This is a genomic window from Pseudomonas japonica, from assembly GCF_900188455.1.
GTDB classification, from domain to species: Bacteria; Pseudomonadota; Gammaproteobacteria; order Pseudomonadales; family Pseudomonadaceae; genus Aquipseudomonas; species Aquipseudomonas japonica.
In genome coordinates, this window is the sequence record NZ_FZOL01000002.1 from 339,027 (window position 1) to 394,980 (window position 55,954).

Consider the following 55,954-nt stretch of genomic DNA (forward strand, 5'->3'; position numbering starts at 1 on the left):
GAGCCCGAACCCGTAGCACCCTTGCCTACGCAACTGCGCTGGGCGCATTGACCTCAGAACCCACGAAGGAAGCAAACAGATGACTATCAAAGCGATCAACGTACGCAACCAGTTCAAAGGCACCGTGAAGGAAATCCTGGAAGGCCCGGTACTGTCGGAAATCGATGTGCAGACCGCCTCGGGGATCGTCACGTCGGTGATCACCACCCGTTCGGTCAAGGAGCTGGAACTGACCATCGGCAGCGAGGTGATTGCCTTCGTGAAATCGACCGAGGTGTCCATCGCCAAGCTGTGATATTTGGGACCGCTTTGCGGTCCTTCGCGGGCAAGCCACGCTCCTACAAGAGCAATGCGGTGACGCGAATGTCTTGTAGGAGCGTGGCTTGTCGTGTGACGAACCACCGCGAAGGCCTGCGAAGCAGGCCCATCACTTTTTCGGCAGGAACGCCGGCAGATACAACCCCACATACGCCTCGAACACCCGCATCCCCTCCTCCGCCATGCGCGGCGTGATCGCCCCGTGGACCTGGATCGACCGCGCATACACCCGGTCGCTCAACTCCATCGCCAGGGCAAACACATCCACTTCCTGCGGCAGCTCCGGCAAACGGAAATGCTGCTCGAACAGCTTGTGCATCAGGTCGCCCAGCTCGATATCGTGCTGCCGGTCCGCCTGGGTCACCTCGCTCAAGCCATGCTGGGCCAGGATCAACTGCCGCGCCGCGGCGTCCTCCTGGTAGATCGCCAGCATGCGCATTTCCACCAGCCGCGCCAGGTCGCGCCAGCTGTTCAGGTGGCCCGGATCGATGGGTTCTTCAAGGCAGGCGCGGAAGGCGCCATGGACATCCGCCGTCAGCGCCTCGAGCAGCGCCGGAACGCTGGCGAAGAAGTGATACACCGACGACGGCGGAATCTGCGCGCGCTCGGCCACGCTGTAGATCGACAGGCTGGCCACGCCCTCGCTGGCCAGCAGGGCGCGGGCCGCGTCGAGGATCGAGTCGATCCGCGCCTGGCTGCGGGCGCGGGGTTTGCGAGGAGTGGTGCCACGGCTCATGTCAGTTGCTGATCGCCAGAATGCTGGCCTGGTAGGCACCGACGAACAGGTCGAAATCACCGACCTCCTGCTGCTCCAGGCGGGCCTGTTCTTCCAGCGAGGTGCGCGTCATCGCTTCGAAACGTGCCTCCTCGTCCGCCGACAGGCGCTGGCCACGCAGGTAGTCGGCATGCAACTGGCTCTGGCGCAGGGCGAAGCGGGCGAAGCTGTCCTGGTTCTCGGTCATGCTCGCCAGGACCTGGGCCGACGGGGTCAGCGCCGGATCGTCGACCTTCGCCGCCTGAGTCGCCAGGGCGCGGGCGTGTTCATCGCTGTCATGGGCACGGTCGAGCAGTTCGGCCAGCGGCGCGATGCGGGCCAGCAGCTCGGAAGCCCAGGTCTTCAACGCCACCGGCTGGCCATCGCGGAGCAGTTCCAGGCCGGGACGGCGACCTTCCTTGACCACCGTGAGGAAGTTGCCGGTGCACTGGCCGCATTCGCCGTTCTCCAGCAGCGGGCTGTCTTCCAGGGCACAGAACAGCAGGAAGGCATCGAGGAAGCGCGCTTGCGGCAGGTCGATGCCCGTCGGCAGGAACGGGTTGATGTCCAGGCAGCGCACTTCGATGTACTGAATACCGCGGGCCACCAGGGCCTGGATCGGCCGCTCGCCGGTGTAGGTCACGCGCTTCGGACGGATGTTCGAGTAGTACTCGTTCTCGATCTGCAGGATGTTGGTGTTGAGCTGCACCCACTCGCCGTTCTGGTGCGTGCCGATCTCGACGTAGGGCGCGTACGGCGTGGCCACGGCGCGCCGCAGGCTGTCGGTGTAGCTGTCGAGGTCGTTGTAGCACGGGGTCAGGCCGGCCTGGGCGTTGCTCTGGTAACCCAGGTCGCTCATGCGCAGGCTGGTGGCCCAGGGCAGGAACAGGGTGTCGGCGTCGAACGATTCCAGCTGGTGCGCGCGACCGCGCAGGAAGCCCGCATCCAGCGCCGGCGAGGCACCGAACAGGTACATCAGCAGCCAGCTGTAGCGACGGAAGTTGCGGATCAGGGCGATATAGGACGACGACTGGAAGTCGCGATCGCTACCGCTGCCGCCCTCGGCATCACGCAGCAGCGGCCAGAGCTTTTCCGGCAGCGAGAAGTTGTAGTGGATACCGGCGATGCACTGCATGGTGCGACCGTAACGCAGGGCCAGGCCCTTGCGATACACGTACTTGAGCTGACCGATGTTGGAGGTGCCGTACCAGGCGATCGGGATGTCCTCCTCCGCCGGCAGCGGACAGGGCATCGACGGGCTCCACAGGTATTCGCCGCCGAGCCGGCTGTAGGCGAAGCGGTGGATATTCTCCAGGCTTTCCAGGGTCTGCGCCGGGTCGGTCTGCGCCGGGGTGATGAACTCCAGCAGCGACTCGGAATAGTCGGTGGTGATCTGTTCGTGGGTCAGTGCCGAGCCCAGGGCCTCGGGATGGGGAGTCTGGGCCAGGCGACCTTCTTCGGTCACGCGCAGGCATTCACGCTCGATGCCATGCAGGCACTGCTTGAGCAGGGAGAGATTGTCGCCCTGGCCCAGCAGGCTCAGGCGGCGGTTGAGAAGTTCGCTCAAGATGGAATTCCTTCACGCGTCAGTCGCCCCGATATGGGGGTGGAGATGACGGTCTGCAAGGGTGGACAGGAGGAACTGGCGTTGTCGCCTGGTTTTCGCAGGAAATCGGCAGCGCCCGCGCACTGCCGAAAGTACCGCAGATGGCCTTTTGCGGCTAGAGCACGGCGAACGTGCCCTGGGCTTTGGCGACGAGTTTGTCGTCCTGGAATACGTCGGCGTCCAGTACCAGCGTGCGCCGGCCGGCGTGCAGAACCCGGGCGATACATAGCACTTCGCCTTCACTGACCGCACGCACGTAGTTGATCTTGCATTCCACGGTGACGCTACGCTGGTCGAAGCCGTGGCTGCTGGAACAGGCCAGGCCCATGGCGATGTCCACCAGGCTGAAGATCGCGCCGCCGTGAAGAAAACCTCCACGGTTGCGCAGGTGCGGCTCCAGCGCCAGGACCACCTCGGCAACGCCTTCCTCAAGGCGTTGCAGACGGCAGCCCAGCAACTGGCTGAAGGCGCTCTGGACGATCCCTTCAGGCACGTCCATCACTTCTTCTTCAACTGCTTGGCGTTGGCGAACAGTGCGGCCATGGCGTTGTTCGCCGGTGGCGGCGTGTCCTTGACCCGCGCCGGCGCGCTCTGCTGGCGCGGCGCCGAACCCGGGCGACTGCCACGGGCACCGTCGACCTTCTCGCCCGGCGTGTCGCTCATGCGCATCGACAGGCCCACGCGTTTGCGCGGGATGTCCACTTCCATGACCTTGACCTTGACCACGTCGCCGGCCTTGACCGCTTCACGCGGGTCCTTGATGAACTTCTCCGACAGCGCCGAGATGTGCACCAGGCCATCCTGGTGCACGCCGATGTCGACGAAGGCGCCGAAGTTGGTGACGTTGGTCACCACGCCTTCGAGGATCATCCCGGGTTCCAGGTCCTTGAGGTCCTCGACGCCTTCCTGGAAGGCGGCGGTCTTGAACTCCGGACGCGGGTCGCGGCCCGGCTTGTCCAGTTCCTGGAGGATGTCGGTGACGGTAGGCAGACCGAAGGTCTCGTCGGTGAATTTCTTCGCATCGAGGCGCTTGAGGAAACCGCTGTCGCCGATCAGCGAGCGGATGTCGCGGTCGGTTTCGGCGGCGATGCGCTGCACCAGCGGGTAGGCTTCCGGGTGGACCGCCGAGGCGTCCAGCGGGTTGTCGCCGTTCATCACCCGAAGGAAGCCGGCGGCCTGTTCGAAGGTCTTCTCGCCGAGACGGCTGACTTTCTTCAGCGCCGCGCGGGTCTTGAACGCGCCGTTGGCGTCGCGGTGACTGACGATGTTCTGCGCCAGGGTGCCGTTGAGACCGGAGATGCGCGCCAGCAGTGCCACCGAGGCGGTGTTGACGTCGACGCCGACGGCGTTCACGCAGTCCTCGACCACCGCGTCCAGGCCGCGGGCCAGCTTGAGCTGGGACACGTCGTGCTGGTACTGGCCGACACCGATGGACTTCGGATCGATCTTCACCAGCTCGGCCAGCGGGTCCTGCAGACGCCGGGCGATGGACACCGCGCCGCGGATCGACACGTCCAGGTCCGGGAATTCACGGGCGGCCAGCTCCGAGGCCGAGTACACCGAGGCGCCGGCTTCGGAGACCATGATCTTGGTGATCTTCAGGGCCGGGTACTTCTTCACCAGCTCGCTGATCAGCTTGTCGCTCTCGCGGCTGGCGGTGCCGTTGCCGATGGCGATCAACTCAACCGAGTGCTTGGCGCAGAGGGCGGCGAGCACGGCGATGGTGCGGTCCCAGTCGTTCTTCGGCGCGTGCGGGTAGACCGTGGTGTAGTCCAGCAGCTTGCCGGTGGCATCGACCACGGCGACCTTGCAGCCGGTACGCAGGCCCGGGTCGAAGCCCAGGGTCGCGCGCGGGCCGGCCGGGGCGGCCAGGAGCAGGTCGTGCAGGTTGTGGGCGAAGACGTTGATCGCCTCGCCTTCGGCGTTGTCGCGCAGTTCGCCGAACAGGTCGGTTTCCAGGTGGCTGTAGAGCTTGACCTTCCAGGTCCAGCGCACCACTTCGGCCAGCCACTTGTCGGCCGGACGGCCCTGGTTGGCCAGGCCGAAACGCTCGGCGATCATCAGCTCGCAGGGGTGCAGGGTGCCCGGCAGTTCCTCGCCGATCTTCAGCGACGCGCTCAGCACGCCTTCGTTGCGGCCGCGGAAGATCGCCAGGGCGCGGTGCGACGGCACGCTGCGCAGCAGTTCGTCGTGTTCGAAGTAGTCGCGGAACTTGGCGCCTTCCTCTTCCTTGCCAGCGACCACACGCGCCGACAGGGTCGCTTCCTGCTTGAGGAAACCGCGCAGCTTGTCGAGCAGGCTGGCGTCTTCGGCGAAGCGCTCCATGAGGATGTACTTGGCGCCTTCCAGCGCGGCCTTGACGTCGGCGACGCCCTTGTCGGCATCGACGAAACGCGCGGCTTCGCCTTCCGGATTCAGTTGCGGGTCGGCCAGCAGCGCGTCGGCCAGTTCGCCGAGGCCGGCTTCCAGGGCGATCTGGCCCTTGGTGCGGCGCTTCTGCTTGTACGGCAGATAGAGGTCTTCGAGGCGGGTCTTGGTGTCGGCCAGCTTGATCTCGCGCGCCAGCTCCGGGGTCAGCTTGCCCTGCTCCTCGATGCTGGAGAGGATGCTGGCGCGGCGCTCGTCGAGTTCGCGCAGGTAGCGCAGGCGCTCTTCGAGGGTGCGCAGCTGGGTGTCATCCAGGCTGCCGGTCACTTCTTTGCGGTAACGGGCGATAAAAGGCACCGTGGAGCCTTCATCAAGTAGAGCCACGGCCGCCTCGACCTGTTGCGGGCGGACGCCGAGTTCCCCGGCGATGCGGCTGTTGATGCTGTCCATAAAACCACCTGACAAATTGTGAATGCTAGGGCCGCGAGGGCCGGCGCCAGAGGGCGTCGGGGCAAGGCGGCGCTCGGTGAAAGCGGCGCATTATACCCAGCGCGCCGGGCTTGCGGTGATAGCGGCTGGCCAGCCTTATCGGCCGTTTCGCTGGCACATGAGGAAAAATCTGCTAACAATGAGCTCGGACCCGCAAATGGCGGCTAAGCCATAATGCGCGCCGTGATTAAAGGAGCAACCCATGAGCAGCACCGCACAAACAGCCGAAGGCGAGAAAATCCTCATCGTCGATGACGACCCGGGCCTGAGCAGCCTGCTGGAGCGATTCTTCACCAGCAAAGGCTACCGCGCACGGGCTGTACCCAATGTCGAACAGATGGACCGCCTGCTGGCGCGCGAAGTGTTCAATCTGGTCGTCCTCGATCTCATGCTTCCCGGTGAAGACGGCCTTTCCGCCTGTCGCCGCCTGCGCGCGGCGAACAACCAGGTACCGATCATCATGCTCACCGCCAAGGGCGACGAGCTGAGCCGGATCAAGGGCCTGGAACTGGGCGCCGACGACTACCTGGCCAAGCCGTTCAACCCCGACGAACTGGTGGCGCGGGTCAAGGCCGTGCTGCGCCGGCAGACGCCTTCGGTACCGGGCGCGCCGGGCAGCGAGGACGAAACCGTCACCTTCGGCGACTACGAGCTGTCCCTGGCTACCCGTGAGCTCAAGCGTGGCGACGAAGTGCACATGCTCACCACCGGCGAGTTCGCCGTGCTCAAGGCGCTGGTCATGCATGCCCGCGAGCCGCTGACCCGCGACAAGCTGATGAACCTGGCCCGCGGTCGCGAATGGGACGCGCTGGAGCGTTCGATCGACGTGCAGATCTCGCGCCTGCGCCGGATGATCGAGCCCGACCCGTCCAAACCGCGTTACATCCAGACCGTCTGGGGCGTCGGCTACGTGTTCGTGCCGGACGGCAACGCCAGCAAGTGATCCATCGTTGTTTGCAGTGATGCATCGAAAGCAGGGCCACCGCAGGGTTGCCCTGCTTTTGCATCATCAGCCCCGCAAAGCCCGCGAGCCGCGCTCGCACCTGCCAAGTGTGTAGCCGTCGTCCATGAAAACGCCGCTGTGGTTCCCGCAAAGCTTCTTCGCCCGCACCCTGTGGCTGGTGTTGATCGTCGTCCTGTTCTCCAAGGCGCTGACCCTGGTCTACCTGCTGATGAACGAAGACGTGCTGGTCGATCGCCAGTACAGCCACGGCGTGGCCCTGACCCTGCGCGCCTACTGGGCGGCGGACGAATCGGACCGGGAGAAGATCGCCGAGGCCGCCGGGCTGATTCGTGTCACTGGCAGCGGCGTGCCCGAGGGCGAACAGCACTGGCCCTACAGCGAGATCTACCAGCGCCAGATGCAGGCCGAACTGGGCGAGGACACCGAGGTGCGTCTGCGCGTGCATTCGCCACCGGCGCTGTGGGTCCGCGCGCCAAGCCTGGGTGACGACTGGCTGAAGGTACCGCTGTACCCGCACCCGCTGCGCGGCCAGAAGATCTGGAACGTGCTCGGCTGGTTCCTCGCCATCGGTCTGCTGTCCACCGCGTCGGCGTGGATCTTCGTGCGCCAGCTCAACCAGCCCCTCAAGCGCCTGGTGTTCGCCGCCCGGCAGGTGGGTCAGGGGCGCAGCGTACGCCTGCCGGTCAGCGATACGCCAAGCGAGATGACCGAGGTGTACCGCGCCTTCAACCAGATGGCCGAGGATGTCGAGCAGGCCGGACGCGAGCGCGAACTGATGCTCGCCGGGGTGTCCCATGACCTGCGCACGCCGCTGACCCGCCTGCGCCTGTCGCTGTCGCTGCTGGCCAACGACAGCGAGCTGACCGACGACATGGTCCGCGACATCGAAGACATGGACGCCATCCTCGATCAGTTCCTCGCCTTCATCCGCGACGGCCGCGACGAGCCGGTGGAGCAGGTGAGCCTCAGCGACCTGGTGCGCGAAGTGGTCGCGCCGTTCAACCAGCCGGAAGAACAAGTGCGCCTGTGCCTGGAGCCGATCCCACCGTTCCCGCTGCGCCGGGTGTCGATCAAGCGCCTGCTCGCCAACCTGATCGGCAATGCCCTGCATCACGCCGGCAAGGGCGTCGAGGTCGCGGCCTATGTCTCCGGCGACAGCAGCGCGCCCTACGTGGTACTGAGCGTGCTCGACCGCGGCGCCGGGATCGATCCCGCGGAGCTGGAAGCCATCTTCAATCCGTTCATTCGCGGCGACCGCGCGCGCAGCGGCAAGGGCACCGGCCTGGGCCTGGCGATCGTCAAGCGCATCGCCGCCCAGCACGGTGGCAATGTGGAATTGCGCAATCGCTCCGGCGGCGGCATCGAGGCCCGTGTGCGCCTTCCGCTGGGCCTCCTGCTGCCACGCGACGCGGTCTAGTCAGCCCTTCCCTTTCGTGCGGGTCAGGTTCGGCCCGCCGTTCTTCTCCAGGTGCTCGATGATCATCCCGGCAACGTCCTTGCCGGTGGTGGTCTCGATGCCTTCCAGGCCCGGCGACGAGTTCACCTCCATCACCAGCGGACCGTGATTGGAGCGCAGGATATCCACGCCGGCGACGCTCAAACCCATGACCTTGGCCGCGCGAATCGCGGTCATGCGCTCTTCCGGAGTGACCTTGATCAGGCTGGCGGTGCCGCCACGGTGCAGGTTGGAACGAAACTCCCCCGGCTTGGCCTGACGCTTCATCGAGGCGATGACCTTGTCGCCGACCACGAAGCAGCGAATGTCGGCGCCGCCGGCTTCCTTGATGTATTCCTGGACCATGATGTTCTGCTTCAGGCCCATGAACGCCTCGATCACCGATTCGGCGGCCTTGGTGGTCTCGCACAGCACCACACCGATGCCCTGGGTGCCCTCCAGCACCTTGATCACCAGCGGCGCGCCGTTGACCATCTGGATCAGGTCGGGAATGTCGTCCGGCGAGTGGGCGAAGCCGGTCACCGGCAGGCCGATGCCACGCCTCGACAACAGTTGCAGCGAGCGCAGCTTGTCCCGCGAGCGGGCAATGGCCACGGACTCGTTGAGCGGGAACACACCCATCATTTCGAACTGGCGCAACACCGCGCAGCCGTAGAAGGTCACCGACGCACCGATGCGCGGGATCACCGCATCGAAACCTTCCAGCGGCTTGCCGCGATAGTGGATCTGCGGCTTGTGACTGGCGATGTTCATGTAGGCGCGCAGGGTATCGATCACCACCATTTCATGGCCCCGTTGCGTACCGGCCTCGACCAGGCGACGGGTGGAATACAGACGCGGGTTACGCGACAGCACAGCGATCTTCATGCAGCACCTGTGGAAGGGGTAATGGTTGCCGGGAACGCCGGCTTGTCCTGAACGTATTTGAGCCCCGGATTGACCACCAGTTGGCCATGGACCAGGGCCTTGGAACCCAAGAGAAGGCGATAGCGCATGGCCTTGCGACAGGCCAGGGTGAACTCCACCTCCCAGACCCGGTCGCCCAGCGCCAGCGGCGTGCGAATCACATAGCGCACCTGGGCCTGGCCGTTGGAGCTCTTGATGGTTTTCATGGTCACCAACGGTGCCTCGCAGCGACGGTGCCGCAGTTGCACCACCGAGCCCAGATGAGCGTTGAAGCGTACCCAGCGCTCGCCGTTGCGCATGAACGGCTCGACCTCGGTGGCATGCAGACTGGAGGTGCTGGCGCCGGTGTCGATCTTGGCGCGCAGGCCGGCCAGGCCGAGATCGGGCAAAGCCACCCACTCGCGCAAACCGATAACGCTCAAATGATCAAATGTCTTCACGATGCACAACCCGGGGAAAGTCGGTGAACTGTAAGCAGGCAGCGGACTTTTTGCATCCGCCAGTTACGGTAGTACAGTTCCATGACCGCTAATGATCGGAGCACTGCGATGGCTTATCAGGAAGACGACGACAAGGTGCGTCTGGACAAATGGCTCTGGGCCGCGCGTTTCTACAAGACCCGCGCCCTGGCCAAGACCGCCATCGAGAGCGGCAAGGTGCATTGTCGCGGCGAGCGCTGCAAGCCGGGCAAGGAACCACGCGTTGGCGACGAGTTCGTCCTGCGCACCGGTTTCGACGAACGCACCGTGGTGGTCAAGGCGCTGTCCGTGGTGCGCCGCGGCGCGCCGGAGGCGCAGACCCTCTACGAGGAAACCGAAGACAGCATCCGCCGCCGCGAACAGGCGGCGGCGTTGCGCAAGGCCGGCGCGCTGGGCGTGACCACCGATGGTCGGCCGACCAAGAAGCAGCGGCGGCAGATCCATCAGTTGCACGGCAGTTTCGACTGAGCGGTACACCCGACACCCTTGGAAAACACCCAGTGAATCACCATTAAGGGGTACAGCCACTCGTCGACTGTCGTGCCCGGGATCTGGTCAAAGCCCCTGGGCGCCAACACAGTAGAGCGATTCGAGCGCCTTCAGAGCGTTCCGACACCCCTTCAGCGACCTTTCGAGCAGCCAGAACACCCCATGAGCGATTTGCCGGATACCGATTTCACCCAACGTTTCATCTTCGACGAGCGCGATGTCCGCGGCGAACTCGTTTGCCTGGAAAACAGCTACGCCCGCGTGCTCGACAAGCATCCCTACCCCCAGCCAGTGGCGCAGCTGCTTGGCGAACTGATGGCTGCCGCCTCCCTGCTGGTCGGCACCCTCAAGTTCGATGGACTGCTGATCCTCCAGGCGCGTTCCGACGGTCCGGTGCCGCTGCTGATGGTCGAGTGCTCCAGCGAGCGCGAGATCCGCGGTATCGCCCGCTATGACGGCGAAGCCCTCGGCGCCGACGCCGGCCTGCAGGAACTGATGCCCGACGGCGTCCTCGCCCTGACCATCGATCCGCGCCGTGGCCAGCGCTACCAGGGCATCGTCGAACTGAACGGCAAGGACCTGGCGGAAAGCTTCACCAACTACTTCGTCATGTCCGAGCAGTTGGGCACCCGCTTCTGGCTCAACGCCGACGGCAACCGCGCCCGCGGCATGCTGCTGCAGCAACTGCCGGTGGACCGCCAGCCGGATGCCGACGAGCGCGCCGACAGCTGGGCGCACGTTGCCACCCTGGCCGGCACCCTGACCCGTGAAGAGCACCTGGGCCTGGACAACGAAACCGTGTTGCACCGCCTCTACCACGACGACGCCGTGCGCCTGTTCGACATCCAGCCGCTGCAGTTCCGTTGCAGCTGCTCGCGAGAGCGCTCCGGCAGTGCCCTGGTCAGCCTCGGCGTCGACGATGCCAAGGCTTTGGTCGACGAACATGGCGGCCAGATCGAGATCGATTGCCAGTTCTGCAACGAGCGCTATCGCTTCGATGCCGCCGACGTGGAGCAACTGTTCGCTGGCGGCGGCGTGGACGCGCCGTCAGATACTCGTCACTGAAACGTTTCTGCTCAGGGAATTCTCCTGTCGAATGCGGTCAAGACGCAGTTCTGACAGGAGGGCCCTACTTTTTTTGGGCGTTTCTGGCATAATCCGGCCACTTTTTTCGCTGTAGTAGTTTGCAAAGATCTACTACAAATCGTTTGGAGCACTCGGCCACCGGGCCGGATGGGGAATCTCATGACGCAAGCCAACAACGCCGTGTTCACCGATCTGAGCGTCGACGAGCTGGTAAAAGAAGCACTGAACCGCGGTGAAGGCGAACTGGCCGACACTGGCGCGCTGGTCGTGAAAACCGGTCACCGCACCGGTCGTTCGCCGGTTGACCGTTTCATCGTCGAAGAGCCGAGCACCCAGGACGCCATCGCCTGGGGCCCGATCAACCGCAAATTCCCCGCTGACAAGTTCGACGCCCTGTGGGCCCGTGTCGAGGCGTTCAACAACGCCCAGGAACACTTCGTTTCCCACGTCCACGTAGGTGCTGCCGAAGAGCACTACCTGGCCGTCAAGATGACCACCCAGACCGCCTGGCAGAACCTGTTCGGCCGTTGCCTGTTCATCAACCCGGCCCAGTACAACCCGGCTGGCCGCCAAGAGTGGCAAGTGCTGAACGTCGCCAACTTCGAGTGCGTGCCAGAGCGTGACGGCACCAACTCCGACGGCTGCGTCATCCTCAACTTCGCCCAGAAGAAGGTCCTGATCGCCGGCATGCGCTACGCCGGTGAGATGAAGAAAGCCATGTTCTCGGTGCAGAACTTCCTGCTGCCGGCCGCCGACGTGCTGCCGATGCACTGCGCCGCCAACATCGGCGAAGAAGGCGATGTAACCCTGTTCTTCGGTCTGTCCGGCACCGGCAAGACCACCCTGTCGGCCGACGAAAGCCGTTACCTGATCGGTGACGACGAACACGGCTGGGGCGAAGGCGTCGTGTTCAACATCGAAGGCGGCTGCTACGCCAAGTGCATCGACCTGTCCGAGAAGAACGAGCCGGTCATCTGGAAAGCCATCAAGCACGGTGCGGTGCTGGAAAACGTCGTCCTCGACGACGCCAAGCACGCCGACTACGCCGATGGCAGCCTGACCCAGAACAGCCGCGCCGCGTACCCGCTGGAGCACGTCGAGAAGCGTTCCGAGAAGAACCTGGGCGGCGAGCCGAATGCGGTCATCTTCCTGACCTGCGACCTGACCGGCGTTCTGCCTCCGGTATCGATTCTGAACAACGAGCAGGCGGCCTACCACTTCCTGTCCGGCTACACCGCGCTGGTCGGTTCCACCGAAATGGGTTCCGGCGGCGGCATCAAGTCGACCTTCTCCACCTGCTTCGGCGCACCGTTCTTCCCGCGTCCGGCCGGCGAGTACGCCGAACTGCTGATCAAGCGCATCAAGGGCTTCGGCTCCAAGGTCTACCTGGTCAACACCGGCTGGACCGGCGGTGGCTACGGCGTTGGCAAGCGCTTCAGCATCCCGACCACCCGTGCCGTGATCGCCGCGATCCAGAGCGGTGCGCTGATCGGTGCCGAGACCGAGCACCTGGGCATCATCAACCTGGACGTGCCGAAGGCCGTTCCAGGCGTCGATACCGAACTGCTGAACCCGCGCACCACCTGGGCTGACCAGGCTGCCTACGACGAAGCAGCGAAAGGCCTGGCCTCGCTGTTCATCGAAAACTTCAAGAAGTTCGAAGTTTCCGACGCAATCAAGGCTGCTGGTCCTCAGCTGTAAGCTGACAGCGCCATGACAAAAGCCCCGCCTCGCAAGAGCCGGGGCTTTTGTCGTTCATGAGCCCGCCCTCAGGCAGACTCGATGGTGAAATCATCGAAAAGAATGCTGGCCCCAGGCCCTCCGGCGACCGACACCTCGATCTTCTTGATCGCCCCTTCGCTGCTGGCGCAGACCACCGGCGTCAACGAGCCCACCGGAAGCGCCGCAGTGCCCAGCAGTTTGCCGGCGGCATCGTAGAACCGGCAGGGATCACCCACTTCACTGCGGAAATTCACGAAGGTGACCCGCTTCGCATCCGAGCCGTGGAGCGTGACGGTCATGTCGTCGCTCTCGCCAAAGTGAGTGCCCCACTTGAATTTGACCCAGACCCCTTTGGTGAGGCCACTCGGGTTCTGCACTGCTTCGAGCTCCGTCCCGGTACCGGAAGGAACCGTGAGGGTAAAGGCCGGACGAACGATGCGCGTACCATGGACTTGCACCGGCAGGTCTTCGAAATCGTCAACCACAATAGCCATAACAGATCCTCCAGTTGGGTCGGCGGATACCGACGTGGGTATTGGAGGCCCGATGCCGGAAAGGCACAACTGGCATTTCTATCTGGTGGCGAAGTGAGATTATGCTCGGTTCCCATGGGAAACTTCGCCGCTCCGCCCCTTCAAGGATAAGCCTGATGTCCAACCCGCCACTGCGCCCGCATTTCCCCTACCTGCATCCGCTCTCCAGCCGCTGGCAGGACAACGACCTCAACGGCCAGATCGGCAGCGCCACGGTCTACGGCTTCTTCGACACGGCACTCCAGGCCTGCCTGATCGAGCAGGCAGGCCTCGATCCGCAGGACGGCGAGGTCGTCGGTTTCGTGGTCAGTTCCAGCTGCGACTTCTACGCCTCGGCCGCCTTTCCCGACCTGTTGCAGATCGGTGTACGGGTCGAGCGCCTCGCCGGCAGTTCGGTGGAATATGCCCTCGCCCTGTTCCAGGTCGGCCAGGAGCAACCCTGCGCGGTGGGTCGGCTGGTGCAGGTGTTCGTCGAACGCCACTCGGGCCAGCCGGCGGTACTGCCGGAACGCCTGCTGACCGCGTTGGAGGTCCTGCGCGGCTGAGCCTCAGTCGTTGAGGCGGATGATCCCCTCGCGCACGGCGAACAGCACCAGCCCCGGCACATCGTGAATCTGCAGGCGGTGCATGATCTGCGAGCGATGGGCCTCGACGGTCTTCACGCTCAGGCCCAGGCCATCGGCGATGGAACGGGTCGACTCGCCGCGCGCGATCAGCCGGAGGATTTCCAGTTGCCGCGCGGTGAGCTGCATCGCCGCGCTGACCTGCGGTCGCCGGCGATTCTGCTTCACCGCCTGGCCGATCACCAGCGGCAGCACCGCCGACGACAGGTACTGCCCTCCTCCGCGCAACGACTGCAAGGCCAGTTCCAGCTCCTGCACCGTCGCGCTCTTGAGCAGGAAGCCATGCGCGCCCTGCTGCAGGCAGTGCATGACGAACTCCAGCTCCGAACGCGATGACAGCATCAGTACGGTGCAGGCCGGCACCCGCAGGTAGAGCTCGCGCAACAGCTCTTCGCCGGTCAGCGTGCCGAGGCCGATATCCAGCAGGATGATGTCCGGCTTCAGCGTCTCGGCCAGCTCGACGGCGGTCACCGTATCGCCCGCCTCTCCGACCACGACATATTCTTGTTTTTGTTCGAGCAACGCTCGCAGGCCTGCGCGGAACAGGGGCGAGTCGTCGGCAATCAGTAATCGGCAAAGCATAGGTTTGAGCCCGTGTCGCATGAGTTTTGGTGAACAGATCGTCGCTGCGGGGTGTTGCTCCATGACGGTGGGAAAGCCTGCATCTCGCGCACCGCTCAGCGGTGTCGCGAACAGGGCGTCGAAGGGGGTGGTCTGACCTGGAAATGCTCAGCCATTGCGGGCGCTGACGCAGAACTGGTTGATCAGTGCCGGCAGGCGATTCAACGGCTCGATGGTCTGGGCCGCGCCGAGGCGAATGGCTTCCTTGGGCATGCCGAACACCACGCAGCTGGCCTCGTCCTGGGCCACGGTGCTGGCACCCTGTTCGCGCATGGCCAGGAGGCCACGGGCTCCATCGTCGCCCATGCCGGTCATGATGATGCCCAGGGCATTGCTGCCGGCATGGCGAGCGGCGGAACGGAACAGGACATCGACCGAGGGCTTGTGTCGGTTGACGGCGGGGCCGTCGAGCACTTCGACCAGGTAGTGGGCACCGCTGCGCTTGAGCTGCATGTGCAGGCCACCAGGCGCCAGCAAGGCGAGCCCGGTGTGCACGCGATCCAGATGCCTGGCCTCGCGCACTTCGATCTGGCACAGGCCGTTGAGACGACGCGCGAAATCGGCGGTGAACCTCTCCGGCATGTGCTGAACGATGACCAGGCCGGGACAGTCGGGCGGCAATTGCCGCAAGACGAACTCCAGCGCCTGGGTACCGCCGGTCGAACAGCCAAGTGTAACGATTCGGTCGGTGGTTTGGCGCAGCGCCGGGGCGGACGGCAGTTCTTTTTTTTCCGCCGCGGGCAGGACGTGACGTGCCACGGGTCGGGTTTTCGCCGCCGCCTCGATGCAGCGCACCAGATCGCCGGCGATATTCTCCAGGCTCTGCTTCAAGCCCAGCTTCGCCTTGGTGAAAACGCCGACCGCACCGGCGGCCAGGGCTTCGACATCGAGGTCGTTGCCGGCCTCGGTGAGGGTCGAACAGATGATGGTCGGGGTCGGTCGCTCGGCCATGATCTGGCGCAGGAAGGTCAGGCCGTCCATGCGCGGCATTTCGACATCGAGGACCAGCACATCGGGCCAGTCACGGCGCATCTTCTCGATCGCATACAGCGGGTCGGCGGCCATGCCGACCACCTGGATACCTGGGTGGTTGCCGAGGAACTGCCCGAACACCTGACGGACCAGGGCCGAGTCGTCGACGATGAATACACGGATCGGTGTGCAGCGCTGGATCATACGCGCTCGAATACCGAAGGCCGCACCGGGCGCAGCGGCAGGTCGAAACCGTGGATGCTTTCGGCGTGGCCGATGAACAGCAGCCCACCCGGGCGCAGGCGCTCGACCAGGTTGCGCACGATGCGCTGCTTCTGCGCCGTGTCGAAATAGATCAGCAGGTTGCGCAGGAAGATCACGTCGAACTGACCCAGGCTCTCCGGCATTGGCTGGATGACGTTGATCTCGCGCAACTGCACCTTGTTGCGCAACCAGCCCTGCACGCGCATGCGCCCCTGCATGTCGTCGATCCCGCACAGGCAATGGCGGTGCAACCAGCCCTCGGGGAAATAGCGCGCCTGGGCCAGGTCGTAGATGCCCAGTTCGGCGAGTTCCAGCATGCTTTGGCTGAGGTCACTGGCCAGTATCGACCACTCGTTGCCACGGGCGAACTCGGCGGCGGTCATGGCCAGGCTGTAGGGCTCTTCTCCCGACGAACAGGCCGCGCTCCACAGGCGCAGCGGTCCGCCACGCTTGCTCAGCCACTGGCCGAGAAATTCGAAGTGGGCGTACTCGCGAAAGAAGTAGGTTTCGTTGGTGGTCAGCAGGTCGACCACCAGCCGTCGCTCGCGGGCGTACTGCGGGTACGCCAGGCAATTGAGGTAGTCGTCGTAGCTGTCCAGCTGGTGGTGACGCAGGCGCTTGAGCAAGCGCCCGGCCACCAGCGAGCGCTTGTTGTTCGACAGGTGGATGCCAGAGGCATCGCGCATCAGTTGCTGCAGCTGGCGAAAGTTCTGTTCGCCGAGCACCGGCAACGAGGGCATGGCGGACATGTCAGTGGGCCTTGGCCGCCTGGCTGAGGTGACGGATATCGTCCAGCGACAGCACTTGCAGCATGTTGAGAATGATCAGGAATTCCTGCGCCTGCTGGGCCATGCCGGCGATGAAGTCGGAACGGATCGCCGTGCCGAAGGCCGGCGCCGGCATGATCTGCCGCGGTTCGATCTCCAGCACTTCGTCCACCTCGTCCACCACCAGGCCGATGCGCTGCAAGCCATCGCCCAGCGCCAGTTCGATGATGACGATGCAGGTCCGGTTGCCCGGCGCGGTCAGGCTCAGGCCGAAGCGCGCGGCCAGGTCGAGCACCGGCACCACGTTGCCGCGCAGGTTGAGCACGCCATGGATGTAGGCCGGCATCATCGGTACCCGGGTGACCTCGGCGTATTCGATGATCTCGCGCACCAGCGCGATGGGCAGCGCATAGCCCGCATCGCGCACGCGAAAGCTCAGGTGCTGGATGGCGTCGGCTTGCGCCTCGATTCGTTGCGGTTGGCTCATGGCGATCTCGCTCAAGTGAAGCTGACGAACTGGCCTTCATCGATCAGCGCCTTCGGCCCGGGGCGTGCCGGTGCCGGCAGGCTGTCGCCGGTGCGCGACGGACGCGGGACGACCGTGCCTTGTTCGAAGCGGAAGTAACCGATCAGTTCCTGCAACTGGCTGGCCTGGGCGTTCATCTCTTCGGCGGTGGCCGCCAGTTCCTCGGAGGCGGAGGCGTTCTGCTGGGTGATCTGGTTCATCTGGCCCATGGCGATATTGATCTGTCCGGCGGCGCTGCTCTGCTCCTGCGAAGCCGCGGTGATCTCCTGGACCAGATCGGAGGTGCGCTGGATGTTCGGCACGATTTCGCCAAGCAGTTGCCCGGCCTGCTCGGCCAGTTGCACGCTGCTGGACGCCACCTGGCCGATCTCCTGGGCCGCCACCTGGCTGCGCTCGGCGAGCTTGCGCACCTCGGCGGCGACCACCGCGAAGCCCTTGCCGTGATCACCGGCGCGGGCGGCCTCGATCGCCGCGTTGAGCGCCAGCAGGTTGGTCTGGTAGGCGATGTCGTCGATGATGCCGATCTTGTCGGCGATCTGTTTCATCGCCAGCACCGTATCGCCCACCGCGCCGCCGCCCTGCACGGCGTCGTTGGCCGCCTTGCCGGCGATGCCATCGGTGATCTTGGCGCTCTCGGTGTTCTGCGCGATCGAGGCGGACATCTCTTCCACCGAGGCGCTGGTCTGTTCGACGCTGGCCGCCTGCTCGTTGGCCGCCTGGCTCAGCGACTGCGAGGTCGAGCTGACCTGTTCGGAAGCCGACGACAGCGCGTCGGCGGAGCTGCGCACATCGCCGAGGATGCTGCGCAGGCGCTCGGTCATGTTCTGCATGGCGCCGAGCAGGCGACCGGTCTCGTCCTTGCGATCGACCACCAGGTCCTGACTCAGGTCGCCCGCGGCCATGCGGTCGGCGGCCTGCACCGCGCCCGCCAGCGGCCGGGTGATGCTGCGGGTGACCAGCACCCCGACCAGCATGCCCAGCAGGGTCGCGACCACCACCAGGATGATCATCTGGAAGCGCGAACTCTCGGCGATGCCGGTGATTTCCTCATTGGCCTGGCTGGCCCGCGCCTGCTTGGAGTCGCTGACCTCGCCCAACAGCCGGTCGACCTCGTTGGCCGTGGCGACATTGCGAGGCATCAGGGCCATGGCTTCGGTCGCCGGCTGCAACAGTCCGGACTGCTGATGGGTGTTCAGCACCTGATTGGCAACCGTGATGTACTCCTGCAATGGCGCATCGATCGCCTCGACCTGGGCCCTGCCTTCGCGTGTCACGAAATACTGGCGTGCCTCTGTCAGCAGCTCGCGGGTTTTCTCCATCGCGCCACGGGCGGCACGAGCGGCTTCATCACGCTCGGTCAGCGTGGTGGACAACAGGCTCTGGCGCACCGCACGGTTGGCCGTGAGCAGCTGGATATTGGCTTCCTGCAGGGTGCTCAGACCGACCACGTCCATGTCGTACATGCGGTCGGAGAGGTCGTTGACCTGGTTCAGGTTGCGGATGCCGAGGAAGCCGATGATGGCGGTCAGCGCGACCACCAGCAGAAAGCCCAGGGTCAGGCGCACGCCTATCTTCATGTTGCTGATCATTTGCATGGTGACTCTCCGGAAAGGCTGGGCAGGCTCAAGGGGGCGACGAGGCGTGGCTCACTCTCGGCGCGGTGCTGCAATTGACGGAACAGGCTGGGGATATCGAGGATCAGCGCCACCTGGCCGGAACCGAGGATGGTCGACCCGCTGATACCCGAGAGGTGCTGGAACATCTGCCCCAGCGGTTTGATCACGGTCTGCAGCTCGCCCAGCAACTGCTCGACGATCAGCCCGGCCTGTTGCCGTCCCTGGCTGACCACGACGATGTTGCGCCGGGCGCAGGGATCGCCGCGCAGGCCGAAATGCCGGCCCAGATCGACGCTGGGCAGCGGCTTGCCGCGCAGGTTCAGGTGGCCGCCGGCATCGAGCGCGTCCGCGCGCTCCTCCATGCACTCGGTGACCATGTCCAGCGGAATCACGAAGTGATCGCCGCCGATGCTGACCAGGAAACCGTCGATGATCGCCAGGGTCAGCGGCAGGCGGATACGGAAGGTGCAGCCCTGGCCCGGCTGCGATTCGATCTCGATGATCCCGCGCAGCTCGTCGATGGCGCTGCGCACCACGTCCATGCCGACACCGCGACCGGACAGGTTGGACACCGCCTCGGCAGTGGAGAAGCCGGGCTCGAAGATCAGCAGATGAATGTCCTGGTCGCTGAGCGGCGCGTCGGGGTCGAGCATGCCGCGGGCAATGGCCTTCTCGCGGATGCGCGCGGTGTCGAGGCCACGTCCGTCGTCGCTGACTTCGAGAACGATCATCCCCGAGTCGTGGAAGGCATTCAGGCGCAGGCTGCCCTGCTCCGGCTTGCCGGCGGCGCGACGCTCGTCCGCCGGCTCGATGCCGTGGTCGATGGCGTTGCGCACCAGGTGCACCAGCGGATCGGCGATGCGATCGATGAGGGTCTTGTCCAGTTCGGTGTCGCTGCCGGACAGGCTCAACTGGATCTGCTTGTTCAGCGCCTGGCTGACATCCCGCACCACGCGGTGAAAACGGTTGAAGGTCTCGCCGATCTCCACCATGCGCAGCTTCAACGCGCGTTCGCGGATCTGCTCGACGTGCTGCTGCACCGCCTGGACGCTCTCGATGCACGCCGTGGAGCCGCTGCGCAGCGACTGCATGTGGGCGCCGGCGGTGCTGATGACCAGCTCGCCGACCAGGTTGATCAACTCATCGAGCTTGTGCGCGGCGACTTTGACCATGCTGCTGCCGGGAGCGTTGCGCGGTTCGCTGCTGGCGGCGGTGGCGGGTGCTTGCGCAACAGGCGCCAACGTTTGCGTTTCGAGGATTTCGCTGACTGGCGGCGGTGTGTCGTCGTCCTCCCGCATCTGAAGGCGCAGGGTGCAGAAGTCTTCGGCCAGGGCAAAGACATCCAGCAGTTCCTCGCGGCTGGCGGTGCTGCGCAGGGTCAGCTCGTAGCCCAGGTAGCAGGCCTCGGCGTCGAGGCCATGAAGGTCCGGCACGGCCCAGGCGAGGGTCTGCAACGACTCGATACGGCCCAGACGGTCGAGATAGCGCAGGAAGCTGCTGGGCTCGAAGCCGTTGCGCAGCAGTTCGTTGTCGAAGCGAATCGACAGGAACCACTCGTTGATCTCGCCTGCTGCCTCGGTCACCTGTGCGACCGCTTCGCCGCTGTCCGCGACGGTGCCACCGAGGGCCAGGAGCAGTTCACTCTGACGCGGCGTATGCGGGGCCAGGGAGCCGTGCCGCGGGTCGATGCTCTCGACCATGCCGTTGAGCTCGTCCATGCATTGCAGCATCAGCGACACCAGCGCCGGGGTCAGCTGGCGCTGGCCATCGCGCACGCCCATGAGCTGGTTTTCCAGTTGATGGGCCAGGGCGACCAAGGGTTCCAGAGAGAAGATCCCCGCCGAGCCCTTGAGGGTGTGCACCGCGCGGAACAGCGCGTTGATCGCCTCGCCGTCGTCGCTGGTCTGCTCAAGGCGCAGCAGGTTGTCTTCGGCTTCCTTGAGCAGGTCGCGCGCTTCTTCGAGAAAGCCTTGCAGCAGTTGCGCCCACTGATCGCTATCGAACATCGCTCATTCCTCGCCGACGCCCGCGGCGCCGACCGGGTAAAGGGAATCGAGGCGCAGCAGCCGTACCAGCGCACGGCCTTGCGCGGGCAACTCGATGACATGCGCGCCCTGCACCAGGGTCTTCTGCAGCGACAGCAGCAGTTGCAGGCCGGCGCTGTCGAGTTCGTCCACAGCGCCGAGGTCCAGGGCCCAGGGCCCCGGGTCCAGCGCCAGCAGCGCGAGCAGTGCCTGGCGGGTGTCGCTGGCTTCGTAGATGGTCAGGTCGCCGCGCACGTCCAGTCGCGCGGGGTGCAGGTCGCTGGCCGGATGCAGCGTGACGGTGGCCATCAGCCGATCAGCTTTTCGACCGCCGCCAGCAACTGCTGCGGCTGGAACGGTTTGACGATCCAGGCCTTGGCCCCGGCGGCCTGGCCTTCGGCCTTCTTCGCCTGTTCGCTTTCGGTGGTGAGCATCATGATCGGCGTGAAGCGGTACTCGGGCCTGGCCTTGACCGCCTTGACCAGGCCAATGCCATCGAGGTTGGGCATGTTCACGTCACTGATGATCAGGTTGATTTTCTGTCCGGTGAGCTTGCTCAGCGCATCGCGGCCGTCGCAGGCCTCGATGACCTGGTGGCCGGTGCCGTTGAGGCTGATTTTCACCAGTTGGCGCATGGAAGCGGAGTCGTCGACGATCAGGATGGTCTTGGCCATGTCAGGGCCCTCGGCAGTTAGAAAAAGGTGACGTCGCTGGCGGTCGCGGCCTGGCTGTGGCCGGCGCGCTCTTCGCTGGTGGTGAAGCGCTCGCGCAGGCGCGCGAGCCAGGCCTGGGCGTCGTGCAGGCGCTGGTCGCGGTGCTCGATGGCGTCGAGCAATTGCCGCAGGTCGGTCTGCAGGTGGTCGAGCATCTGGTCGGCACGGTCCTGGAACTGCAGGGCGACCATCACCGCGTGGATATCGCCCTGGGTCGAGCGGGCGTTGTCCTGCAGGCCGCGCGAGGCCGCGTCGAGTTCGTCGAGGTTGCTGCCCAGGCCGCTGATCACCTCGCCGAGCACCTGTTCCAGGCGGGCCAGGTTCTGCTGTTCCTCGGCTCCGAGCTGGTTGGCGGCTTCGATACTGGACTGGATCGCCAGGTTGATCTCGCCGACCTTGCTGTCCATCGACTGGCCGGTTTCCGCCGACAGCCGCGAGAGCTTGCGCACTTCATCGGCGACCACGGCGAAGCCGCGACCGAACTCGCCGGCGCGGGCCGCCTCGATGGCGGCGTTGAGGGCCAGCAGGTTGGTCTGGCTGGCGATTTCCTGGACGTGCCGGGCCATCTGCTGCAGCTCGCCGGTGTAGCCGCCGAGGTGGTCGATGGTGGCGAGGAATTCCTGCTGACGACGGCTGCCGGCGGCGAAGGCTTCGGTCACCCCTTGCAGGCGCTGGTTGGCCTGGCGCAGGTTCTCGCCGAGGCCACCGCTGGTGAGGACGTCGTCGCTCTGGTCGAGGCTGGCCTGGAGGCGCTGGCTGATATCGGTGAAGCGGCCGAGCAGGCCACCGATGTTGTCGGACAGTAAACGGCGGCTCTGCTGCAGGCTGTCGGTCCAGGACGGCAGCACGGCCGGCAGCAGTCGTTCGAGGGCATGGAGCTGAGGTTCGCTGGGGAGGCTTTCCTCGGTGTGCGGGGCAATCGTCGAGACGGCCTTGCGCGGTGCGAGAAACACCGCACAGGCGGCGATCAGCAGCAGCCCGGCAACATTCAGCCAAGGCAGTGCGGCGAACATCGCGGCGGCGCACAGAACGATCCCTATCCCGATACCTACGTGCATTCGCATCCCTTACGCCCACCGTCCTTCTGTGAAGGCTTCGCATGGTAGCGGTAGTGATTTGACGTCAAAATCGGGACGCCCCTTAAGCCGACCGGGCAGTCATAAAAGTGACTTGGCAAAACGATGCGGGACTGCGCTGACCACTTCGACAGGATTGCCGACTGAAACGCTTTATGCACTGCGCACCGGGGGATTCCGGCCAGGATTAGGAGAAGGCGGGAGACGTAGGTGTATGGCTTAAGCCAATGGTGTGATGGCGTTTAGCTTGATAAGCAATTGGTTACAGGGAGTGTGGGGGCTTTCCCGCATTCCGCCCCTCGGCGGAACGGAATGCGGGGCGGTCACTCAGTCGCGCCAGTGACGCTTGTGCTTGCGATGCCCATAGTGGTGACCACGGTCGTGGACATAGCGGCGGTCGTAGCCACGGCCGCGATCGCGGTAGCGGCGATCGTCGTCGTCGGCCTTGTTGCCCATGTAGTTGCCCAGCGCACCGCCCGCGCCACCACCGGCGGCGGCGCCGATCAGGCTGCCGGTAGTACCGCCCATGCTGCGCCCGACCACGTTGCCGCCGGCTGCACCGAGGGCGCCGCCGATGGCCGCTTCGCCGCGGCTGCGTTTGTCGGCGCCGACAGCACTGCCGGCTGCGCCACCGAGGCCGGCACCGATCGCCGAACCGGTGCTGCCACCGATCGACTGGCCGACCACCGAGCCCAATACCCCACCCAATGCGCCGCCAATACCGGCTTCGGTGGTGCCGCCCGCGCTGGCAACGCCACTGAGCAGGCTGAGGGACAACAGAAGAATCGAGGAGTACTTCATACGAGAGCCTCAAAGGGATGACGGGGCCGATCCTGCGTCCCGCGCGTGAGGCTGACAACGGAAATCCGACGAGTAACACGAGTGCGACACATATTTCTAACTTATTGATTTTACTGTGAAACTTATCGTGTTTTTGGTGGTCTCAGGTTACTTGGGAACAGGGCTCTGACGTGATGTCAGGGCCCTTTTTCGTTGTCGCCTGGTCGCCTGCCTGAAGGACGCGCACCTGGGCTCCTTGACGAGCAAATTCAGTTGTGCGAATTCTGTCCACATTTTATGGACCGTGGACAGAACAGAGCCAATTGTCATGAAAAGCCAAGACATCGTGCTGCTCTTCAAGATGCTCAGCCTCCAGGAGGCAGGTGTCTCGACGCAAACGACTCCCGTGCCCGGCGCCGAGCACTACACCCTGCGAGCCCTGTCTGCGTCACTGGGACTGAGCAAGAGCGAAATTTCCAACTCATTGGCACGCTGCCGTGATGCCGGTCTGCTCATGGACGATTTCGAAAGCAACCGCCCCGAGGTGAACCGCCGAGCGCTGTTCCACATCGCCGAACACGCGCTGAAATACTTCTTTCCGGTAAAAGCCGGCGCCATCGTTCGGGGTATTCCCACGGCATTTTCAGCCCCAGCTTTGTCGAAAAGCCTGAAAAGCGCCGGCGAGCTGCTTCATGTCTGGCCCGACCCCGCCGGAACCACGCGCGGACAAGCGATTGAGCCCTTGTACAAGACCGTCCCCTTCGCCGTGCAGCAGGATTCGACGCTCTACCATTACCTCGCGCTGGTTGATGCAATCCGCGTGGGTGGACCGCGGGAAACCAGTGTTGCAGTCACTCTTCTCAAATCAGCAATGGGGCTGGGGTAGATGGGCGGGAATGCTTTACACAACCATGAGTTGATCGAATTGGTCGCAGACGGGCTGGGAGAGACGTTGCGCAGGGAGCTTGCCTTCGTCGGAGGCTGCACCACCGCGATGCTGGTAACGGACGATGCGGTCATGGATGACATCCGCTTCACCGATGACGTCGATCTGGTGGTCGAACTGGCAGGTATCGCTGACTGGCATCGCCTTGTCGAGCGCCTGGCACAGCGGGGCTTCAAGATTACCGGAGAAGACGAGGTGAACTGCCGATTCCGGTACCACGGAACCATCGTCGATGTAATGCCTTCCGACCCGGCGATATTGGGTTACGCAAATCGCTGGTTCATCGAAGGGCTGGCGCATGCGGTAACCACCACCCTTGCACGCGGCCAGCAGATTCGCATCTTTCAACCGGCCCATTTCCTCGCAAGCAAGCTGGAAGCCTTCACTGGCCGAGGCAATGGCGATCCCTATCACAAGGACGTGGAGGATATCGTGGTCCTTATCGACGGGCGGCCAGAGCTTTATCAGGAGATCAAACAGGCCGATAGCAGCCTGAGGCAATTCATCGCCGCCGGTATCGCCGAACTGTCCCGGCTGGAGGGCATCACCTATGCGATTCAGAGTTCGGGCTCGGTCCGGACCAATCCCGGCCGTGGAAAACTGGTTCACACGCGCATGAACCAGTTGTGCCACTGTCATCTGGATTGAGCGTCAAGGCACCGCCCTGCGCACCTCCAACCGCTTCGGCAACAAGCGGTTCTCGTAGAACAGGTCCGCCGTCGCCTGCTGCGCCGCGATCACCGCGTCCGTGATCGGCAATATCGGTGATGCCGGACGGTTATCCACATAGCCGGCCACGACGGCTTCCGGCAGCCCCATCGACGCGCTCAATACCTTCAGGCTTTGCGCCCGATCACTGCGGGTCAGGTCCTCGGCGGCGGTCAGTTCGTTCAGCAGGCTGTGGATAAACTCGCCGTTCTGCGCCGCATAAGCCCTGCGCGCGGTATAGACCGGCCCGGACAGTCCCAGCCCTTCGCCATCGACCAGTTTGCGGCTGTGACCTTCACTCAGGGCCAGCGACACGTAGGGATCCCAGACCGCCCAGGCCTCCACGCTGCCATGCTCGAAGGCCGCCCGCGCATCCGCCGGACTGAGGTAGACCGGCTGGATATCCTTGAAATCCAACCCCGCCTTGTTCAACGCACGCAGCACCAGATTGTGCGAACTCGAACCCTTCTGCAGCGCGACCTTGCGCCCCTTCAGGTCAGTCACCTGGCGCAGCGCGCTGTCTTCTTTCACCAGGATCACCTCGGCCGACGGCTTGGCCGGTTCGGCGCCGACATACACCAGGTCCGCCCCCGCCGCCTGGGCGAACAGCGGCGGGATATCGCCGGTGGAACCGACGTCGAGGCTGCCGATGTTCAACGCCTCCAGCATCTGCGGCCCCGCCGGGAATTCGATCCATTGCACCCTGGTCTGGCCGAAGCGCTTCTCCAGCAAGCCATGCTCCTTGGCCAGGACCAGGGCAATGGAGCCCTTCTGATAGCCGATGCGCAATTCCTGCGGGTCGGCCACCGCCACCGTCGCCAGGCCCAGCAGGGCCAGGCCGGCGCTCAACACTGCGACTGCGTTCATGGGTCACTCCGCCAGCGAGGGCTTTGCCCAGAGGTTGATGCCGCCCTCGACCGCATGCCGGTCGATCGCCGCCAGTTCCTCGGCCGTGAAGACAAGGTTGTCCAGCGCGGCGACGTTCTCGACGATCTGCGCCGGCCGGCTGGCACCGATCAGCGCCGAGGTCACCCGCGCATCACGCAGCGTCCAGGCCAGGGCCAGTTGCGCCAGGCTCTGTCCGCGCGCACGGGCGATCTCATCGAGTGCGCGGACATGGGCCAGGTTGGCCTCGGACAGATGCGCCGGCAGCAGCGATCCGCCACCCGGCTTGTTGACCCGCGCATCCGCGGGCACGCCATTCAGGTACTTGTCGGTCAACAGCCCCTGGGCCAGCGGGGTGAATGCGATCACCCCGGCACCCGTTTCATCGGTGACCGCCAGCAGATCCTTTTCCACCCAGCGATTGAGCAGGTTGTACGCCGGCTGATGGATCAGCAGGGGTACCTTCCACGCCTGCAGCAGACGGGCGATTTCCCGGGTCTTGCTCCCGGAATAGGAGGAGATGCCGACATACAGCGCCTTGCCCTGCTGCACCGCCGTGGCCAGCGCGCCGGCGGTCTCTTCCAGCGGCGTGTCCGGGTCGAAGCGGTGCGAATAGAAGATATCCACATAGTCCAACCCCAGCCGCGCCAGACTCTGGTCGAGGCTGGCGAGGATGTACTTGCGCGATCCCCCGCCCTGTCCGTAAGGCCCCGGCCACATGTCCCAACCCGCTTTGCTGGAGATGATCAGCTCATCGCGATAGCCCTTGAAGTCTTCGCGCAGCAGGCGACCGAAATTGCTCTCGGCGCTGCCGTAGGGCGGACCATAGTTGTTGGCCAGGTCGAAGTGGTTGATGCCCAGGTCGAAGGCGGTGCGCAGCAGCGCGCGCTGATCGCCCAGCGGCGTGCTGTCGCCGAAGTTGTGCCACAGGCCCAGGGACAGGGCCGGCAGCACCAGCCCGCTGCGGCCGACACGACGGTAGGGCATGGAGGTGTAGCGATTTTCCGCGGCGACATAGGCCATGGCGTGTTCCTCAGGAGAAGTAGGGATTGTTCGGCCGGCTCAGGCCCAGGTGTTCGCGCAGGGTGCTGCCGCTGTAGTGACGACGAAACAGTCCGCGCCGCTGCAATTCCGGCACGACGTGACGCGCCACGTCTTCCAGGCCGCCCGGCAGGTGTGGCACCAGTACGTTGAAGCCGTCGGCGGCGTCGTTCTCGAACCATTCCTGCAACTGATCGGCGATCTGCGCTGGCGTGCCGATCAGGCTGTGATGCCCGCGCCCACCGGCGATACGCCGACCAAGCTGGGCCAGGTTGAGGTTCTCCCGCTCGGCCAGGTCGCTGAGCAACTGCTGACGGCTGCGCTGACCGCTGTCGGTCAGGGGTAGCGACGGCAGCGGACCGTCCTGTGGATAACCCGACAGATCGAAGTTGCCCAGCATCCGCCCGAGTAGGGCGATACCCACCTCCGGTTCGACCAATTGCTGAAACACCGCGAATTTATCCTCGGCTTCGGCCTGGCTTTGGCCGGTCACCACGAACACCCCCGGCATGATCTTCAGCGACTCGCGATCACGCCCGTAAGCGGCCAGCCGCCCCTTGAGATCGGCGTAGAAGGCCTGGGCTGCCGCCAGCGAGGTTTGCGCGATGAACACCACGTCGGCGGTGCGCGCGGCGAGATCGAGGCCAGCCGGCGACGATCCCGCCTGAACCACCACCGGGCGACCTTGCGGGGTGCGAGCTACATTCAAAGGACCGCGCACTTTGAAGTGTTCGCCATCATGATTGATCAATCGTACTGATTCTGGCTTGTAGTACGTACCGGTTTTCTTGTCCCGAATGAAGGCATCGTCGGCCCAGCTGTCCCACAAGCCGACTACCACCTCATGAAACTCACGGGCTCTGGCATAGCGTTCCGCGTGGCCTACATGAGTATTGAGGCCAAAATTCAGCGCTTCGGCGGCCGCATCGGACGTCACCAGATTCCACCCCGCCCGCCCTCCCGACAGATGATCAAGTGAAGCGAACTTGCGTGCTACATGGTATGGCTCGTTGTACGTTGTAGTAGCTGTGGCCACCAATCCGATGCGCTCCGTGACCGCGCTGAGCGCCGATAACAGGGTCAAGGGTTCGAAGTGGTCGGAACGGGCCATCCTGCTGGCAATTTGCCCTTCCGCGGCAGCAACGCTGTCGGCGACGAACAACGCATCGAAACAGGCGTCTTCGGCGATCCTTGCCAGCTGTTTGTAGTGCTGGATATCCAGTCCGGCATTGGCCGGAACATCAGGGTGGCGCCAGGCGGCGACGTGATGCCCAGTGGCCATCAAGAAAGCACCGAGGCTCATTTGCCGTGGGCTGTTGCTCATGTCAGAAGTCCTTGCGCAGCTGGATGCCGAAGTAACGCTCGTCGTCGCGCGCAACGGCGCGGTAGACGTAGTTACCGCCGGTGGCCAGGAGGGGTGAGTAGGATTTGTCCGCAAGGTTTTTCGCCAGCAGCGCCACACGCCAGCCTTCGTTGTAGTCCGCCAGGGCGACGCTGGCATTCCACAGGCCGTAGGCGCCCTGAATCGTGTTGATGTTCTGGGAAATGTCGTACTGCACCTTGCTCTGCCAGCTGAAGTCCGTGCCCAGCTCGATGTCCAGACCGTTGTCCAGCGGGATGCTGTAGTCGGCGCGCACGTAGCTCTTCCAGTCCGGGCTGTACGGCAGCGGCTTGCCATTGACGTTGCACGACGCGGCGGCGCCCGCCGGGCAGGCGAACTCGTCGATGCGCGCCTTGGTGTAGGCCAGGGCACCGGAGAGTTTCAGTTGCGACGTGGCCTGCAGGGCGAAGTCCAGTTCGACGCCTTCGCTCTTCACCGAGCCGGCGTTGATCAGGCGGGTCACCACCTGACCGGCGACGCTGTCGAAGAAGTTGGCCTGGTAGTTCTCGTATTCGGTGTGGAACACCGCGAGGTTCGTGGTCAGGCGGTTGTTCCACAGGCTGGCCTTGAGCCCGGCCTCCCAGCTGTTGGAGGTTTCCGGCTTGAGCGCGTCGGTGTCACGCGGCTGCATGTTGAAGAACACGTTGTAGGCCGGGCCCTTGTAGCCGCGGGAGTAGGTCAGGTAGCTGGTGATGTCGTCGCTGAGGTCGTACTGCACACCTAGACGCCCGGACCAGCCATCCTCGTCCACCGAGCCGGAACTGCGGGTGCCCGGCTGGATGCCGTTGACCGCCACCGTCGAGGTGGAAACACGGCGGTGGTCGTATTCGAGGTCGTCGTGAGTCCAGCGCAGGCCGGCGATGCCACGGAAACGCTCGGTGAAGTTGAGGGTGCTCTCGCCGAACACCGCATAGCTGTCGTTGGTGGTGCTGTAGTCGGCGATGCCCTGCTGGGTGACGGTGGTGGTCTTGAGGGTACGGCGATAGGTTTCCTCGTCCTTGCCGTGCATGTAGAACAGGCCGCCGACGTACTCGACGAACTGGCCTTTCGGCGAGGCCAGGCGCAGTTCCTGGGAGTACTGGTTGTACTCCAGCTCGCCCTTGTCCTCGATGCCGGGGAAGGCGGCGCTGATGGTTGCCAGGCGATCGCCGTCCTGCCATTGGGTGTTGTCCCAGCCGCGCCAGGCGGTGATCGAGGTCAGGGTGTGGTCACCCAGGGTCCAGTCGAGGGTGGCCGAGAGGCCTTTGTTGGTGTCGTCGACATGGCTGCGGTAGTCGCTGACGATATCGCGGTTGTCGCTGTCGGCGCGCACCGGCGCCAGGGCACTGGAGAAGGCCGGCAGCAACGACCTGGCGACCACGCCGTTGGGCGCGTCGTCGCGGGACTTCAGGTAGTCGGCGGCCAGCGTCAGGCTGAGATCGTCGCTGGGAGTGAACACCAGCTTGCCGCGCACGCCCTTGCGGTTGTAGCCGTTGACCTCCTGGCCGTTGGCCTTGTTGTCGACGTTGCCGTCGTAACTGCCGAACAGCGTGCTGATGGAGCCCTTCAGGGTATTCGGAACCAGGCTGCCGCCGATGCCGAAACGGGTGCGGCTTTCGTTGCCGCTGTAGTAGGACTGCTCGGCGAAGCCGTGGGTTTCTTCTGTCGGATTGCGCGTGGTGATGTTCAGCACCCCGGCCGAGGCGTTCTTGCCGAACAGCGTGCCCTGGGGACCGCGCAGCACTTCCAGGCGCTCGATATCCAGCAGGTCGAGGGTCGACTGCCCCGGGCGACCGAAGACCACGCCATCGATCACCGTCGCCACGGTGGGCTCGACGCCCGGCGACGTGGAGATGGTGCCGACGCCGCGGATGAACAGCGAGGTGTCCTTGTTCGACGCACCGGTGCGGAAGTTCAGGCTCGGCACCTGCTGAACGATGCTCGCCACGCTGTTGCGGTTCTCCCGCTCCAACTGCTCGCCATCCACCACCGACACCGCGACCGGCACCTGTTGCAGCGATGCTTCGCGGCGGGTGGCGGTGACCGTGACGGCCTTGAGGGTCGGGCTGTCGCCCTGCACGGCGGGGGCCGTATCGGCGGCCATGGCCGGCGCCAGCGGCAAGGCGCTCAGGGCGACCAGGCCGAGACTCAGGCGTTGACGACGGATGGCCTTGGCCAAGGGTGAAATTGCGGTATGGAACATGGTTGCGCTACTCGATGAATGCCCTGTCCACCGCAATCAGCGATCGCGGCGCCTGAAGAAACGTCAGCGCGGGGTCCTTGGGCATTCGCTCGTGCGAGTAGCAGACAAACCATTTTGTTAGCGCTAACATCGCCAGTATCGGCGGCGCTCGAATAGATCGTCCAATAATGAAAAATTACTTTTATATGCCTTTCAGTTTGTAAGGATGTGCACCGTGAGCGATGAGAAAGTCCCGACACGCAAACGCCGCGGGGCCGGCCGCGTCACCCTCCAGGCAGTGGCGCGGGCCGCCGGGGTTTCGGCGATCACCGTGTCGCGTTACTTCAACCAGCCGGAGCAGGTGTCGCCGGAGCGTCGCGAGCGGATCGCCGCGGTGGTGGCGGAGCTGGGCTATGTGCCCAACCTGGTGGCGGGTGGACTGGCCTCGGCGCGGGGGCGCATCGTCGGCATGGTCATCCCCAACATTTCCGGGCCGATCTTCGCCGACACCATCCAGGGCTTCAGCGACACCCTCACGCGCCACGGCTACCAGCTGTTGCTGGCGTCCAGCTACTTCTCCAGCGATCAGGAAGAAAGCGCCGTGCGGGCGTTTCTCGGCTGGTCGCCGGCGGCGCTGGTGCTGACCAGTCACTTTCACAGCCCGGCCACGGAAAAGATGCTGGCCGAGGCGGACATCCCGCTGGTGGAGACCTGGGATTACCGACCCGAGCGAGGCCCCATCCAGATCGGTTTTTCCCACCATGAGGTGGGCGTCGCCGCCACCCGCTATCTGCACGGCAAGGGCTATCGGCGCATCGCTTTCGTGCAGAACAGCGCGGCGGGCGACTTCAGCGCCCTGGAGCGCCGCGATGGCTATAGCGAGACACTGACCGCGCTGGGCGGTGAGCCGCGGGTATTCGCGCCCGAAGCGGATCTGGCGCCCTTCGAGGCGGGCAAGCAGGCGATGCTGGCCTTGATGGCCGCGCAACCACGGCCCGAAGCGATCATCTTCGCCAACGACAACCTCGCGGCGGGCGCCTTGCTCGCCGGGCAGCGTGCGGGCTGGAAGATCCCCGAGGACTGCGCGGTGATGGGGTTTGGCGATTATCCATTCGCCGGGATGCTGATGCCCGGGCTGACCACGGTGAAGCCGCCGGCGTTGCAGATGGGCGTGCTGGCGGCGACGCGGGTGCTGCAGCGGCTGGGAGTGCTGGAGGGGGACGCCGAGCACCTGAATCTGCTGGAGTGTCAGGTGATCGGCCGGGAAAGTGCCTGAAACACGACACGGCCCTTGTGGGAACTGGCACAAGGCCCTGTAGGAGCTGGCTTGCCTGCGAAGGACCGCGCTGCGGTCCCAGATAGCAGTGAGGTCTGGGACCGCTGCGCGGTCCTTCGCAGTGGTTCGTCACACGACAAGCCAGCTCCTACAAGGGGCCGCTTCGCTCTTGCGAGATCACCGCACCAGATGCAGATACTGCAAATGCCGCTCGTACTGGTCGAGGATGTCGTTGATGATCTGCTCCTTGCTGTAGCCCATCAGGTCGTAATCCTGACTACCTTCCGCCAGGTGCACTTCGGCGCGGTAGTAGCGGCGGTTCTTCGGCTCCTGCGTGCCCAGCCCGGCCAGCGCGAACGACGGCGTGAAGTAACCGCGCATCTGCACCTGGTAGAGGAACGGCTGCTCCTCGCCATGGCCGATCTTCAGGCTGACGTTGTCGTGGCTCGGGTCTTCCTGGGTGATGACGCTCAGACCCTTCTCCGCGTAGACCTCGGTCACCTCGGCGATCGCCGGGCGCACCACGGCGTCCATGAAGCGATACACCTCATCCCGCGAAGGGAAATGCACCGCCTGGCTCAGGCGCTGGCGCCAGCCACTCTTGCCACGGCGCGAACTGGTGAGCGGCGCCAGCGAGTGCATCTGCGCAATCCGCCGCTGCGACTCCAGGTAGAACGCCTTGTGCAGACCCCACATCATCGCCAGCAGGATCACCGAGAACGGTAGCGACGTCAGCACCACCGCCGACTTCAGCGAGTCGATGCTGCCGGCGAACAGCAAACCGCTGGTGACCAGCGCGGTCATCACGCCCCAGAACACCCGCAGCCAGTTCGGCCCGTCCTCGTCGGTGCCGCCGCCCTTGGCCGAAAGGGTCGAGAGGACCACGGTGCCGGAGTCGGCCGAGGTGACGAAGAACACGAAGCTGATGAACACCGTGATGGCGATCACCGCCTTGCTCCACGGATAGGTTTCCAGCAGCAGGTACAGGGTCATCGACGGGTTCTGCACGGCCGAGTCGGCCAGCGCGCTCATGCCGTGATCGAGCACCTGGGTCAGGGCGCTGTTGCCGAAGATCGACATCCACGCCAGGGTGAAGCCCAGCGGGATCAGCAGCACACCGAAGACGAATTCACGAATGGTCCGGCCACGGGAAATCCGTGCGATGAACAACCCCACGAACGGCGCCCAGGCGATCCACCAGGCCCAGTAGAACACCGTCCAGTTGCCCAGCCAGTCGTTGGCGCCGTCGTAGGCGTAGACATCAAAGCTCTTGCGTGGCAGCACGGCGAGGTAGTCGCCGAGGTTCTGGATCAGGGTGTTGAACAGGTGCTGGGTGGGGCCGGCGAACAGCACGAACAACAGCAGCGCGCAGGCCAGGAACAGGTTGATATCGGACATCACCCGCACGCCCTTCTCCACCCCGGCCACCGCCACCATGACCGCCGCGCCCATCATCAGGGCGATCAGCAGCACCTGGACCCATTGGGTGTGGGCGACACCGAACAGGTAGTCGAGCCCGGAGTTGAGATGCAGTACGCCGAAGCCCATGTCGGCACCGAGCCCGAACACCGTGGCAATGATGCCGAAACCGTCCACCGCGTAACCGATCGGCCCGTTGATGCGCTTGCCGATCAGCGGATACAACGCCGAGCGCAGGGCCAGCGGCAGGTTGTGGCGGTAGGCGAAATAGGCCAGGGCCATGCCGACGAAGGCGAACACGCCCCAGCCGTGCAGGCCCCAGTGCAGGAACAGCACCTGCATCGCCTGGCGCCCGGCTTCCACCGTGCCGGCTTCGCCCTGGGGCGGCTGCATCAGGTGGGTCAGCGGTTCGGAGACGCAGAAGAAGAACAGGGTGATGCTGATCCCGGCGGCGAACAGCATGCCGGCCCAGGACAGGTAGCTGAACTCGGGCTGGTCATGGTCGGCGCCGAGCTTGATCTTGCCGTAGCCGGAGAGCGCGGTGACCACCACGAACACCAGGTACAGGGTCATGGCCAGCATGTAGTACCAGCCAACGGTATGCGCCGCCCAGTTCTGCGCGGCCAGCAGCCATTCGCCAGCGGCCTGCGGATTGAAGATGACTACCAGGGCGAACAGCAGGATAAAGCTGGCGGCGAAGTAGAAGACCGGGGGGTTCATGCGCATCCGGGACGGGCCATTCATCGCGAAGGCCCCCCGCAGGACAGGGGAATGGCGGGGTTGAACGGGTTCAGCAAAGGCAGATCCTCCTGTTGAACACCGGCAGCGGACCAGCGTTTTAATTTGAACAAGCGTTCAAGTTAAACATGGAACGGGGGCGGGAGGCGACCTATAGCTGACCATTGGAGTGGGAATTGGGGACTGCTTTGCAGTCCTTTCGCGGGCAAGCCACGCTCCTACGCGAGTTGGTCGATGCTCTCTCGTAGGAGCGCGGCTTGCCCGCGAAAGGACCGCAAAGCGGTCCCAAACCAGACAACGCTTACTTCTGCGCCCCCTCATCCGACTGCAGGTTGGCCTGGGTGATATTGCTTTCCGCCGGCACATTGCGCGTCAGCCACACGTTACCGCCAATGGTCGACCCCTTGCCGATGGTGATGCGCCCGAGAATGGTCGCGCCGGCATAGATCACCACATCGTCCTCGACGATCGGGTGCCGCGGATGGCCCTTCTGCAGCTTGCCGCACTCGTCCTCGGGGAAGCGCTTGGCGCCCAGGGTCACGTGCTGGTAGATGCGCACCCGCTCGCCGATGATCGCGGTCTCGCCGATCACCACGCCAGTGCCGTGGTCGATGAAGAAGCTCGGGCCGATCTGCGCGCCGGGGTGGATGTCGATTCCCGTGATCGAATGCGCCAGCTCGGAACTGATCCGCGCCAGCAGCGGCAAGCCGGCGCGATACAGGTGATGGGCCAGACGATGGTGGATGATCGCCAGTACCCCCGGATAGCACAGCAGCACTTCGTCGACACTGCGCGCCGCCGGGTCACCGTGGAAGGCGGCGAGGACGTCGGTATCGAGCAGCACACGCATGGCCGGCAGCGCCGCGGCGAAGTCCTGGATCAGGCGCAGTGCGGCGGCATCGACATCGGTGGTGTCCTGATTGTCATGCCGCGCGGCATAGCGCAGTTCCAGGCGCGCCTGGGCCAGCAGCGCGGTCAGCGCCGAATCGAGGGTATGGCCGACATAGAAATCTTCACTTTCCTCGCGCAGGTCCACCGGCCCCAGGCGCATCGGAAACAACGCCCCGCAGAGTTGTTCGAGGATCTGCTTCACCGCCTCGCGCGACGGCAGCTCGCGTCCGCCCTGTTCGCCGCTGCTGCGGCCATTGCGGGTGCGCCACTGCTCGCGGGCCGATCGAAGCTGGCCGACGATGGACTGAAGTTGCCAATACCCGGATTGCGCGTTGTCGCTCACGGTTGTTTCTCCTGCTCGGCGGCATGGGACTGGAAGGGGAAATGCCGCTCTCTTGATCGAGCACTCTACGACATTGACCCAAGATGGAAAAAATAACGGTTTATGCCGGTTGGCTATATGTAGGGCATAAGCCACATCAGGACCGCTTTGCGGTCCTTCGCGAGCTTGCCCGCGAAGGGCTGCCTGCCTATGCTCGAATTTTCCTACAGCGACTTCCCCCATGATCGAACGACAGCTAACCCGCTTCAATCGACTGGAACTGCTCGGCGCACCGACCCCGCTGGAAAAGGCCCGCCGCCTGTCGGAGTGGGCCGGCCGCGAGATCCATCTCAAGCGCGACGACCTGACCCCTCTCGCCCTGGGCGGCAACAAGCTGCGCAAACTCGAATACCTCGCCGCCGATGCCCTGGCCAGGGGCGCCGATACCCTGGTCACCGCCGGCGCGATCCAGTCCAACCACGTGCGCCAGACCGCCGCCCTCGCCGCCCGCCTCGGCCTCGGCTGCGTCGCGTTGCTGGAAAACCCCATCGGCACCGACTCGGCCAGCTACCTGGAAAACGGCAACCGCCTGCTCCTCGACCTGTTCGATGCCAGGGTCGAGCTGGTCGACAACCTCGACAACGCCGACGAACAACTGCAAGCCCTTGCCGTGCGCCTGCACGCCAGCGGGCGCAAGCCGTACCTGGTGCCGATCGGCGGCTCCAACGCCCTCGGCGCCCTGGGCTATGTGCGCGCCGGCCTGGAACTGGCCGGGCAGATCGAGCGCAGCGGCCAGCGCTTCGCTGGCGTCGTGCTCGCCTCCGGCAGTGCCGGCACCCATGCCGGCCTGGCCCTGGCGCTGGCCGAGCGCCTGCCGGAACTGCCGGTGATCGGTATCACCGTCTCGCGCAGCGAAGATGCCCAGAAGCCCAAGGTCCAGGCCCTGGCCGAGCGCACCGCCGAGCTGCTGCAGGTCCGTGTACCGGACGCATTCAACGTGCATTTGTGGGACGAGTACTACGCACCGCGCTATGGCGAAGCCAACGCCGGCGGCCTGGCGGCGATCCGTCTGCTGGCCAGTCAGGAAGGCGTCCTGCTCGACCCGGTGTACACCGGCAAGGCCATGGCCGGACTGCTCGATGGCATCGCCCGGCAGCGCTTCGACGACGGTCCGCTGATTTTTCTGCACACGGGCGGAGCGCCGGCATTATTCGCCTACCCTGATGTCTGTAAACGTTGAATCAGGTGCGGCTGATAGCTCAAAAACAAATAATAAAATTCTTTTTTATTATTTTTGAATCTATTGGCGGCGCCCTATAGTCACCACCACTTTCACAACAAGACTGGGGACAGGGCATGACGATTTCCGTTTTCACCAAACGCATTCTCGGTGTCGGCGCGGGCCTGCTTCTCGGGGCCAGCCTGCTCGGCCAGGCAGTCGCCGGCGAGCAGCTGCAGAGCATCAAGGACAAGGGTGTGATCAACATCGGCCTGGAAGGCACCTACCCGCCATTCAGCTTCGTCGACGAGAACGGCAAGCTCACCGGGTTCGAGGTCGAGCTTTCCGAAGCCCTGGCCAAGGAGCTGGGCGTCAAGGCCAAGGTCCAGCCGACCAAATGGGACGGCATCCTCGCCGCCCTGGAATCCAAGCGCCTGGACGCGGTGATCAACCAGGTGACCATCTCCGAAGAGCGCAAGAAAAAGTACGACTTCTCCAAGCCCTACACCGTTTCCGGCATCCAGGCGCTGATCCTGAAGAAGAAGGCCGCAGACCTGAAGATCAACGCCGCCGCCGACCTGGCCGGCAAGAAAGTCGGGGTCGGCCTGGGCACCAACTACGAACAGTGGGTGAAAAAGGAAGTCCCGCAGGCCGATGTGCGTACCTACGAAGATGACCCGAGCAAGTTCGCCGATCTGCGCAACGGTCGTATCGACGCAATCCTGGTCGACCGCCTGGCGGCACTGGAATACGCGCAGAAAGCCAAGGACACCGAACTCGCCGGCGCCGCCTTCTCCCGCCTGGAGTCCGGCGTGGCCCTGCGCAAGGGCGACCCGGAACTGCTCGAAGCGATCAACAAGGCGCTGGACAAGCTGCGGGCGGACGGCACCCTGGCCAGGCTCTCGGATAAATACTTCGGTGCCGATGTCACCCAATGATCGCTGAAAGCCTGCAACTCGTTGCCGACTCTACGCCCTTCCTGCTGAAGGGCGCTGGCTACACGGTGCTGCTCAGTGTCGGCGGCATGTTCTTCGGCCTGCTGCTGGGCTTCGCCCTGGCGCTGATGCGTCTGTCGAAGGTCCTCCCGCTGGACTGGCTGGCCCGTATCTACGTCTCGTTCTTCCGCGGTACGCCGCTGCTGGTGCAGTTGTTCGTGATCTATTTCGGCCTGCCGCAGGTCGGCATCGAGCTCGACCCGATCCCGGCCTCGCTGATCGGCCTGTCGCTGAACATGGCTGCCTACATCTGCGAAATCCTCCGCGCGGCGATTTCCTCCATCGACCGCGGCCAGTGGGAAGCCGCCGCCAGCATCGGCATGACCCGCACCCAGGCGATGCGCCGGGCGATCCTGCCGCAGGCACTGCGCACCGCCCTGCCGCCGCTGGGCAACAGCTTCATCTCGCTGGTCAAGGACACCGCCCTGGCCGCGACCATCCAGGTCCCCGAGCTGTTCCGCCAGGCTCAGCTGATCACCGCGCGCACCTTCGAAGTGTTCACCATGTACCTCGCCGTGGCGGTCATCTACTGGATCCTCTGCAGCGTCCTCGCGCACTTCCAGCACCGCATGGAAGCGCGGGTCAACCGTCATGACCAGGAGCCGCAGCGATGATCCGCGTGCAACGCCTGAACAAGCAGTTCAATGGCCAGAGCGTGCTCAAGGACATCGACCTGGCCGTCGAGCCCGGCGAGGTGATCGCCATCATCGGCCCTAGCGGCTCCGGCAAGACCACCTTCCTGCGCTGCCTGAACCTGCTGGAAACCCCGGACAGCGGCCTGATCCAGGTCGGTGACGTGGAAATCGACGCCAGCCGCCCGCTCAAGCAGCAGAGCGGATTGATACGCCGCCTGCGCCAGCAGGTCGGTTTCGTCTTCCAGAACTTCAATCTGTTCCCCCATCGCACCGCGCTGGAGAACGTGATCGAAGGCCCGCTGATCGTGAAGAAGACCCCCTTCGAGCAGGCCGCCACGCTGGGCCGCGCGCTGCTGGCCAAGGTCGGCCTGGCCGGCAAGGAGGACGCCTACCCACGGCGCCTGTCCGGTGGCCAGCAGCAACGGGTGGCCATCGCCCGGGCCCTGGCGATGGAGCCGGAAGTGATCCTCTTCGACGAACCCACCTCGGCCCTCGACCCGGAGTTGGTCGGCGAAGTGCTGGCGACCATCCGCGGCCTGGCCGAGGAAAAGCGCACCATGATCATCGTCACCCACGAGATGAACTTCGCCCGCGATGTCGCCAACCGGGTGATCTTCTTCGACAAGGGCGTGATCGTCGAACAGGGCGAGGCCAAGGCCTTGTTCGCCAACCCGCGGCATGAGCGCACCCGGCAGTTCCTCGGCAAGATCCTCGGCGGCTGAGGTTCTGCAACGGCGGGACACTTCAGGCACAATGCCGGTACTGATTCGCATTCCTGTGTATCAGCCCTGGAATCGCCTGCAAGAAGGATCTCTATGAAGTGGCTCGTTTCACGCCCGGCCGGTTGGCTGGGCCTGCTGGTCTGCCTGCTCACCCTGAACCTGGCGCATGCCGCCGAAGACGGCCGCGACAGGTCCGTCACGGTGGAGAAGGACGCTCGCCAATACCGTGTCGAAGCCGATGGCAGCTTCGCCCTGCGTCATGAGCTGGTCTTCCATATCGAGGAAGAGCGCGCGATCAAGGACACCGCGCAGCAGTCCCTGCCGTACAACCGCACGGTGGAAACCCTCGATGTGCTCGAGGCCTATACCGAGAAGCCGGATGGCCGCAAAGTCGCGGTCAGCGCCGAGCAGATCAAGGAGCAGCAGCAACAGGCCTCGGCCGACGCGCCGATGTTCCTCGACAGCCTGGTCAAGGTGGTGATCTTCCCGGAGGTCGCGGTGGGCGATCGCCTGGTGCTGACCTACAAGCGTCAGCGCGCCACCGCGCTGTTCCCCGGCCAGTTCGAAGACACCGTGTTCCCGTATATCTATCCGGTCCGGCAGATGAGCGTGGTCTACGACCTGCCCGCCGACCTGGCCCTGCAGGCCGATGCCCGCGACTTCAAGCCATCCACCCCGCCAGCCGCGGGCGGACGCAAGGTGTGGCGCTGGGACTACCAGCACGACGCCCAGCCGCGCATGGAAATCGGCGCGGTGTCCTATGCCGATTACGGCCAGTACCTGGCGGTCTCGACCTTCACCGACTACGCCGCATTCGCCAGGGCATACGCGGCGCGCGCGCCGTTCGAAGTCACCCCGGCCATCGCCGAACTGGCGAAATCCCTGACCGCCACGATCACCGATCCGCACGCCAAAGCCCTGGTGCTCAGCGACTGGGTGCGCAAGAACGTGCGCTTCGTCGCCGTCTACATCGGCGCTGGCGGGGTGGTGCCGCATGCCGCCGAGACCGTGCTGAACAACCGTTACGGCGACTGCAAGGACCATGTCGCGCTGCTCGGTGCGCTGCTGGCCGCGGTGGATATCCACAGCACACCGGCGCTGCTCAACCTGGGCAATGCCTACCAGTTGCCGAAGGTGGCGACCCTCGGCGTGATCAACCATGCGATCACCTACATCCCGAGCCTGGACCTGTACCTGGACCCGACCATGAAAGGCATCGCCGCCGGCTTCCTGCCGCTGGCGGACATGGACAAGCCGACCCTGCTGGTCGCCTCCGCGACGCTCGCGCGCACCCCGAAGACGCAGACCAACACCGTCAAGAGCCGCACCACGTTCAGCATCAACGAGCAGGGCGAGGCCGACTTCAGCAATGACTCGACCATCGAGGGCTGGGGCGCCGAGCTGAACCGCTACGGCCTGCGCAACATGGCCCCGGGCGAACGCGACATGCTGGTGCAGCGCATCCTCAGTTCGTACAACCAGTCCGGCAACGGGCGCGTCGAAGGGAAGAAGCTGGACAAGCAGGGCCACGGCTTCCAGCTCAAGATCGACGGGCACTCGCGCAATCTGGTCAACCTGCCCGGGCCGATCGGCGTGCCGACCCTGAGCAGCTTCGCCGGTGGCATCGCGCAGAATGTCCTCGGTTTCGTCAGCGAGAAAGAGCGCAAGCAGGCATTTCTCTGCGTATCCAGCCTGACCGAGGAAGAGGCACGCTTCGACTTCCCGGCCCAGGTGCAGATCCTCGCCACGCCCAAGCCGGTCTCGCTGAAGGTCGCCAACCTCGAATACAGCGCCGACTACCGCCGCGAAGGCAACAGCGTGGTGGTGACCCGCCGCATGGACTTCCGCAATGCCGGCTCGACCTGCACGCCGGAACAGTTGCGCACCCTGATGCCGACCGTCGAAGCGCTGATCCGCGACCTGAACAGCCAGGTGATCGTGCAGCAGAGTTGAGGCCGGAACGGGGCAAAGCGGAAAAAAACGTCGCCATGACGTTTTTCAATGGCTTTCATGCCGTAATCCGCCTTGCCCCTTCGCCCGCCGTGCACGATTCTTGAGGGTATCTGCCATTACCAAAACCACCCCATGCAGAGGGCCCGCAATGAAAACCGTGGCACAGCTATTGAAGTTGAAGTCGCAGCATGCGCAACAGGTCTACACCATCGCACCGCACCAGACGGTGCTCGAAGCACTGATGGTGATGGCCGAGAAGAACGTCGGCGCCCTGCCGGTGGTCGAGGGCGGTCAGGTGGTGGGGATCGTCAGTGAGCGCGACTACGCGCGCAAGATGGTGCTCAAGGGGCGCTCGTCGGTGGGCACCGAGGTCCGCGAGATCATGAGTTCGCCGGTGATCACCGTGGACTCGCACCAGAACGTGGAAACCTGCATGACCATGATGACCGACAGCCATCTGCGTCACTTGCCAGTGGTGGAGGATGGCCAACTGCTCGGCCTGCTGTCGATCGGCGACCTGGTCAAGGAATCCATCGCCGCGCAGGCCGAGCTGATTCGCCAACTGGAAGGCTATATCCGCGGCGATTGATCGCTCAGCGGTACTCGCCTTCCAGCTCATCGAGCTGATGATCGAAACTGCGCAACCGCGCCGACCAGGTGTACACCAGCACCTCCAGGTCGCGGTTGAGCACCGCGCCGCCGCGCCGCGAGCCCTGTTGCGAATCGCACAGGTCGAGCTGGTAGCGTTCGCGGGCCATGGCCGTCGCCACGCTGGACAGCTCACGGGCATTGTTCAGCCAGTGGCGGTGACGGTCGTGGATTTCATGATCGAGTTCCTGGCATTGCGCCTTCAGGGCTTCGAGACTGCGTTCCAGCGGCGTGCCCTCCAGCTCGCCCATGACTTCCTGGAAGGTGCGTCCCGGCTGCCAGTAGCTGCCCCAGAAGTACCGGTCGAAGACCGTTTCCACACGACGCAGGGCGACCTTGGTGTTCCAGATCGCCACCAGCGTACGCCCCTGCTCCAGCTGGCGGCGCCGCACCTTGAGCAGTTGCCAGCGAATCCACGCCAGCGCGCTCAGGGCGAGAGCCGCGATCAGACCAGCGGCGCCGTAGAGGAACTGGCGGGCCTGATCGAGCTGGTGAACTTCCCTGACCCCGTAGAAATAACCGGCGGTCAGCAGGCCCAGGGCGGTCACGGCAGCCCAGAAGCCAACGGCGTAGGGGTCTTTCATTGGCGCTTTCCCCTTGTTGTTTTTTCCTGAGCATAGCAACGCCAATGGGGGTCATGAGGTGCCGCTCAGCGTTTATTTCTGAGGGCCTCGTTGAGCTGGTCGACCATCACCACCCAGTCCGAATCCTCGATGAACTGGTCCTTGAGAAAGTCTCTCTGCGCCGTTGTCCAGAACGGCGCATCAACCAGCTTCACCTCGTTTTTCAGCGGCGAATGACTGGTGATGAACTGGTCGATACCTTGCGGATCGTCGGGCAGACCGAGTTGCTTGAACAGCTCGTGGAACTTGTGGTTGGTCAATTCCATGATTCACTCCTTGGGCTGGGCTACCGATGGATTGAGTGCCTCGGGGAGTGAAAGTTTAGGTGGAGATATGAGGTCTGGGGCCGCTTTGCCGCCCCAGACAGCTACCAGCCGCCCCCCAGGGCCAGGAACAAGCCGATCTGCCCCATCGCCACCTGGGTATTCGCGCTCGACAGCTGCGCGCGCATCTCGGTGTAGGTCCGGGTCGCCTCCAGATCGGCGAGGAACGATGCCCTTCCCGCCTGATAGAAGCGATGGGTCTGATCCGCCGCCAGCTTCGCCGAACGCTCCGCGTCCTGCAGCGCATCGCGCCGGTCCAGCAGCGCGCTGTACTGCGCCAGGCTGGTCTGGGTCTCGCGGATGGCGTTGAGCACCACTCCGTCGAAGTTCGCCAGCGCCGCCTGGGTGCTCGCCTCCGCCTCGCGGATCCGCGCCCGCGAGCCGTTGGTCGGTACGCTCCAGGTCAGCAGCGGACCGAAGCCCCAGCGGTTGGTCGCCGGCTTGCCGAGGTTTTCCAGGATACCGATGGTGCCCACCTGGGCGCCGATGCTGATGTCCGGGTACAACTGGCCGGTGGCCACGCCGATGGTCGCGGTGGACGCCGCGAGCAAGCGCTCGGCGCGGCGTACGTCGGGCCGGCGCTTGAGCAGCGCGGCACCATCGCCCACCGGCAGCAGCTGGGCGATATGCGGCAACTCGGCGCAATCGGCGGTGCCGGCCGGCAGTTGATCGACGGGCTTGGCCAGCAGCATCGACAGGGTGTACAGCCCCGCCTCCCGCGCCGCCTGGTAGCGCGGCAGCTCCGCGCGCAGCGACTTGAAGCGGGTCTCGGAACGGGTCACCTGGGTTTCGTCGCCGCGCCCGGCATCGCGCAGGCGCGCGGTCAGGCCGACGCTCTGCTCCTGCAGGTCCAGCGACTCGCGGGCGATGTGGTATTCCTCGTTGGCCGCACACACCTGGGTGTAGGCCCGCACCACGTCGGCGACCACGGTGATCCGCGCGGTATCCGCCGCGGCCTGGACCGCGTCGGCATTGGCCTGGGCAGCCTCGACACCGCGCTTGAGGGTGCCCCACAGGTCGAACTGGTACGAAGCGCTGAGGATCGCCTCACCGATATTCGCCACCGGCACTTTCTCCGGCAGCAGGAAAGCCTCGCCGGACTCCTGCAGGCGCTGCGCGCCGAGCTTCACGCCGCCATTGAAGCCGCCCTGGGCCTCGGCTTCCTCGACCTGGGCGCGGGCCCGGGCGATGTTGGCCGCGGCCACGCGCAGTTCGCTGTTGGCCGCCAGCGCCTGGTTGACCAGGCTGTCGAGCCGATCGTCGCGGTACAGCCGCCACCAGTCCTTCGGCACCGGCGCCGACACCACACTGTCGGCATCCGCGCGCAGCGAGCCCTGCAGATCGTCGCGGTTGAAAGCGGCCTGTTCCGGCAGGTGGTAATCCGGCCCGACCATCTGGCAGGCCGAGAGCATCAGGCTGAGGCCCAGCAGCGACAGCTTTTTCATTGCCGCGCGTCCTCGATGATCGACACCGTGGCGGTGCGTCCGGCGATCATGCGGAAGTCCGCCGGCACTTCGTCGAAGGCGATGCGCACCGGAATCCGCTGGGCCAGGCGCACCCAGCTGAACGCCGGGTTGACGTTGGGCAGCAGGTTGGCGCCGCTGCTGCGGTCGCGGTCCTCGATACCGGCGACGATGCTCTGCACATGGCCGCGCAGGCGGGTGTTGTCGCCCATCACGCGGATGTCCACGGCCTGGCCGATGTGGATGCCGGACAGTTTGGTTTCCTCGAAGTAGCCATCGACGTGGTACGACTCGCTGTCCACCACCGCCAGCACCGGCCGCCCGGCGCTGACGAACTCGTGGGCACGCGGGGCGCGGTCGTTGAGGTAGCCATTGACCGGACTGCGCACCACCGAGCGATCGAGGTTCAGTTGCGCGGCGTCCACCGCCACCTGGGCCTCGTCCAGCGCCGATTGGGCACGTGCCTGGCGCGACTGGCTTTCCTCCAACTGCTCGGCGGCGACCAGGTTGCCCAGGCCCTTGTTGCGCTTGGTTTCACGCTGCGCCTGGGCCAGGGTTTCCTGGCGTTCGGCCAGGGTCGCCCGGGCCTGGCGCAGAGCCAGGCGGAAGCGGTCCTGGTCGACGGTGAAGAGCACGTCGCCGCGCTTGATCGGCTGGTTGTCGCGCACCGCGACCTCCTGGATCAGCCCGGAAACGTCCGGTGCTACCTGGATCACGTCGGCACGGATGTGCCCGTCGCGGGTCCAGGGAGCGAACATGTAGTACAGGACCATCTGCCAGACCAGCACGGTCGCCAGGGTCACTACCAGCAGCGTCAGGACCACACGGCCCAGGGTCAACATAGGTTTTTTCATGGCAGCATCAGGTTTCGGCAAAAGTGGTCGACCGCGCCGAGCAGCACGGCATAGAGGGCAACGTTGAACAGCGCCCGGTGCCAGACCAGACGGTAGAAATGCAGGCGGTTGAGCACCGCGTGGATGCCGAGGAACAGCACGTAGCTGGCCAGCATCATCACCAGCAGCGTGGGCAGGAATACCCCGCTGATATCCAGTTCACCGATCACACGGGTGCTCCATCGAGGCCAAAGGGCAGTTGCGGTGGGTCGGTCGGCTCCAGTACCACCTCGACACCCGGCAGCAGTGCCAGGCGCAGGCCGCTCAGGGCGTGCAGCAGGTGCGGACGGGCATCGCCGTGGCCCTCCATGGCCTGCAGATTCAGGGCACGCCGGGCCAGCTCCATGTTGCCGAGCAGCGCGGGCGAGGCGTGCAGGCGTTCACCGGCGTCGAGGCAGGCCTGGAAGTGTCCGCCGACGTCTTCGATCACCCGCTCCAGCGCCGCCCGCGGTTGCGCCGCGGCGCGCGGCAGGTAGGCCAGCAGGTCGAGCAGGTTGAGGCCCACGCGCAGATCGCGCAGGGCGCTGCCGCTGTCCTGGCCGGTCTGGCTCAGGCGCGGCAGGTGCTGCATCAGGCGGTCGAGCATCTGCACGCCGAGGTGGCGATGCTCGGCCAGGGTCGCTGGCCGGGTCATGCCGACGATGTCGCACCAACTGAAGCGGGTCAGGCGCCGCGTCGCCAGCTCGACGCCGAACGGGCGCATCACCAGGGTCCAGATGAAGGCGAACAGCAGGCCCACGGGGCCAGCGATATTGGCGTTGATGAACGCCAGGAAATCCGCGTCGTAGGCGCCCTGGATGCTGATGAACGACGCCGTGTTGACGATGGTCAGCAGCGTGCCCAGGTAGAAGCGCGGCTGCACGGTGAGGGTCCCGACGCAGATGAACGGCACGGCGAAGGCCAGCACCAGCATGGGGAAGTCGTGCAGGTTCGGCAGCACCAGGAACAGGTACAGGCTGGCGAACACCACCGACAGGGTGGTCCAGAAGAAGAACCGGTAGATCTGCGGCGCCGGGTCGTCCATCGCGGCGAAGAAGCTGCAGGCCACCGCCGCGAGGATCACCGCGCTGGCGCCGTCGGCCCAGCCGGTGAGGATCCACAGGGCGATCGCGGCGATGATCGCGGTGAAGGTGGAGAACACCGAATAGAGCATCAGGCCACGGTCGAAGAACGGCGTCAGCCGACCCAGCCGCCAGTGCCGGTACACCGCGCGCCAGGGCGACAGGTCCTCGCGGGCGATGGCGTGCTTGAGGCTGCAGCAGTCCTGCCACAAATCGATCCACTCACCCAGGCGGTACAGGGCGTTGGACAGCAGCAGGCCGGGGCGTTCGTCGAGTTCGGCAGCACTGGGCTGCAGACGTTCGAGCTGCTCGCGCAAGGCCGACCAGCGCGCCACCGAGGCATCCTCGGCGCTGGCCTGCAGCCATTGCCGACTCTGCTCCAGCAGGCCCTTGAGCGCTTCGGCCTGCTGTGGCGCGCGACCTTCGAGGGCGAGCAAGGCATCGTCGAGGGCATCGATCACCGGCAGCAGGTGGATCATGCGCCCGCGCAGCTCACCGGCGTTCTTCACTGTCTGCGGCCGCGCGCCTTCGTGGGACAGCTGGCCGATCATCATTTCCAGCGAGTTGAAGGTGGTCACCATCGAGGCGCGCAAGCCGCCGATGTTGTCGGCGTTGGCATTGCGAGCGAGAAAGGTGTCGCTGTAGCGGATCGCCTCGGCGAACCAGTTGCCGGTGGCGCCGACGAACACCGGGGTCAGCCGCCGCGGCCAGAAGATCGCGCCGACCACCGCCGCGCAGACGATACCCAGGCAGATTTCCTGGGCCCGCGACGAGGCGATATCGAACACCGCCAGCGGGTTGTCCACCACCGGCAGGGCGATCATCGGCAGGGTGTAGCCGGCCAGCATCAGGGTGTAGCTGTTGGCCGTGCGCAGATGCAGGGAGAGAAACAGCAGGGTCGCGGTCCACAACGCCACGGCAATGGTCAGCAGCACCGGTGCCTGCACCAGCAGGGGCACGAGGAATACCGCGCCGGCCGCGCCCAGCAGCGTCCCCACGGCGCGGTACAGCGCCTTGGAGCTGGTGGGACCGACGAACGGACTGGAGACGATGTAGACCGTCGCCATCGCCCAGTAGGGCCGCGGCAGTTGCAGGAGCAAGGCGATGTACAGGGCGATCATCGACGCGGCGAAGGTGCGCACCCCGTAGAACCAGTCACGCGCCGGCGGCATCGAGCTGAAGAAGCCGTTCACAGCGGCAGCACCGGTGAACGCTGGGCCGCCTCTTCGAAGGCTTTCACCACGCGCAGGGCGGCCTCCAGGTCGGCGGCGGGGATCGCCTTGAGCACATCGCGGCGCAGGCGCACCAATTCGCCCTCGATGGCTTCGGCCAGCTCGCGGCCCTTGTCGGTCAGGCACAGCGCCTTGGCGCGGCGGTCACCCGGGTCTTCGCTGCGACGGACGTAGCCGGCGTTGCACAACTGATCGAGCAGACGCACCAGCGACGGGCTCTCCACCCCCACCGCCTGGGCCACCGCGACCTGATGCACACCGTCGCCGAGACGCAGGATCATCAGCAGCGGCACCGCGCAGGCTTCGCTGACACCGAAGCGCGCCAGAGTGGTCTGGCAGATGCGTCGCCAGTGGCGACTGGCCGCGACCATGCCGCTGCTGGTGTTCATTTGGAGGGCGTCGAGAGTCATAGGCAGGTGTCGTGAATATATTCATAGTTTGCTAACTATCTATATTCTTCCATCCCACAGAATGCGTCAAGCACTGCGCCCCCTGTAGGAGCTGGCTTGCCTGCGAAGGACCGCAAAGCGGTCCCAGACCTCACCGCTATCTGGGACCGCTGCGCGGTCCTTCGCAGGCAAGCCAGCTCCTACAGGGCCACCACATCAAGGCCTTAGCTGATCCTCCAGCTTCATCGTCAGCGCCAGCGGGCTGCCCAGTCCGATCGCCTGGTCGCGCCAGAACAGGTAGCGCAGTTCGTTGCCCCCCTCCTGGAAATGCACCGCCAGTTCCTCGGCCGCCTGCACCACTCCGGCCACCGCCGCCAGTTCCAGCCAGTAGACCCCGGCCCGGCTGTCGGCAGGCATCTGCTGTCCATGCAGCAGCCGATACCCGGCTTCGAAACGACAACGCGCATCACCGCGCTGAGCGCCGCGCAGAAACCATTCGCAGGCCAGCCCCAGGTCCACACACCAGGGATTGGGCTCTTCATCGCTGTCGCAGGTTTCTTCTTCGTAGAGATCGCCCAACGCCGCCGCGGCCTCCGCCAGCCCGGCCTCGAAAGCGTGACGGTAGTACTCGGCGGCGCTGGCATAGGAGATGTTCACCCCCTTGCCGAAGTAATACTGCTGACCGAGGTTGAACCAGGCCACGGCGCTGCCCTGCAACGCCGCCATGCGCAGCAGATGCCCGGCCAGCACCGGGTCGGCGCGCCAGTAGCGGCCATTCAGCCAGATCCAGCCCAGGTCGTTGAGTGCCGCCACGCTGCCCGCCAGGGCCTGCCTGCGCAGGTCGGCATAGACCCCCTGCAGGTCCGGGGCCTCGTCCAGCAGGCTGACCAGGCTGAAGCTTTCGCCCAGCGCCGCGCGCTGCGCCGGCATGCCCACACCGGTGTACAAACGCCGTACATGCACGCGCGAGGGTGCGGAGATGACACGCTCTGGCAGCAGGCGCCCGAGCAGAGAATAGATATTGCTGGCAGCAGACATGTTCATCCTCATTGAACCGCCCTCCTTCTTGGAGTCCTTGTGGGCGATGAGGCTTGATTTTGCGCAGCGTCACGACAAAACCTGTCGCATACGCGTTCGTCGGGGCAATTCACCGGTTCGTCCTTGAAGTGGATAAATTAATGGCAAATTGCCATATCATGTCGCGGACTTCGCGCGACCGCCGCAAGCCTAGACAAGGACTCACCGTTTTGCCCTCCGCCACCACCCGCTCCACCCTCAGCCGTCAATGGGAACTGCTGCGCCAACTGCCCAGCCGCTCTCCCGGCATCACCAGCGCGGAACTGGTGATGCGTCTCAAGGACGCCGGTTTCAGCATCAGCAAGCGCAGCATCGAGCGTGACCTCAACGAGCTGTCGCTGATCTTCCCGCTGGAGCGCAACGACCGCAGCATTCCCTACGGTTGGTATTGGGCCGCGAATGCCTGCGTGGAGTTGCGTGGCCTGAGCGTGAGCGAGGCACTGAGCCTGGCGCTGGTGGAAGAAGCCGTGCGCCCGCTGCTCCCCGGCAGCATGCTCAAGGGCCTGGATGCGCGCTTCGCCCATGCGCGACAAAAGCTCGAACACCTGTCGGCGCAGAACAAGGCGGCGCGCTGGCTGGACAAGGTCGCCAGCGTGCGCCCGGAAATGAACATGCGCGCCCCCGAGGTGCCGGACAGCATCCTCGAGACCGTGCAGAAGGCGCTGCTCGAAGAACACCAGTTGCAGTGCCTGTACTACTCGGCGCACAACGACCGCACCGTCGAGCTGACCCTCAACCCGCTGGCACTGATCCAGCGCGGCCAGGTCGCCTACCTGATCGCCACGGCGCAGCCGTACAGCGATATCCGTCAGTTCGCCGTGCACCGTTTCCGCCAGTTGAGCGTGCTCGACAGCCCGGCCCAGGGCCTGGACGACTTCGACCTGCACAGCTACCTGCGCAGTGACGCCCTGCAGTTCGGCAGCGCGGAGAAGATCGAGCTGCGGGCCTGGATCAGCGACAACCTGGCCCGCCTGGTGCGCGAGACGCCGCTCTCACCCGACATGCAACTCACCGACCTGGCCCACGGCCACCGCCTGCAGGCCACGGTCAGCAACAGCTGGAGCCTGCGCTGGTGGCTGCTGAGCCAGGGTGACGATCTGGTCGTCGAGCAACCGCCGGCCTTGCGCGAGCTGATCTCGCAAACCCTGAGCAAGGCGGCGGCGCAGTACCGTTAGCACTGCATGTCGGGGCGCCGAACCGCAGCGATGAGGACAGGACAGGCAATCAAGCAGTTGCCTGCAACCCCGCCAGCAACAACCGCTGGTAGATTTCCTCCTTCAACCCTTCCGGCTTCTCCAGCCCCATCCTCGCCAACTGCGCCGGCCAGGCCTCCGGCGGCGGGGCATCCAACGCCGCCTTGCCCAGCTCCAGCACCTCGCTCAACTTGAACTTGCTCTTCAACCAGTTCAGCGCGCGCAACAGATCGCGCTCTTCGTCCGTGAAGTCGCAGCCCAGCGGATACTCCGGAAACAGCCGCCCGTGCCGGCCTCGAACCGCCTCCAGGCGCTGCGGGGTGTTATCGCGATAGCGCCCATCCAGGACGAAATCCGCCGCCAGCTTGCCCGCCTTCCGTGCCTCGGCCTGCAACTGCGGCTGGAAGCGCGAATCGCTGATCGCCAGCAGCCGCGCGATCACCTCGGCATCGGTCTGCCCACGCAGATCGGCGATGCCGTACTCGGTCACCACCACATCGCGCAGGTGCCGGGGAATGGTGCAGTGGCCGTAGTCCCAGACGATGTTCGAGTTCACCTCGCCGCCCGCCTCGCGCCACGAACGCAACAGCAGGATCGAGCGCGCGCCCTCCAGCGCATGGCCCTGGACCACGAAGTTGTACTGGCCGCCAACCCCGCTGAGCACCCGCCCGTCTTCCAGCTGGTCGGCCACGGCGGCGCCCATCAGGGTCATGCTGAATACCGTGTTGATGAACCGCGCATCGCGGCGTTGCAGGCGCTTGAGCGACTCCTGGCCGTACAGCTCGTTGATGAAGCTGATCGCGCTCATGGCGATGCGACCGCGCATCGCCATCGGCAGCTCGCGCAAGCGCTGGTAGAACGCCTGCGGACCGAGGAAGAAACCGCCATGCACCAGCACGCCGTCGTCGCTGTCCGGCGCACCGTCGAGGGCCGCCTGCTGACGCGCTTCGTCGGCATACACCGGACGCCGCACGACCCCCGCCTCCAGTAGCGCCAGCAGGCCGTTGACGAACATCTCGCTGCAGCCGTAGAGCCCATCGGCGAACGGCATCACCCCGCCTTCGCGCTCGATCAGGCGCTGCCACGGCGACAGATCCAGATCGCCGAGCAGGGCCTGATAACCCGGATTGTCCGCCTGCCGCGCCAACAGCGCCGCGGCCAGGGCATCGCCCATCGCGCCGATGCCGATCTGCAGGGTGCCGCCGTCGCGCACCAGGGCGCTGGCGTGCAGGCCGATGAAGTGGTCCTGGGTGCCCACCGGCATGTTGGGCGTGGAAAACAGCCGGGTACGCTCGGGCGGGTCGATCAGCAGATCGAAATCCTCTCGCGCCAGCTCGGCGGTCCCGGGCATGTAGGGCAGTTCGGTATGCACCTGGCCGAGCAGCAGGATGGTTTCACCCGCGGCGCGACGGCGCTGGATCATCGGCAGCAGGTCAAGGGTGATGTCGGGGTTGCAGCTCAGGCTCAGATGATCGGGACGCGAAGGGTCCTCGGCGACGATCTGGGCGATCAGGTTCAGGCCCTTGGCGTTGATGTCCCGCGCCGCATGGCTGTAGTTGCTGCTGACGTAGTCCTGCTGCGCCTGTGCGCTGTGCAGCAGGCTGCCCGGCTGGAGAAAGAACTGCTCGACGCGGATGTTCGCCGGCAGCTGGCTGGCGCGCAGGTCGTGGAGGAAATCCAGCTCCGGATAATCGGCGAAGACCCGTTCGACGAAGGGTTCGAGAAAGCGTCGCTGCAGGCCGTCACCCAGCTCGGGGCGACCGAGGCACAGCGCCGTGTAGATCGTCAGCCGTCGCTCCGGCAACGCACGCACCCGCGCGTACAACGCGTTGACGAACCGGTTGGGCTTGCCCAGCCCCAGCGGCAGGCCCATATGGATATGCGCCGGCAATCGCGCCAGTACCTGGTCCACTGCTTCCTCGATCGAAACCTTGCGCACGTTGTCGTCTCCCCATGGTGGCCGTTGCCTGAAGACTGGACCGGACGGATGTACGAATTACTGCACAGTAGCCCAGAAACGACGAAGCCCGCGCAAGGCGGGCTTCGGTGCGGCAGTCGCGCGGCTTACAGGCCGGACATCTTCTTGATGGCGCCTTTCAGGTCGTCATCCGAACAGTCGGCGCAGGTGCCTTTCGGTGGCATGGCGTTGATGCCGGTGATCGCCTTGGCGAGGATGCCGTCCAGACCACCCTGGTGGTCGGCGCGCTCTTTCCAGGCCGCGGTGTCGCCGACCTTCGGCGCGCCCAGCAGACCGGTGCCATGACAGGCGTTGCAGTGCTTGGCGATGATTTCATCCGGGGTCTTGGCAGCGCCGCCGCCAGCGGAGGCCGCCACTTCCATGCCCTTGCATTCCTGACCCTGGACGCAGACCTGGCCGACCGGCTCCAGGCGTTTGGCGATGTCGTCGTTGGTCGTAGCCTGGGCACTGACCGCCCAAAGGGCCACTACGGTAGCTGGTATGGCCAGCATTTTCTTGATTGGATTCACACGTACACCCTCATGGTGGCTAGTCACGCCCGCGGCCACGGATTCGCAGGCGGCGCAAGTATAGCGGGAACCCTGACTCGCCGAAACAACCCTATTAAGTAAAGGGGTTTATCCGCGACAATCAGCCGCGCCACCCTCCGTGTCAGAAGTTCGCGGGGGTGGCCGCGCTGATCAGCCTGGCCGGCTCATCGTAGGGGTTGCGAAAACGGTGCGGCTTGGTGCTTTCGAAATAGTAGCTGTCGCCCGCTTCGAGGATGAAGGTTTCCAGGCCCACCACCAGTTCCAGCTTGCCTTCGAGGAGGATGCCGGTCTCTTCGCCATCATGGGTGAGCATCTCTTCGCCAGTGTCGGCGCCCGGCGGGTAGATCTCGTTGAGGAAGGCGATGGCACGGCTCGGGTGACCGTTGCCGACCAGCTTCATGGTTACCGCGCCGTCCGAAATGTCGATCAGTTCGTGGGCCTTGTAGACGATCTGCGTCGGGTTCTGCGGCAGCAGGTCCTCGGAGAAGAACTCCATCATCGACATCGGAATGCCGCCCAGCACCTTGCGCAGCGAGCTGATCGACGGGCTTACGCTGTTCTTCTCGATCATCGAGATGGTGCTGTTGGTCACGCCCGCGCGCTTGGCGAGCTCCCGCTGAGACAGGCCCTTGAGCTTGCGAATGGCTTGTAGTCGTTCACCGACGTCCAAAGCTGGAGCCCTCCTGAAGAACGAAATGGGGTCGAAATGTGCGCCATCATCGCAACAGCGTTCAGTATTTACAACACTTCGACCCGCAGCTCGTCAGCAATGGCGCTCACTCTCCGGTATAGACCAAGGGCACTCGACGCAGGTTGCAGAAGATCTGGTAGGGGATGCTGCCGGCCTGGGTCGCCACGTCGCTGGCGAGGACGTTCTTGCCCCACAGCTCCACCGGGCTGCCGAGACCGGCTTGCGGGACGTCGGTCAGGTCGATGCACAGCATGTCCATCGACACCCGGCCGATCAGCTGGCTGCGCTGGCCCGCCACCAGCACCGGCGTGCCGGTGGGCGCGTGGCGCGGATAGCCGTCGGCGTAACCCATGGCGACCACGCCGACCCGGGTCGGCCGCGGGCTGACGAAGCGCGCGCCGTAGCCCACCGGCTCGCCGGCCGCCAGTTCGCGCACGCTGATGACCTTCGACTCCAGGGTCATCACCGGCTGCAGGCGCTCAGCCTCGGCCTGTGCGGTCTCGAACGGTGTCGCACCGTACAGCATGATGCCCGGGCGCACCCAGTCGCTGGGGACCTGCGGCCAACCCAGGACCGCCGGCGAATTGCGCAGGCTGACCTCGGCCTTGAGGCCCTGGCGCGCCGCCTCGAACACCGCGACCTGCTCGTTGCTGGCATTGCTGTCCAGTTCGTCGGCACGGGCGAAGTGGCTCATCAGCACGATCTTCGACACCTTCCCACTGCCCTGCAGACGCTGGTACGCCGCCTGGTAGTCGCGCGGATGCAGGCCGACGCGGTGCATGCCGCTGTCCAGCTTCAGCCAAACCTGGATCGGCCTGGCCAGGCTGGCCTTCTCGATCGCTTCCAGTTGCCACAGCGAATGCACCACGCACCAGAAATCATGCTTGACGATCAGCTCCAGTTCGCTGGCCTCGAAGAAGCCTTCGAGCAGCAGCACCGGCGCCTTGATCCCCACCTCGCGCAGCGCCAGCGCCTCTTCGATGCAGGCCACGGCGAAGCCGTCGGCCTCGGCTTCCAGGGCCAGGGCGCAGCGCACCGCGCCATGCCCGTAGGCATCGGCCTTGATCACCGCCAGGGCACGCGCCCCGGACAGCTGGCGGGCGAATCGGTAGTTGTGACGCAGCGCTTGGAGGTCTATCAGGGCACGGGCGGGACGCATGACGGCAGCCTTCTGGCAGTCTGTTTGGAATAAAAGGCCCGGTGCCGCAACGACCTGTAAGCCAGGGCACCGGGTGAAGAGAGGAACGTTACGAGAGCGCGGCGACCACCGACATTTCGACGAGGATCTCCGGCTCGCAGAGCTTGCTTTCGACCGTGGCCCGGGCCGGCGCGACGCCCTTGGGCAGCCACTTGTCCCAGACCGCGTTCATGCCCTGGAAGTCGGCATCGATGTCCTTCAGGTAGATGGTCACCGAGAGCAGACGGGTCTTGTCGGTACCGGCCAGGTCCAGCAGGCGTTCGATATTGCCCAGCGTCTCGCGGGTCTGCTGCTCGATCCCGGCGTTCATGTCGTCACCCACCTGGCCCGCCAGGTAGACGGTGCCGTTGTGGACGACGATCTGACTCATGCGCTCATTGGTGAGCTGGCGCTGGATTGCCATGCTTGGCGGTCTCCTGGTGGTGTCCGTAACGGGAAATGTCGAGGCCTTCGGCGCTGATCTGCGGTTTCTTGCGCGCCATCAGGTCGGCCAGCAGACGCCCGGAACCACAGGCCATGGTCCAGCCGAGGGTACCGTGGCCGGTGTTGAGGAACAGGTTGCGGAACGGCGTGGCACCGACGATCGGCGTACCGTCCGGGGTGGTCGGACGCAGGCCGGTCCAGAACTCGGCCTGGCGCAGGTCGCCGCCAAGAGGATAGAGATCGTTGACGATCATCTCCAGCGTTTCGCGCCGGCGCGGGTTCAGCGACAGGTCGAAACCGGCGATCTCGGCCATGCCGCCGACGCGGATGCGGTTGTCGAAACGGGTGATCGCGACCTTGTAGGTCTCGTCGAGGATGGTCGAGGTCGGCGCCATGTCCGGGTTGGTGATCGGCACGGTCAGCGAGTAGCCCTTGAGCGGGTACACCGGGGCCTTGATGCCCAGCGGCTTGAGCATCTGCGGCGAATAGCTGCCCAGGGCCAGCACGTAGCGGTCGGCGGTTTCCAGCTTGCCGTCGATCCACACACCGTTGATGCGGTCGCCGGCGAAGTCGAGGCGCTGGATGTTCTGGCCGAAGCGGAACTCGACGCCGAGCTTGATCGCCATCTCCGCCAGGCGGGTGGTGAACAGCTGGCAGTCGCCGGTCTGGTCGTTGGGCAGGCGCAGGGCACCGGCGAGGATATCGGAGACATTGGCCAGGGCCGGCTCGACCCGGGCGATGCCGTCGCGGTCCAGCAGCTCGTAGGGCACGCCGGCCTGTTCGAGGACAGCGATGTCCTTGGCGGCGTTGTCGACCTGGGCCTGGGTGCGGAACAGCTGGGTGGTGCCGAGGGTGCGGCCTTCGTAGGCGATGCCGGTTTCGGCGCGCAGTTCGTCGAGGCAGTCGCGGCTGTACTCGGACAGGCGGACCATGCGCTCCTTGTTCACCGCGTAGCGGCTGGCGGTGCAGTTGCGCAGCATCTGCGCCATCCACAGGTACTGGTCGACGTCACCGGTGGCCTTGATCGCCAGCGGCGCGTGGCGCTCCAGCAGCCACTTGATGGCTTTCAGCGGCACGCCCGGCGCGGCCCACGGCGAGGCATAACCCGGCGACACCTGGCCGGCGTTGGCAAAACTGGTTTCCATGGCCACCGCCGGCTGGCGATCGACCACCACGACTTCGAAACCTTGCCGGGCCAGATAGTAGGCACTGGCGGTTCCGATCACACCGCTACCAAGTACCAGAACGCGCATGTTGTTATCCCTCGAGGCGGCGCACCGCCACAATTTTGTGAATGGCATGAATGCGCGCAGTGTAAAAAACTCGAGGCAGTGCATTTCACTATATAAAAACCTATATTTGGCGAGAATTCTCGGCAAAGTCGGCTTTTACAAAGGGGCATCCACTATGAGAACCCAGCACCAAAGCAAGCGCGAGCTGGACAAGATCGACCGCAACATCCTCCGTATCCTGCAGACCGACGGGCGTATTTCCTTCACCGAACTGGGCGAGAAGGTCGGCCTGTCGACCACGCCGTGCACCGAGCGGGTCCGCCGCCTGGAGCGCGAGGGCATCATCATGGGCTACAACGCCCGGCTCAACCCGCAGCACCTCAAGGGCAGCCTGCTGGTGTTCGTCGAGATCAGCCTGGACTACAAGTCCGGCGACACCTTCGAGGAGTTTCGTCGTGCCGTGCTCAAGTTGCCTCACGTACTGGAATGCCACCTGGTCTCGGGGGATTTCGACTACCTGGTGAAAGCGCGGATTTCCGAGATGGCCTCGTACCGCA

At 64.9% G+C, this 55,954-nt stretch carries 55 protein-coding genes and 1 pseudogene (2 of these 56 only partly in view); 19 read left to right on the top strand and 37 right to left on the bottom strand.

Annotation, left to right across the window (positions count from 1 at the left end):
- Both ssuB and CHB99_RS03800 read left to right on the top strand, forming a co-directional pair.
- Positions 1–51, top strand: the end of a protein-coding gene (gene ssuB / locus CHB99_RS03795; protein WP_042121411.1) for an aliphatic sulfonates ABC transporter ATP-binding protein. It extends 762 nt beyond the left edge of the window; the window shows 51 of its 813 coding nt (coding positions 763–813); its start codon lies beyond the left edge, outside the window; the stop codon is at positions 49–51.
- 28 nt (positions 52–79) lie between these two features.
- A complete protein-coding gene (locus CHB99_RS03800; RefSeq protein WP_009400132.1) occupies positions 80–295 on the top strand; it encodes a TOBE domain-containing protein in 216 nt (71 codons plus the stop codon).
- Positions 296–427: 132 nt separating this feature from the next.
- On the opposite strand, the gene CHB99_RS03805 is transcribed toward CHB99_RS03800, so the two are convergent.
- From CHB99_RS03805 to CHB99_RS03820, 4 genes are all read right to left on the bottom strand, one after another.
- On the bottom strand, positions 428–1,054 hold the full coding sequence (locus tag CHB99_RS03805; protein ID WP_042121412.1) for a TetR/AcrR family transcriptional regulator: 627 nt from the start codon (positions 1,052–1,054) through the stop codon (positions 428–430).
- Position 1,055: 1 nt separating this feature from the next.
- Positions 1,056–2,639, bottom strand: coding sequence for a glutamate--cysteine ligase (gene gshA, locus CHB99_RS03810; protein WP_042121414.1), 1,584 nt, complete (start codon positions 2,637–2,639; stop codon positions 1,056–1,058).
- 154 nt (positions 2,640–2,793) lie between these two features.
- Positions 2,794–3,177 carry a PaaI family thioesterase gene (locus CHB99_RS03815; protein WP_042121416.1) on the bottom strand — a complete coding sequence of 128 codons (384 nt, stop codon included), beginning with the start codon at positions 3,175–3,177 and terminating at the stop codon, positions 2,794–2,796.
- Positions 3,177–5,495: a Tex family protein gene (locus CHB99_RS03820; RefSeq protein WP_042121418.1), complete on the bottom strand. Its 2,319-nt coding sequence runs from the start codon at positions 5,493–5,495 to the stop codon at positions 3,177–3,179. The genes CHB99_RS03815 and CHB99_RS03820 overlap by 1 nt, the downstream gene beginning before the upstream one ends.
- Before the next feature lie 241 nt (positions 5,496–5,736).
- On the opposite strand from CHB99_RS03820, the gene ompR reads away from it, so the two are divergent.
- Positions 5,737–6,477: an osmolarity response regulator transcription factor OmpR gene (gene ompR, locus CHB99_RS03825; protein WP_042121420.1), complete on the top strand. Its 741-nt coding sequence runs from the start codon at positions 5,737–5,739 to the stop codon at positions 6,475–6,477.
- A 124-nt stretch (positions 6,478–6,601) separates the two neighbouring features.
- Entirely contained in the window at positions 6,602–7,915 is a 1,314-nt protein-coding gene (locus CHB99_RS03830; RefSeq protein ID WP_042121421.1) for an ATP-binding protein, read from the top strand.
- Here CHB99_RS03830 and rimK read toward each other — a convergent pair whose 3' ends face one another.
- The gene (gene rimK, locus CHB99_RS03835) at positions 7,916–8,821 is read right to left on the bottom strand and encodes a 30S ribosomal protein S6--L-glutamate ligase (protein WP_042121423.1); all 906 of its coding nucleotides are present in this window, start codon (positions 8,819–8,821) and stop codon (positions 7,916–7,918) included.
- Complete coding sequence (rimB, locus tag CHB99_RS03840) at positions 8,818–9,300, bottom strand: retropepsin-like aspartic endopeptidase RimB (protein WP_042121689.1); 483 nt, start codon at positions 9,298–9,300, stop codon at positions 8,818–8,820. Before rimB ends, rimK begins: the two co-directional genes overlap by 4 nt.
- A 108-nt stretch (positions 9,301–9,408) precedes the next feature.
- On the opposite strand from rimB, the gene CHB99_RS03845 reads away from it, so the two are divergent.
- From CHB99_RS03845 to CHB99_RS03855, 3 genes are all read left to right on the top strand, one after another.
- Positions 9,409–9,807 carry an RNA-binding S4 domain-containing protein gene (locus tag CHB99_RS03845; RefSeq protein ID WP_042121425.1) on the top strand — a complete coding sequence of 133 codons (399 nt, stop codon included), beginning with the start codon at positions 9,409–9,411 and terminating at the stop codon, positions 9,805–9,807.
- 183 nt (positions 9,808–9,990) lie between these two features.
- Positions 9,991–10,893, top strand: a complete 903-nt coding sequence (hslO, locus tag CHB99_RS03850; protein ID WP_042121427.1) for an Hsp33 family molecular chaperone HslO — start codon at positions 9,991–9,993, stop codon at positions 10,891–10,893.
- 180 nt (positions 10,894–11,073) lie between these two features.
- Positions 11,074–12,615: a phosphoenolpyruvate carboxykinase gene (locus tag CHB99_RS03855; protein ID WP_042121429.1), complete on the top strand. Its 1,542-nt coding sequence runs from the start codon at positions 11,074–11,076 to the stop codon at positions 12,613–12,615.
- Positions 12,616–12,683: 68 nt separating this feature from the next.
- Here CHB99_RS03855 and CHB99_RS03860 read toward each other — a convergent pair whose 3' ends face one another.
- Positions 12,684–13,130, bottom strand: a complete 447-nt coding sequence (locus tag CHB99_RS03860) for a hypothetical protein (protein WP_042121430.1) — start codon at positions 13,128–13,130, stop codon at positions 12,684–12,686.
- A gap of 155 nt (positions 13,131–13,285) precedes the next feature.
- On the opposite strand from CHB99_RS03860, the gene CHB99_RS03865 reads away from it, so the two are divergent.
- Positions 13,286–13,714 (top strand): acyl-CoA thioesterase, encoded by a 429-nt coding sequence (locus CHB99_RS03865; RefSeq protein ID WP_042121432.1) that lies wholly within the window; start codon positions 13,286–13,288, stop codon positions 13,712–13,714.
- 3 nt (positions 13,715–13,717) lie between these two features.
- On the opposite strand, the gene CHB99_RS03870 is transcribed toward CHB99_RS03865, so the two are convergent.
- The 10 genes from CHB99_RS03870 to CHB99_RS03915 all read right to left on the bottom strand — a co-directional run bounded on the left by CHB99_RS03870 (position 13,718) and on the right by CHB99_RS03915 (position 23,172).
- Entirely contained in the window at positions 13,718–14,374 is a 657-nt protein-coding gene (locus CHB99_RS03870) for a response regulator (protein WP_042121434.1), read from the bottom strand.
- Positions 14,375–14,521: 147 nt separating this feature from the next.
- Entirely contained in the window at positions 14,522–15,589 is a 1,068-nt protein-coding gene (locus CHB99_RS03875) for a protein-glutamate methylesterase/protein-glutamine glutaminase (protein WP_042121435.1), read from the bottom strand.
- Positions 15,586–16,398 carry a CheR family methyltransferase gene (locus CHB99_RS03880; protein ID WP_042121438.1) on the bottom strand — a complete coding sequence of 271 codons (813 nt, stop codon included), beginning with the start codon at positions 16,396–16,398 and terminating at the stop codon, positions 15,586–15,588. The genes CHB99_RS03875 and CHB99_RS03880 overlap by 4 nt, the downstream gene beginning before the upstream one ends.
- Before the next feature lies 1 nt (position 16,399).
- Complete coding sequence (locus tag CHB99_RS03885) at positions 16,400–16,903, bottom strand: chemotaxis protein CheW (RefSeq protein WP_042121690.1); 504 nt, start codon at positions 16,901–16,903, stop codon at positions 16,400–16,402.
- Between the two features lie 11 nt (positions 16,904–16,914).
- Positions 16,915–18,537, bottom strand: coding sequence for a methyl-accepting chemotaxis protein (locus CHB99_RS03890; RefSeq protein ID WP_042121440.1), 1,623 nt, complete (start codon positions 18,535–18,537; stop codon positions 16,915–16,917).
- Positions 18,528–20,564, bottom strand: coding sequence for a chemotaxis protein CheA (locus CHB99_RS03895; RefSeq protein WP_042121442.1), 2,037 nt, complete (start codon positions 20,562–20,564; stop codon positions 18,528–18,530). The genes CHB99_RS03890 and CHB99_RS03895 overlap by 10 nt, the downstream gene beginning before the upstream one ends.
- A 3-nt stretch (positions 20,565–20,567) precedes the next feature.
- Positions 20,568–20,891 carry an STAS domain-containing protein gene (locus CHB99_RS03900; RefSeq protein ID WP_042121444.1) on the bottom strand — a complete coding sequence of 108 codons (324 nt, stop codon included), beginning with the start codon at positions 20,889–20,891 and terminating at the stop codon, positions 20,568–20,570.
- Entirely contained in the window at positions 20,891–21,256 is a 366-nt protein-coding gene (locus CHB99_RS03905; RefSeq protein ID WP_042121446.1) for a response regulator, read from the bottom strand. Before CHB99_RS03905 ends, CHB99_RS03900 begins: the two co-directional genes overlap by 1 nt.
- Positions 21,257–21,273: 17 nt before the next feature.
- Entirely contained in the window at positions 21,274–22,359 is a 1,086-nt protein-coding gene (locus tag CHB99_RS03910) for a methyl-accepting chemotaxis protein (protein WP_042121448.1), read from the bottom strand.
- Positions 22,360–22,698: 339 nt separating this feature from the next.
- On the bottom strand, positions 22,699–23,172 hold the full coding sequence (locus tag CHB99_RS03915) for a glycine zipper domain-containing protein (protein WP_042121450.1): 474 nt from the start codon (positions 23,170–23,172) through the stop codon (positions 22,699–22,701).
- Positions 23,173–23,569: 397 nt separating this feature from the next.
- Here CHB99_RS03915 and CHB99_RS03920 point away from each other — a divergent pair.
- Together CHB99_RS03920 and CHB99_RS03925 are read left to right on the top strand one after the other, a co-directional pair.
- Positions 23,570–24,037 (top strand): annotated as a pseudogene (locus CHB99_RS03920) (MarR family transcriptional regulator); the annotation flags it as partial.
- Positions 24,038–24,745, top strand: coding sequence for a hypothetical protein (locus CHB99_RS03925; RefSeq protein WP_042121454.1), 708 nt, complete (start codon positions 24,038–24,040; stop codon positions 24,743–24,745). It abuts the pseudogene before it with no gap.
- Between the two features lie 3 nt (positions 24,746–24,748).
- On the opposite strand, the gene CHB99_RS03930 is transcribed toward CHB99_RS03925, so the two are convergent.
- The 4 genes from CHB99_RS03930 to CHB99_RS03945 are packed head-to-tail and all read right to left on the bottom strand — an operon-like array spanning position 24,749 to position 30,195.
- On the bottom strand, positions 24,749–25,672 hold the full coding sequence (locus CHB99_RS03930) for a sulfonate ABC transporter substrate-binding protein (RefSeq protein ID WP_042121456.1): 924 nt from the start codon (positions 25,670–25,672) through the stop codon (positions 24,749–24,751).
- 3 nt (positions 25,673–25,675) lie between these two features.
- Complete coding sequence (mgrA, locus tag CHB99_RS03935) at positions 25,676–26,713, bottom strand: L-glyceraldehyde 3-phosphate reductase (protein ID WP_042121458.1); 1,038 nt, start codon at positions 26,711–26,713, stop codon at positions 25,676–25,678.
- Positions 26,714–26,723: 10 nt separating this feature from the next.
- Complete coding sequence (locus tag CHB99_RS03940) at positions 26,724–28,055, bottom strand: LLM class flavin-dependent oxidoreductase (protein ID WP_042121460.1); 1,332 nt, start codon at positions 28,053–28,055, stop codon at positions 26,724–26,726.
- A 1-nt stretch (position 28,056) separates the two neighbouring features.
- Positions 28,057–30,195 (bottom strand): TonB-dependent receptor, encoded by a 2,139-nt coding sequence (locus CHB99_RS03945; RefSeq protein ID WP_245655575.1) that lies wholly within the window; start codon positions 30,193–30,195, stop codon positions 28,057–28,059.
- A gap of 304 nt (positions 30,196–30,499) precedes the next feature.
- Between CHB99_RS03945 and CHB99_RS03950 the strand changes: the two genes are divergently transcribed.
- Complete coding sequence (locus CHB99_RS03950; RefSeq protein WP_377698696.1) at positions 30,500–31,549, top strand: LacI family DNA-binding transcriptional regulator; 1,050 nt, start codon at positions 30,500–30,502, stop codon at positions 31,547–31,549.
- A 177-nt stretch (positions 31,550–31,726) separates the two neighbouring features.
- Here the strand turns inward: CHB99_RS03950 and betT are convergent, their stop codons facing one another.
- Both betT and epsC read right to left on the bottom strand, forming a co-directional pair.
- A complete protein-coding gene (betT, locus tag CHB99_RS03955; protein ID WP_084702522.1) occupies positions 31,727–33,688 on the bottom strand; it encodes a choline transporter BetT in 1,962 nt (653 codons plus the stop codon).
- Positions 33,689–34,007: 319 nt separating this feature from the next.
- Entirely contained in the window at positions 34,008–34,940 is a 933-nt protein-coding gene (epsC, locus tag CHB99_RS03960) for a serine O-acetyltransferase EpsC (protein ID WP_042121466.1), read from the bottom strand.
- A gap of 220 nt (positions 34,941–35,160) precedes the next feature.
- Here epsC and CHB99_RS03965 point away from each other — a divergent pair, with 220 nt between their 5' ends.
- The 6 genes from CHB99_RS03965 to CHB99_RS03990 all read left to right on the top strand — a co-directional run bounded on the left by CHB99_RS03965 (position 35,161) and on the right by CHB99_RS03990 (position 41,032).
- Positions 35,161–36,159: a D-cysteine desulfhydrase gene (locus CHB99_RS03965; RefSeq protein ID WP_042121468.1), complete on the top strand. Its 999-nt coding sequence runs from the start codon at positions 35,161–35,163 to the stop codon at positions 36,157–36,159.
- A 116-nt stretch (positions 36,160–36,275) separates the two neighbouring features.
- Positions 36,276–37,076: a cystine ABC transporter substrate-binding protein gene (gene tcyJ / locus CHB99_RS03970; protein ID WP_042121470.1), complete on the top strand. Its 801-nt coding sequence runs from the start codon at positions 36,276–36,278 to the stop codon at positions 37,074–37,076.
- Positions 37,073–37,747 carry a cystine ABC transporter permease gene (gene tcyL, locus CHB99_RS03975; protein ID WP_042121472.1) on the top strand — a complete coding sequence of 225 codons (675 nt, stop codon included), beginning with the start codon at positions 37,073–37,075 and terminating at the stop codon, positions 37,745–37,747. Before tcyJ ends, tcyL begins: the two co-directional genes overlap by 4 nt.
- The gene (tcyN, locus tag CHB99_RS03980) at positions 37,744–38,490 is read left to right on the top strand and encodes an L-cystine ABC transporter ATP-binding protein TcyN (protein ID WP_042121474.1); all 747 of its coding nucleotides are present in this window, start codon (positions 37,744–37,746) and stop codon (positions 38,488–38,490) included. The genes tcyL and tcyN overlap by 4 nt, the downstream gene beginning before the upstream one ends.
- 93 nt (positions 38,491–38,583) lie before the next feature.
- Positions 38,584–40,443, top strand: a complete 1,860-nt coding sequence (locus tag CHB99_RS03985; protein WP_042121476.1) for a DUF3857 domain-containing transglutaminase family protein — start codon at positions 38,584–38,586, stop codon at positions 40,441–40,443.
- 148 nt (positions 40,444–40,591) lie between these two features.
- Positions 40,592–41,032 carry a CBS domain-containing protein gene (locus CHB99_RS03990; RefSeq protein WP_042121478.1) on the top strand — a complete coding sequence of 147 codons (441 nt, stop codon included), beginning with the start codon at positions 40,592–40,594 and terminating at the stop codon, positions 41,030–41,032.
- 4 nt (positions 41,033–41,036) lie between these two features.
- Here the strand turns inward: CHB99_RS03990 and CHB99_RS03995 are convergent, their stop codons facing one another.
- From CHB99_RS03995 to CHB99_RS04030, 8 genes are all read right to left on the bottom strand, one after another.
- Entirely contained in the window at positions 41,037–41,675 is a 639-nt protein-coding gene (locus CHB99_RS03995; protein ID WP_042121480.1) for a hypothetical protein, read from the bottom strand.
- A gap of 65 nt (positions 41,676–41,740) precedes the next feature.
- Positions 41,741–41,980 carry a DUF2789 domain-containing protein gene (locus CHB99_RS04000; RefSeq protein WP_042121482.1) on the bottom strand — a complete coding sequence of 80 codons (240 nt, stop codon included), beginning with the start codon at positions 41,978–41,980 and terminating at the stop codon, positions 41,741–41,743.
- Between the two features lie 101 nt (positions 41,981–42,081).
- Positions 42,082–43,482, bottom strand: coding sequence for an efflux transporter outer membrane subunit (locus tag CHB99_RS04005; RefSeq protein ID WP_042121484.1), 1,401 nt, complete (start codon positions 43,480–43,482; stop codon positions 42,082–42,084).
- The gene (locus tag CHB99_RS04010; RefSeq protein WP_042121486.1) at positions 43,479–44,354 is read right to left on the bottom strand and encodes an efflux RND transporter periplasmic adaptor subunit; all 876 of its coding nucleotides are present in this window, start codon (positions 44,352–44,354) and stop codon (positions 43,479–43,481) included. The genes CHB99_RS04005 and CHB99_RS04010 overlap by 4 nt, the downstream gene beginning before the upstream one ends.
- Entirely contained in the window at positions 44,351–44,563 is a 213-nt protein-coding gene (locus tag CHB99_RS04015; protein WP_042121487.1) for a DUF1656 domain-containing protein, read from the bottom strand. Before CHB99_RS04015 ends, CHB99_RS04010 begins: the two co-directional genes overlap by 4 nt.
- A complete protein-coding gene (locus tag CHB99_RS04020) occupies positions 44,560–46,647 on the bottom strand; it encodes an FUSC family protein (protein ID WP_042121489.1) in 2,088 nt (695 codons plus the stop codon). The genes CHB99_RS04015 and CHB99_RS04020 overlap by 4 nt, the downstream gene beginning before the upstream one ends.
- Positions 46,644–47,096: a MarR family winged helix-turn-helix transcriptional regulator gene (locus CHB99_RS04025; RefSeq protein WP_170946357.1), complete on the bottom strand. Its 453-nt coding sequence runs from the start codon at positions 47,094–47,096 to the stop codon at positions 46,644–46,646. Before CHB99_RS04025 ends, CHB99_RS04020 begins: the two co-directional genes overlap by 4 nt.
- Before the next feature lie 195 nt (positions 47,097–47,291).
- Positions 47,292–48,113 carry a tetratricopeptide repeat protein gene (locus CHB99_RS04030; RefSeq protein WP_042121693.1) on the bottom strand — a complete coding sequence of 274 codons (822 nt, stop codon included), beginning with the start codon at positions 48,111–48,113 and terminating at the stop codon, positions 47,292–47,294.
- Between the two features lie 209 nt (positions 48,114–48,322).
- Here CHB99_RS04030 and CHB99_RS04035 point away from each other — a divergent pair, with 209 nt between their 5' ends.
- Positions 48,323–49,327, top strand: coding sequence for a helix-turn-helix transcriptional regulator (locus tag CHB99_RS04035; RefSeq protein ID WP_042121491.1), 1,005 nt, complete (start codon positions 48,323–48,325; stop codon positions 49,325–49,327).
- A gap of 49 nt (positions 49,328–49,376) precedes the next feature.
- Here CHB99_RS04035 and CHB99_RS04040 read toward each other — a convergent pair whose 3' ends face one another.
- From CHB99_RS04040 to dadA, 6 genes are all read right to left on the bottom strand, one after another.
- On the bottom strand, positions 49,377–51,218 hold the full coding sequence (locus CHB99_RS04040) for an acetyl-CoA hydrolase/transferase C-terminal domain-containing protein (RefSeq protein WP_084702525.1): 1,842 nt from the start codon (positions 51,216–51,218) through the stop codon (positions 49,377–49,379).
- 191 nt (positions 51,219–51,409) lie between these two features.
- Entirely contained in the window at positions 51,410–51,814 is a 405-nt protein-coding gene (locus CHB99_RS04045; protein WP_042121495.1) for a c-type cytochrome, read from the bottom strand.
- 160 nt (positions 51,815–51,974) lie between these two features.
- Positions 51,975–52,523, bottom strand: coding sequence for a cupin domain-containing protein (locus CHB99_RS04050; RefSeq protein WP_042121497.1), 549 nt, complete (start codon positions 52,521–52,523; stop codon positions 51,975–51,977).
- Between the two features lie 106 nt (positions 52,524–52,629).
- Positions 52,630–53,703 carry an alanine racemase gene (gene alr / locus CHB99_RS04055; RefSeq protein WP_042121499.1) on the bottom strand — a complete coding sequence of 358 codons (1,074 nt, stop codon included), beginning with the start codon at positions 53,701–53,703 and terminating at the stop codon, positions 52,630–52,632.
- A gap of 88 nt (positions 53,704–53,791) precedes the next feature.
- Positions 53,792–54,145 (bottom strand): RidA family protein, encoded by a 354-nt coding sequence (locus CHB99_RS04060; protein WP_042121501.1) that lies wholly within the window; start codon positions 54,143–54,145, stop codon positions 53,792–53,794.
- Entirely contained in the window at positions 54,117–55,418 is a 1,302-nt protein-coding gene (gene dadA / locus CHB99_RS04065; RefSeq protein WP_042121503.1) for a D-amino acid dehydrogenase, read from the bottom strand. The genes CHB99_RS04060 and dadA overlap by 29 nt, the downstream gene beginning before the upstream one ends.
- 154 nt (positions 55,419–55,572) lie before the next feature.
- Between dadA and dadR the strand changes: the two genes are divergently transcribed.
- Positions 55,573–55,954, top strand: partial view of a transcriptional regulator DadR gene (gene dadR, locus CHB99_RS04070; protein ID WP_042121505.1) — the 5' portion only. Its footprint extends 107 nt past the window's final position; the window shows 382 of its 489 coding nt (coding positions 1–382); the start codon lies at positions 55,573–55,575; its stop codon lies beyond the right edge, outside the window.

Excerpts from the sequence above, each read along its gene's own strand:
- CHB99_RS03800 (WP_009400132.1), top strand. The coding sequence starts at position 80 with ATGACTATCAAAGCGATCAACGTACGCAACCAGTTCAAAGGCACCGTG.
- CHB99_RS03805 (WP_042121412.1), bottom strand. The coding sequence starts at position 1,054 with ATGAGCCGTGGCACCACTCCTCGCAAACCCCGCGCCCGCAGCCAGGCG.
- CHB99_RS03815 (WP_042121416.1), bottom strand. The coding sequence starts at position 3,177 with ATGGACGTGCCTGAAGGGATCGTCCAGAGCGCCTTCAGCCAGTTGCTG.
- CHB99_RS03820 (WP_042121418.1), bottom strand. The coding sequence starts at position 5,495 with ATGGACAGCATCAACAGCCGCATCGCCGGGGAACTCGGCGTCCGCCCG.
- ompR (WP_042121420.1), top strand. The coding sequence starts at position 5,737 with ATGAGCAGCACCGCACAAACAGCCGAAGGCGAGAAAATCCTCATCGTC.
- CHB99_RS03830 (WP_042121421.1), top strand. The coding sequence starts at position 6,602 with ATGAAAACGCCGCTGTGGTTCCCGCAAAGCTTCTTCGCCCGCACCCTG.
- rimK (WP_042121423.1), bottom strand. The coding sequence starts at position 8,821 with ATGAAGATCGCTGTGCTGTCGCGTAACCCGCGTCTGTATTCCACCCGT.
- CHB99_RS03845 (WP_042121425.1), top strand. The coding sequence starts at position 9,409 with ATGGCTTATCAGGAAGACGACGACAAGGTGCGTCTGGACAAATGGCTC.
- hslO (WP_042121427.1), top strand. The coding sequence starts at position 9,991 with ATGAGCGATTTGCCGGATACCGATTTCACCCAACGTTTCATCTTCGAC.
- CHB99_RS03855 (WP_042121429.1), top strand. The coding sequence starts at position 11,074 with ATGACGCAAGCCAACAACGCCGTGTTCACCGATCTGAGCGTCGACGAG.
- CHB99_RS03860 (WP_042121430.1), bottom strand. The coding sequence starts at position 13,130 with ATGGCTATTGTGGTTGACGATTTCGAAGACCTGCCGGTGCAAGTCCAT.
- CHB99_RS03865 (WP_042121432.1), top strand. The coding sequence starts at position 13,286 with ATGTCCAACCCGCCACTGCGCCCGCATTTCCCCTACCTGCATCCGCTC.
- CHB99_RS03870 (WP_042121434.1), bottom strand. The coding sequence starts at position 14,374 with ATGCTTTGCCGATTACTGATTGCCGACGACTCGCCCCTGTTCCGCGCA.
- CHB99_RS03875 (WP_042121435.1), bottom strand. The coding sequence starts at position 15,589 with ATGATCCAGCGCTGCACACCGATCCGTGTATTCATCGTCGACGACTCG.
- CHB99_RS03880 (WP_042121438.1), bottom strand. The coding sequence starts at position 16,398 with ATGTCCGCCATGCCCTCGTTGCCGGTGCTCGGCGAACAGAACTTTCGC.
- CHB99_RS03885 (WP_042121690.1), bottom strand. The coding sequence starts at position 16,903 with ATGAGCCAACCGCAACGAATCGAGGCGCAAGCCGACGCCATCCAGCAC.
- CHB99_RS03890 (WP_042121440.1), bottom strand. The coding sequence starts at position 18,537 with ATGCAAATGATCAGCAACATGAAGATAGGCGTGCGCCTGACCCTGGGC.
- CHB99_RS03895 (WP_042121442.1), bottom strand. The coding sequence starts at position 20,564 with ATGTTCGATAGCGATCAGTGGGCGCAACTGCTGCAAGGCTTTCTCGAA.
- CHB99_RS03900 (WP_042121444.1), bottom strand. The coding sequence starts at position 20,891 with ATGGCCACCGTCACGCTGCATCCGGCCAGCGACCTGCACCCCGCGCGA.
- CHB99_RS03905 (WP_042121446.1), bottom strand. The coding sequence starts at position 21,256 with ATGGCCAAGACCATCCTGATCGTCGACGACTCCGCTTCCATGCGCCAA.
- CHB99_RS03910 (WP_042121448.1), bottom strand. The coding sequence starts at position 22,359 with ATGCGAATGCACGTAGGTATCGGGATAGGGATCGTTCTGTGCGCCGCC.
- CHB99_RS03915 (WP_042121450.1), bottom strand. The coding sequence starts at position 23,172 with ATGAAGTACTCCTCGATTCTTCTGTTGTCCCTCAGCCTGCTCAGTGGC.
- CHB99_RS03925 (WP_042121454.1), top strand. The coding sequence starts at position 24,038 with ATGGGCGGGAATGCTTTACACAACCATGAGTTGATCGAATTGGTCGCA.
- CHB99_RS03930 (WP_042121456.1), bottom strand. The coding sequence starts at position 25,672 with ATGAACGCAGTCGCAGTGTTGAGCGCCGGCCTGGCCCTGCTGGGCCTG.
- mgrA (WP_042121458.1), bottom strand. The coding sequence starts at position 26,713 with ATGGCCTATGTCGCCGCGGAAAATCGCTACACCTCCATGCCCTACCGT.
- CHB99_RS03940 (WP_042121460.1), bottom strand. The coding sequence starts at position 28,055 with ATGAGCAACAGCCCACGGCAAATGAGCCTCGGTGCTTTCTTGATGGCC.
- CHB99_RS03945 (WP_245655575.1), bottom strand. The coding sequence starts at position 30,195 with ATGGCCGCCGATACGGCCCCCGCCGTGCAGGGCGACAGCCCGACCCTC.
- CHB99_RS03950 (WP_377698696.1), top strand. The coding sequence starts at position 30,500 with ATGTGCACCGTGAGCGATGAGAAAGTCCCGACACGCAAACGCCGCGGG.
- betT (WP_084702522.1), bottom strand. The coding sequence starts at position 33,688 with ATGAACCCCCCGGTCTTCTACTTCGCCGCCAGCTTTATCCTGCTGTTC.
- CHB99_RS03965 (WP_042121468.1), top strand. The coding sequence starts at position 35,161 with ATGATCGAACGACAGCTAACCCGCTTCAATCGACTGGAACTGCTCGGC.
- tcyJ (WP_042121470.1), top strand. The coding sequence starts at position 36,276 with ATGACGATTTCCGTTTTCACCAAACGCATTCTCGGTGTCGGCGCGGGC.
- tcyL (WP_042121472.1), top strand. The coding sequence starts at position 37,073 with ATGATCGCTGAAAGCCTGCAACTCGTTGCCGACTCTACGCCCTTCCTG.
- tcyN (WP_042121474.1), top strand. The coding sequence starts at position 37,744 with ATGATCCGCGTGCAACGCCTGAACAAGCAGTTCAATGGCCAGAGCGTG.
- CHB99_RS03985 (WP_042121476.1), top strand. The coding sequence starts at position 38,584 with ATGAAGTGGCTCGTTTCACGCCCGGCCGGTTGGCTGGGCCTGCTGGTC.
- CHB99_RS03990 (WP_042121478.1), top strand. The coding sequence starts at position 40,592 with ATGAAAACCGTGGCACAGCTATTGAAGTTGAAGTCGCAGCATGCGCAA.
- CHB99_RS03995 (WP_042121480.1), bottom strand. The coding sequence starts at position 41,675 with ATGAAAGACCCCTACGCCGTTGGCTTCTGGGCTGCCGTGACCGCCCTG.
- CHB99_RS04000 (WP_042121482.1), bottom strand. The coding sequence starts at position 41,980 with ATGGAATTGACCAACCACAAGTTCCACGAGCTGTTCAAGCAACTCGGT.
- CHB99_RS04005 (WP_042121484.1), bottom strand. The coding sequence starts at position 43,482 with ATGAAAAAGCTGTCGCTGCTGGGCCTCAGCCTGATGCTCTCGGCCTGC.
- CHB99_RS04010 (WP_042121486.1), bottom strand. The coding sequence starts at position 44,354 with ATGAAAAAACCTATGTTGACCCTGGGCCGTGTGGTCCTGACGCTGCTG.
- CHB99_RS04025 (WP_170946357.1), bottom strand. The coding sequence starts at position 47,096 with ATGACTCTCGACGCCCTCCAAATGAACACCAGCAGCGGCATGGTCGCG.
- CHB99_RS04030 (WP_042121693.1), bottom strand. The coding sequence starts at position 48,113 with ATGTCTGCTGCCAGCAATATCTATTCTCTGCTCGGGCGCCTGCTGCCA.
- CHB99_RS04040 (WP_084702525.1), bottom strand. The coding sequence starts at position 51,218 with ATGGGCCTGCCGCTGGGGCTGGGCAAGCCCAACCGGTTCGTCAACGCG.
- CHB99_RS04045 (WP_042121495.1), bottom strand. The coding sequence starts at position 51,814 with ATGCTGGCCATACCAGCTACCGTAGTGGCCCTTTGGGCGGTCAGTGCC.
- alr (WP_042121499.1), bottom strand. The coding sequence starts at position 53,703 with ATGCGTCCCGCCCGTGCCCTGATAGACCTCCAAGCGCTGCGTCACAAC.
- CHB99_RS04060 (WP_042121501.1), bottom strand. The coding sequence starts at position 54,145 with ATGGCAATCCAGCGCCAGCTCACCAATGAGCGCATGAGTCAGATCGTC.
- dadA (WP_042121503.1), bottom strand. The coding sequence starts at position 55,418 with ATGCGCGTTCTGGTACTTGGTAGCGGTGTGATCGGAACCGCCAGTGCC.